This is a genomic window from Paenibacillus sp. J5C2022, assembly GCF_025567625.1.
GTDB lineage: Bacteria > Bacillota > Bacilli > Paenibacillales > Paenibacillaceae > Pristimantibacillus.
Genome location: NZ_JAOQJC010000024.1, coordinates 57,672 through 111,436, shown reverse-complemented (window position 1 = coordinate 111,436; position 53,765 = coordinate 57,672). Strand labels below are relative to the sequence as shown.

54 protein-coding genes and 1 pseudogene (1 of these 55 only partly in view) are annotated in these 53,765 nt (G+C 53.0%); 50 read left to right on the top strand and 5 right to left on the bottom strand.

All coding sequences use genetic code 11. The features are described from left to right. Positions 1-326: 326 nt before the first annotated feature. On the bottom strand, positions 327-857 hold the full coding sequence (locus tag M6D81_RS19355; RefSeq protein WP_262678609.1) for a transposase: 531 nt from the start codon (positions 855-857) through the stop codon (positions 327-329). A gap of 236 nt (positions 858-1,093) precedes the next feature. Here M6D81_RS19355 and M6D81_RS19350 point away from each other — a divergent pair, with 236 nt between their 5' ends. From M6D81_RS19350 to rsmI, 10 genes are all read left to right on the top strand, one after another. Next, positions 1,094-1,285, top strand: a complete 192-nt coding sequence (locus tag M6D81_RS19350) for a sigma factor G inhibitor Gin (protein ID WP_262678608.1) — start codon at positions 1,094-1,096, stop codon at positions 1,283-1,285. Between the two features lie 106 nt (positions 1,286-1,391). After that, positions 1,392-2,894: an aminotransferase class I/II-fold pyridoxal phosphate-dependent enzyme gene (locus M6D81_RS19345; RefSeq protein WP_262678607.1), complete on the top strand. Its 1,503-nt coding sequence runs from the start codon at positions 1,392-1,394 to the stop codon at positions 2,892-2,894. 95 nt (positions 2,895-2,989) lie between these two features. Continuing rightward, complete coding sequence (tmk, locus tag M6D81_RS19340; RefSeq protein WP_262678606.1) at positions 2,990-3,643, top strand: dTMP kinase; 654 nt, start codon at positions 2,990-2,992, stop codon at positions 3,641-3,643. Between the two features lie 38 nt (positions 3,644-3,681). Beyond that, entirely contained in the window at positions 3,682-4,011 is a 330-nt protein-coding gene (locus tag M6D81_RS19335) for a cyclic-di-AMP receptor (RefSeq protein ID WP_262678605.1), read from the top strand. A gap of 15 nt (positions 4,012-4,026) precedes the next feature. Continuing rightward, entirely contained in the window at positions 4,027-4,470 is a 444-nt protein-coding gene (locus M6D81_RS19330) for a YaaR family protein (protein ID WP_262678604.1), read from the top strand. A gap of 32 nt (positions 4,471-4,502) precedes the next feature. Further along, positions 4,503-5,492, top strand: coding sequence for a DNA polymerase III subunit delta' (gene holB / locus M6D81_RS19325; RefSeq protein ID WP_262678619.1), 990 nt, complete (start codon positions 4,503-4,505; stop codon positions 5,490-5,492). A gap of 3 nt (positions 5,493-5,495) precedes the next feature. Beyond that, a complete protein-coding gene (locus M6D81_RS19320) occupies positions 5,496-6,299 on the top strand; it encodes a PSP1 domain-containing protein (RefSeq protein WP_262678603.1) in 804 nt (267 codons plus the stop codon). A gap of 55 nt (positions 6,300-6,354) precedes the next feature. Next, entirely contained in the window at positions 6,355-6,747 is a 393-nt protein-coding gene (locus tag M6D81_RS19315) for an initiation-control protein YabA (protein ID WP_262678602.1), read from the top strand. A gap of 72 nt (positions 6,748-6,819) precedes the next feature. Next, positions 6,820-7,545 carry a tRNA1(Val) (adenine(37)-N6)-methyltransferase gene (locus M6D81_RS19310; RefSeq protein WP_262678601.1) on the top strand — a complete coding sequence of 242 codons (726 nt, stop codon included), beginning with the start codon at positions 6,820-6,822 and terminating at the stop codon, positions 7,543-7,545. Then, complete coding sequence (gene rsmI / locus M6D81_RS19305; RefSeq protein ID WP_262678600.1) at positions 7,542-8,417, top strand: 16S rRNA (cytidine(1402)-2'-O)-methyltransferase; 876 nt, start codon at positions 7,542-7,544, stop codon at positions 8,415-8,417. Before M6D81_RS19310 ends, rsmI begins: the two co-directional genes overlap by 4 nt. 117 nt (positions 8,418-8,534) lie before the next feature. Here rsmI and M6D81_RS19300 read toward each other — a convergent pair whose 3' ends face one another. Continuing rightward, positions 8,535-8,789 (bottom strand): AbrB/MazE/SpoVT family DNA-binding domain-containing protein, encoded by a 255-nt coding sequence (locus M6D81_RS19300; RefSeq protein WP_028609554.1) that lies wholly within the window; start codon positions 8,787-8,789, stop codon positions 8,535-8,537. A 273-nt stretch (positions 8,790-9,062) separates the two neighbouring features. Here M6D81_RS19300 and M6D81_RS19295 point away from each other — a divergent pair, with 273 nt between their 5' ends. The 19 genes from M6D81_RS19295 to hmpA all read left to right on the top strand — a co-directional run bounded on the left by M6D81_RS19295 (position 9,063) and on the right by hmpA (position 28,878). Continuing rightward, positions 9,063-10,361 carry an HD domain-containing protein gene (locus M6D81_RS19295; RefSeq protein WP_262678599.1) on the top strand — a complete coding sequence of 433 codons (1,299 nt, stop codon included), beginning with the start codon at positions 9,063-9,065 and terminating at the stop codon, positions 10,359-10,361. Between the two features lie 32 nt (positions 10,362-10,393). Then, positions 10,394-11,167 (top strand): TatD family hydrolase, encoded by a 774-nt coding sequence (locus tag M6D81_RS19290; protein WP_262678598.1) that lies wholly within the window; start codon positions 10,394-10,396, stop codon positions 11,165-11,167. Positions 11,168-11,617: 450 nt separating this feature from the next. Further along, on the top strand, positions 11,618-12,766 hold the full coding sequence (locus tag M6D81_RS19285) for a resuscitation-promoting factor (protein WP_262678596.1): 1,149 nt from the start codon (positions 11,618-11,620) through the stop codon (positions 12,764-12,766). 146 nt (positions 12,767-12,912) lie between these two features. Further along, a complete protein-coding gene (rnmV, locus tag M6D81_RS19280; protein WP_262678595.1) occupies positions 12,913-13,455 on the top strand; it encodes a ribonuclease M5 in 543 nt (180 codons plus the stop codon). A 9-nt stretch (positions 13,456-13,464) separates the two neighbouring features. Further along, entirely contained in the window at positions 13,465-14,355 is an 891-nt protein-coding gene (gene rsmA, locus M6D81_RS19275; RefSeq protein ID WP_262678594.1) for a 16S rRNA (adenine(1518)-N(6)/adenine(1519)-N(6))-dimethyltransferase RsmA, read from the top strand. 57 nt (positions 14,356-14,412) lie between these two features. Beyond that, complete coding sequence (gene yabG, locus M6D81_RS19270) at positions 14,413-15,276, top strand: sporulation peptidase YabG (RefSeq protein WP_262678592.1); 864 nt, start codon at positions 14,413-14,415, stop codon at positions 15,274-15,276. Positions 15,277-15,412: 136 nt separating this feature from the next. Continuing rightward, positions 15,413-15,685: a biofilm formation stimulator Veg gene (gene veg / locus M6D81_RS19265; protein ID WP_116050072.1), complete on the top strand. Its 273-nt coding sequence runs from the start codon at positions 15,413-15,415 to the stop codon at positions 15,683-15,685. A gap of 237 nt (positions 15,686-15,922) precedes the next feature. After that, positions 15,923-16,108, top strand: coding sequence for a small, acid-soluble spore protein, alpha/beta type (locus tag M6D81_RS19260; protein WP_262678591.1), 186 nt, complete (start codon positions 15,923-15,925; stop codon positions 16,106-16,108). A gap of 133 nt (positions 16,109-16,241) precedes the next feature. Beyond that, complete coding sequence (gene ispE / locus M6D81_RS19255) at positions 16,242-17,096, top strand: 4-(cytidine 5'-diphospho)-2-C-methyl-D-erythritol kinase (protein ID WP_262678590.1); 855 nt, start codon at positions 16,242-16,244, stop codon at positions 17,094-17,096. Between the two features lie 73 nt (positions 17,097-17,169). After that, positions 17,170-17,997, top strand: coding sequence for a pur operon repressor (purR, locus tag M6D81_RS19250; RefSeq protein ID WP_262678589.1), 828 nt, complete (start codon positions 17,170-17,172; stop codon positions 17,995-17,997). Between the two features lie 22 nt (positions 17,998-18,019). Further along, positions 18,020-18,418 (top strand): RidA family protein, encoded by a 399-nt coding sequence (locus M6D81_RS19245; protein ID WP_262678588.1) that lies wholly within the window; start codon positions 18,020-18,022, stop codon positions 18,416-18,418. 129 nt (positions 18,419-18,547) lie between these two features. Then, positions 18,548-18,829, top strand: coding sequence for a septation regulator SpoVG (spoVG, locus tag M6D81_RS19240; protein WP_262678586.1), 282 nt, complete (start codon positions 18,548-18,550; stop codon positions 18,827-18,829). A 123-nt stretch (positions 18,830-18,952) separates the two neighbouring features. Further along, positions 18,953-20,347 (top strand): bifunctional UDP-N-acetylglucosamine diphosphorylase/glucosamine-1-phosphate N-acetyltransferase GlmU, encoded by a 1,395-nt coding sequence (glmU, locus tag M6D81_RS19235; protein ID WP_317259148.1) that lies wholly within the window; start codon positions 18,953-18,955, stop codon positions 20,345-20,347. An 84-nt stretch (positions 20,348-20,431) separates the two neighbouring features. After that, positions 20,432-21,085 (top strand): 50S ribosomal protein L25, encoded by a 654-nt coding sequence (locus M6D81_RS19230; protein ID WP_262678584.1) that lies wholly within the window; start codon positions 20,432-20,434, stop codon positions 21,083-21,085. Between the two features lie 99 nt (positions 21,086-21,184). After that, on the top strand, positions 21,185-21,745 hold the full coding sequence (gene pth / locus M6D81_RS19225) for an aminoacyl-tRNA hydrolase (protein ID WP_262678617.1): 561 nt from the start codon (positions 21,185-21,187) through the stop codon (positions 21,743-21,745). 63 nt (positions 21,746-21,808) lie between these two features. Then, positions 21,809-22,039: an anti-sigma-F factor Fin gene (gene fin / locus M6D81_RS19220; RefSeq protein ID WP_262678583.1), complete on the top strand. Its 231-nt coding sequence runs from the start codon at positions 21,809-21,811 to the stop codon at positions 22,037-22,039. A gap of 156 nt (positions 22,040-22,195) precedes the next feature. After that, on the top strand, positions 22,196-25,732 hold the full coding sequence (gene mfd, locus M6D81_RS19215; protein WP_262678582.1) for a transcription-repair coupling factor: 3,537 nt from the start codon (positions 22,196-22,198) through the stop codon (positions 25,730-25,732). 70 nt (positions 25,733-25,802) lie between these two features. Then, positions 25,803-26,942, top strand: coding sequence for a peptidylprolyl isomerase (locus M6D81_RS19210; protein ID WP_262678580.1), 1,140 nt, complete (start codon positions 25,803-25,805; stop codon positions 26,940-26,942). Positions 26,943-27,618: 676 nt separating this feature from the next. Further along, positions 27,619-28,878, top strand: a complete 1,260-nt coding sequence (hmpA, locus tag M6D81_RS19205) for an NO-inducible flavohemoprotein (protein WP_262678578.1) — start codon at positions 27,619-27,621, stop codon at positions 28,876-28,878. On the opposite strand, the gene M6D81_RS19200 is transcribed toward hmpA, so the two are convergent. Next, complete coding sequence (locus M6D81_RS19200; protein ID WP_262678576.1) at positions 28,875-29,432, bottom strand: Crp/Fnr family transcriptional regulator; 558 nt, start codon at positions 29,430-29,432, stop codon at positions 28,875-28,877. The two genes, hmpA and M6D81_RS19200, sit on opposite strands and share 4 nt — an antisense overlap. A gap of 123 nt (positions 29,433-29,555) precedes the next feature. Between M6D81_RS19200 and M6D81_RS19195 the strand changes: the two genes are divergently transcribed. The 7 genes from M6D81_RS19195 (at position 29,556) to M6D81_RS19165 (ending at position 36,815) form a co-directional block, all read left to right on the top strand. Continuing rightward, complete coding sequence (locus M6D81_RS19195; RefSeq protein ID WP_262678574.1) at positions 29,556-30,437, top strand: SPFH domain-containing protein; 882 nt, start codon at positions 29,556-29,558, stop codon at positions 30,435-30,437. Between the two features lie 15 nt (positions 30,438-30,452). Next, a complete protein-coding gene (locus M6D81_RS19190) occupies positions 30,453-30,632 on the top strand; it encodes a type II toxin-antitoxin system antitoxin (protein WP_262678572.1) in 180 nt (59 codons plus the stop codon). A gap of 260 nt (positions 30,633-30,892) precedes the next feature. Then, positions 30,893-31,435 (top strand): stage V sporulation protein T, encoded by a 543-nt coding sequence (gene spoVT, locus M6D81_RS19185; protein ID WP_262678570.1) that lies wholly within the window; start codon positions 30,893-30,895, stop codon positions 31,433-31,435. A gap of 184 nt (positions 31,436-31,619) precedes the next feature. Continuing rightward, entirely contained in the window at positions 31,620-33,293 is a 1,674-nt protein-coding gene (locus M6D81_RS19180; protein ID WP_317259147.1) for a polysaccharide biosynthesis protein, read from the top strand. A gap of 1,199 nt (positions 33,294-34,492) precedes the next feature. After that, positions 34,493-36,100, top strand: a complete 1,608-nt coding sequence (gene yabN, locus M6D81_RS19175; RefSeq protein ID WP_262678568.1) for a bifunctional methyltransferase/pyrophosphohydrolase YabN — start codon at positions 34,493-34,495, stop codon at positions 36,098-36,100. Positions 36,101-36,254: 154 nt separating this feature from the next. After that, positions 36,255-36,527 (top strand): HU family DNA-binding protein, encoded by a 273-nt coding sequence (locus M6D81_RS19170; protein WP_262678566.1) that lies wholly within the window; start codon positions 36,255-36,257, stop codon positions 36,525-36,527. 3 nt (positions 36,528-36,530) lie between these two features. After that, positions 36,531-36,815 (top strand): RNA-binding S4 domain-containing protein, encoded by a 285-nt coding sequence (locus tag M6D81_RS19165; protein WP_262678564.1) that lies wholly within the window; start codon positions 36,531-36,533, stop codon positions 36,813-36,815. A 265-nt stretch (positions 36,816-37,080) separates the two neighbouring features. Here M6D81_RS19165 and M6D81_RS19160 read toward each other — a convergent pair whose 3' ends face one another. Next, positions 37,081-37,911 carry a phytanoyl-CoA dioxygenase family protein gene (locus M6D81_RS19160; protein ID WP_262678562.1) on the bottom strand — a complete coding sequence of 277 codons (831 nt, stop codon included), beginning with the start codon at positions 37,909-37,911 and terminating at the stop codon, positions 37,081-37,083. Positions 37,912-38,037: 126 nt separating this feature from the next. Here M6D81_RS19160 and M6D81_RS19155 point away from each other — a divergent pair, with 126 nt between their 5' ends. The 12 genes and pseudogenes from M6D81_RS19155 to M6D81_RS19105 all read left to right on the top strand — a co-directional run bounded on the left by M6D81_RS19155 (position 38,038) and on the right by M6D81_RS19105 (position 50,465). Then, on the top strand, positions 38,038-38,838 hold the full coding sequence (locus tag M6D81_RS19155; protein ID WP_262678560.1) for an AraC family transcriptional regulator: 801 nt from the start codon (positions 38,038-38,040) through the stop codon (positions 38,836-38,838). A 105-nt stretch (positions 38,839-38,943) separates the two neighbouring features. Continuing rightward, entirely contained in the window at positions 38,944-39,228 is a 285-nt protein-coding gene (yabP, locus tag M6D81_RS19150) for a sporulation protein YabP (RefSeq protein ID WP_262678615.1), read from the top strand. Beyond that, positions 39,225-39,836 (top strand): spore cortex biosynthesis protein YabQ, encoded by a 612-nt coding sequence (gene yabQ / locus M6D81_RS19145; protein WP_262678558.1) that lies wholly within the window; start codon positions 39,225-39,227, stop codon positions 39,834-39,836. Before yabP ends, yabQ begins: the two co-directional genes overlap by 4 nt. Before the next feature lie 5 nt (positions 39,837-39,841). Then, positions 39,842-40,147 (top strand): FtsB family cell division protein, encoded by a 306-nt coding sequence (locus tag M6D81_RS19140; protein WP_262678556.1) that lies wholly within the window; start codon positions 39,842-39,844, stop codon positions 40,145-40,147. A 133-nt stretch (positions 40,148-40,280) separates the two neighbouring features. Continuing rightward, the gene (locus M6D81_RS19135; protein WP_262678614.1) at positions 40,281-40,766 is read left to right on the top strand and encodes a S1 domain-containing RNA-binding protein; all 486 of its coding nucleotides are present in this window, start codon (positions 40,281-40,283) and stop codon (positions 40,764-40,766) included. Positions 40,767-40,831: 65 nt separating this feature from the next. Further along, positions 40,832-41,056: pseudogene (locus M6D81_RS31990) on the top strand (hypothetical protein); the annotation flags it as partial. Between the two features lie 342 nt (positions 41,057-41,398). Continuing rightward, complete coding sequence (locus M6D81_RS19130) at positions 41,399-42,244, top strand: phytanoyl-CoA dioxygenase family protein (RefSeq protein ID WP_262678554.1); 846 nt, start codon at positions 41,399-41,401, stop codon at positions 42,242-42,244. Between the two features lie 28 nt (positions 42,245-42,272). After that, positions 42,273-43,625 carry an ABC transporter substrate-binding protein gene (locus M6D81_RS19125; RefSeq protein WP_262678552.1) on the top strand — a complete coding sequence of 451 codons (1,353 nt, stop codon included), beginning with the start codon at positions 42,273-42,275 and terminating at the stop codon, positions 43,623-43,625. 67 nt (positions 43,626-43,692) lie between these two features. Further along, positions 43,693-44,571 (top strand): carbohydrate ABC transporter permease, encoded by an 879-nt coding sequence (locus M6D81_RS19120; RefSeq protein WP_262678550.1) that lies wholly within the window; start codon positions 43,693-43,695, stop codon positions 44,569-44,571. Then, complete coding sequence (locus tag M6D81_RS19115; RefSeq protein ID WP_262678548.1) at positions 44,564-45,394, top strand: carbohydrate ABC transporter permease; 831 nt, start codon at positions 44,564-44,566, stop codon at positions 45,392-45,394. Before M6D81_RS19120 ends, M6D81_RS19115 begins: the two co-directional genes overlap by 8 nt. A 36-nt stretch (positions 45,395-45,430) precedes the next feature. After that, positions 45,431-49,435, top strand: a complete 4,005-nt coding sequence (locus tag M6D81_RS19110) for a COG1470 family protein (protein ID WP_262678547.1) — start codon at positions 45,431-45,433, stop codon at positions 49,433-49,435. A 124-nt stretch (positions 49,436-49,559) separates the two neighbouring features. Further along, a complete protein-coding gene (locus M6D81_RS19105) occupies positions 49,560-50,465 on the top strand; it encodes a GNAT family N-acetyltransferase (RefSeq protein ID WP_262678546.1) in 906 nt (301 codons plus the stop codon). On the opposite strand, the gene M6D81_RS19100 is transcribed toward M6D81_RS19105, so the two are convergent. Next, positions 50,462-51,355, bottom strand: a complete 894-nt coding sequence (locus M6D81_RS19100; RefSeq protein ID WP_262678545.1) for an AraC family transcriptional regulator — start codon at positions 51,353-51,355, stop codon at positions 50,462-50,464. The two genes, M6D81_RS19105 and M6D81_RS19100, sit on opposite strands and share 4 nt — an antisense overlap. 90 nt (positions 51,356-51,445) lie before the next feature. On the opposite strand from M6D81_RS19100, the gene M6D81_RS19095 reads away from it, so the two are divergent. Both M6D81_RS19095 and M6D81_RS19090 read left to right on the top strand, forming a co-directional pair. Beyond that, positions 51,446-52,930 (top strand): hypothetical protein, encoded by a 1,485-nt coding sequence (locus tag M6D81_RS19095; RefSeq protein WP_262678544.1) that lies wholly within the window; start codon positions 51,446-51,448, stop codon positions 52,928-52,930. Positions 52,931-53,041: 111 nt separating this feature from the next. Further along, a protein-coding gene (locus M6D81_RS19090; protein WP_262678543.1) for a beta-galactosidase trimerization domain-containing protein crosses the window boundary here: on the top strand, positions 53,042-53,765 show its beginning. The gene runs 1,367 nt beyond the window's last position; only the first 724 of its 2,091 coding nucleotides appear in the window; the start codon lies at positions 53,042-53,044; its stop codon lies off the right edge, out of view.

Sequence of the window (53,765 nt, the reverse complement as noted above, 5' to 3'; positions counted from 1 at the left end):
AAGTGGAGGGTTGAGCGTGTGTGGGAGGTAGTTTGTGTGAAAAATCGTACAAAAGTGGTGGGTTGAGTGTGTATGGCGAGTGATTTGTGTGAAAAAGCGTACAAAGTAGCAGATTTGAGGAGTACATTAGCTGCTTTTGAAAGAAATTTCGTACAAAGGTGGTTGATTCGCGCTATGGTTACTGAGTTTGTACGAAATTTCATTTAAAGTTGGGATGAACATGTGAAAATGATCTCCATACTTGTTAAATAGACAGCTTCTCATCATGAATAAGCAGTGACCTTGGAGAGGAGAGAGAGCAGCATCAGCATCTTTACAGGTATCTATTAACGGTGATAGTAGGATGCTTCCTTCGTCTGCAGGCGCAGGACCCCGTCTTTACGCTGCTTGCGAAAAGAGAACGATAACAATAGTCTTGGGGTTAGCAGCCAAATATGCCAGCTTACAAGGCTTATCATGAGCGATGGTTTGGTCCAGGGATATAACAGGGCAATAAAGCATAATCCGATCCAAAACAGGTGGCGGTGCACTCTGCGGAAGATGAGAAGACTAATATCATTAGCTGGCTTGAACCCGATCCAGGGAGGGGTAATTCGCCAAATCCATTGGCGATCCGCTGCTTCATCGACTCGTATGAACGTCAGAAGCAGAACAAGCAGGTGCAGCGCTTGTATGAGTGCGAAGCCGAACAACCATGAAAATAACCCCTCCATTCGATAAATCAGAATCTGGCAGCCTGCGAAAATAAATGCCATTAGAAGATGGCTGTAAATGAGCTCTTTAACAATCACTTTTCGTTTAATGAGCTTATATTGATAGATCGTTGCGTTCTCTTGCTCTGACAGTTTCCTCTTCATATTCGCGCATCCTTCCATAGTGCCATGCACAACTGAGCTAATACTCAATAATTATATCGGTAATCGAATCCGTTTTGTCCATAGTTCAATCCCACATAAGTTATCACCATCCGCCCATTAACTGCATACGATATAGTAATATTTGAAAACAGCATATGAAACAAGTATGAAATCATAGATTTCGTGTCATAATAGATGTAGAGGCATCATGTATACGGGAAAGGCAGGGATGAGGAATGAGTGAATTATCCGGTTATCAATGCGCAATATGCGGGAACAGAAAAACGGAAGGCGAAGGTATTCGAGTCATATACGGCTTTATATGTGAGGATTGTGAAACAGAAATGGTTCATACCGATGTGAAAGATGCGAAGTATCCCTTCTTTATCCATCAAATGAAGCAAATATTTATCGAAAAGAACGCTTGAGCGGCTGCCAAATCGGAAGTTGCTCTTTTTTTTGTCCTATGACGCCTCAATTGCAGTACAATGAAGGGGAATGACAAACGCAGTTGAAAGGAATGCGCACCGAAACATGAACGAAATACAAGCACCTATCTATGAAGCGTTGATGAAGCATCAATCAGGAGATCCTGTCAGCTTCCATGTGCCGGGACATCGTTACGGCGACGCGATCAGACAATGGATAGCATCAAAGCAGCCCGGTCAATCAGGCTACTACCCGCTCAGCTCCGTTATGGAGATCGATGTAACGGAGCTGTCTTCAACAGACGACTTGCATCATCCGGAAGCGTGCATTGCCGAGGCTGAGCGGCTGGCAGCTCATTGCTTCGGGGCCGATCATACCTATTTGCTAGTGGGGGGAAGCACGTCGGGCAATGTAGCCATGATGCTTACCTTATGCCAGCCAGGCGATCTGATTATCGTGCAGCGCAATGTCCATAAGTCCATTATCAATGGGTTGAAGCTGGCAGGCGCATCGGCCGTATTTCTAGCCCCGCAGTACGACGCACACTCTGGGCTCGCTACTGTTCCTTCGCTTCAGCAATTGGAGCAAGCGCTGCAGCGTTATCCGAAGGCGAAAGGAGTTATGTTCTCCACTCCGAACTATTACGGGATGAATACACCGCTGCAGCCCTATGTAGAATTGACGCATCACTACGATAAGCCCTTCATTGTCGATGAAGCCCATGGCGCGCATTACAGCATGCATCCGGCACTTCCGACATCAGCGATATATGCTGGTGCGGATGCTGTCGTGCAATCCACGCACAAAACATTGCTAGCCATGACAATGGGGGCAATGCTTCATGTTCAGGGAAGCAGAATCGATCTCGCCGATGTACGCGAGCAGCTGTCTATGGTACAGAGCTCCAGTCCCTCATTTCCGATTATGGCATCGCTGGATATTTCCCGAGCAATAATAGATCGGGAGAAGGAGCGGCTGTTCCATAAGGCGCTTCTATTGGCGGAGCAATTTCGCAGCTGGCTGGAAGAGCGGCAACTTATTATACAGGATATTAACGGGAGAACGCTGCTGCGAAATAATGAATTGCAATATGATCCGTTAAGAATGGTTCTATTCGACATCAGCGGGCAATTGTCCGGTGTGCACCTCCATAAAGAGCTGGAACGGGATGGATGCTGGCCGGAGATGTCCGATGTTAGATATGTAGTCCTTGTTGTTAACGTATCGGTTACAGAAGAAGATATGAAGCGACTGAAGCAATCGCTGCTACGCATCCATCAGACCGTTGCGGCATCGTACGAATCGAAGCCGAGCGTAGTCATTCCAGCTCTGGAGCCGTCTCAAGGCGATGGAATAGGAGCGCCTGTAGCTTTCCACAGAGGGGCATACGAGCAGGCTAAGACCATTCAGGTGCCGCTGAGAGAGGCGGCTGGCCGACTGTCAGCCGAGAATGTCATTCCTTACCCGCCAGGCATTCCTCTACTTTATCGAGGCGAGCCGATTACGGAAGAAGCCATTCAGCAAATTAGCAGGCTAGCAAGCGTGGGAGCGAAGTTTCAAGGAGCAAGCGATGCCAAGATGCAATCGATAGCGGTTATTCACGAATAAAGCTTGGGCGAGCAGGCGATGCAAACAGAAATGTTCATTGTAGAGAGATAAGCCCTTTGTTAAAATGAAGGAAACAAAAAGAATGGGGCAGCAGCTTGAAAAAGGGAATGTTCATTACAATAGAAGGCGGAGAAGGCGCAGGCAAATCGACACTTATTGAGCGGTTGGCTCATACGCTGCAAAGTAAGGGGCATCGGGTAGTGACGACCCGGGAGCCTGGAGGCATTCCGATCGCCGAGAAAATACGAGCCGTTATCCTGGACCCCGGGCACACGGAGATGGATGCGCGGACGGAAGCTTTGCTATATGCAGCAGCCCGCAGACAGCATCTGGCGGAGAAGGTTATCCCGGCATTGTGCGATGGGAATGTGGTCATCTGCGACCGGTTCGTGGACAGCAGTCTCGCTTATCAGGGGCATGCGCGCGGGCTTGGCATGAAGGAGATATGGGCCATTAACGCATTTGCCATCGGCGAGATGATGCCGGAGCTTACAATCTACATGGACGTATCGCCGGAAGTGGGATTGGCACGTATTGCAAGAGCCTCGGAACGGGAAGTGAACCGGCTTGACTTGGAACGTCAAAGCTTTCATGAGCTTGTGCGGGAAGGATACTTGCAACTGGCCGCGGAATATCCGGATCGCATTCATCAGGTCAATGCGGAACAGGAGCCGGAAGACGTGTTTCAGCAAGTTTTGACGATTGTCAATCGCTGTCTGGAAGGAATACAGGGTGAGCGTGTCCAATAAATATAGGATACTCATATTTCTGGCTAGGGGGAATGAGCATGAAGTTGGTTATTGCGGTCATACAAGATAAGGATAGCAATAGATTGTCGAATGCGCTTGTAAGAGAAGGATTCCGGGCGACGAAGCTGGCGAGTACAGGGGGCTTCTTGCGTGCGGGCAATACGACGTTCATGATCGGTGTTGAGGATGAGCGTGTGCATGAGGTATTCAACGTAATCAGCTCCAATTGTAAAGTGCGCGACCAGCTTGTCACGCCTGTGTCGCCGATGGGCGGCTCGACGGACTCCTACATTCCATTCCCGGTTGAAGTTCAGATCGGCGGCGCGACCGTATTCGTAGTTCCGGTAGAGCGCTTCGAACACTTCTGAGGACGTGACTAGCTTATGAGAGTAGATCAAGGGTTCCGTCCGCTGGGGCAGAACAGGACGAATAACGATGCAGCGATGAAGCCTGCTTCACCGATGGGCTTCGCGGAAGTGATGATGCAGAAGGATACGGAGCGGACGCAAGAAGAGCTGCAGCAGAAGTTCCATAATATTCAGCGGCAGGGCGAGCGTCTGGCCAAACATATGACTGTACGGGAACTGAAGCTGTATCGCGAGATGGTGAAGAGATTTCTGGAGGATACGTTGAGACGAGGCGTAGGACTGAAGGAAGTGCGCGGCTTCGACCGGCGCGGACGCGTGAAGCGATATAAGTTGCTGGATGAAATCGACGCTGTTCTCATCTCAATGGCGGAGGACATGCTGCACACGGAAGAAGGAAGAATCGACCTCTTGAATAAAATGGGGGAGATACGAGGTATTCTTATTAATTATCTGTTCTAAAGGAAGGTTGTTACAAAGTGGATCATCAAACCATGATAGGAGGCGAAGCGGCGGCTGCCTCGACCGGGCAATGGAAAGCACAGCGCATATTGGGCCATGCATTGCAGAGCGGGAAAATATCGCATGCTTATCTCTTTCATGGCCCTTCCGGAACCGGCAAGATGGCGATGGCTCTCGCATTCGCCAAAGCGCTGTTCTGTACGGCCGGAGGAGGGCAAGCGTGCGGGGAATGTATCGAGTGCCGCAAGCTGGAGCATGGCAACCAGCAGGAGCTGAAGCAGATTGCTCCTGACGGTGCAAGCATCAAGATCGAACAAATCCGGGAGCTGCAAAGGAGCTTCGCGTACCGCAACTCCGGTGCGAAACGAATGGTTTACATTATGGAGCGGGCAGAGACGATGACGCTGGCCGCTGCCAACAGCCTGCTTAAGTTTTTGGAGGAGCCGCAATCCCCTGTAGTGGCCATTCTTATTACCGACAACGGACAAGCCATTCTGCCGACGATACGCTCACGCACCCAGTGGGTTCCCTTCCTCCCTTTATCACCGGAGCATATGCTTAAGAAGCTGGTAGATGAAGGGGCTCCCCCTACACTAGCTCGAGCCGCAGTTCACTTATCCTCCGGATTGGAAGGGGTTAGGAAATTAATCCAGCAGAATGAGTTTGCAGAAATCAGAAACCTAGTGATACAATTAGGCAAGGAGTGTTCTACCCGATTCACCGCGGCGATGCTCACTGCCCAGAAAGCGTTGTTCAAGACAGAATTGGCAGCACATATGCCAACGGTGCTGTCTATGTTTATGCTTTGGTTTAAAGACTTTACACAGTTCCAGGCCGGAAGGCAGGACAAGATGGTTTTCATAGATCAACTGGATTGGATCAGTAATCACGCGTATAACCGCTCATTTGCTGGCTGGGTGTCGTGCATGGAGCATACGCTTGAAGCGGGAAAGCGCATTAGAGCCAATGTGCCGCCGCAGCTTGCATTCGAGCAACTATTGGTAAAACTACAGGAGGGCTAATCCTTGTATAATGTCATCGGTGTCCGCTTCAAGAAGGCGGGCAAGATCTATTACTTCGACCCGGTCGATCAGCCAGTGGATCGAGATCAACATGTCATTGTTGAGACCGCTCGCGGTATCGAATACGGCAAGGTGGTAGTGGGACAGAAGCAAGTCGGTGAATCGGACGTCGTCCTCCCTCTCAAGAAGGTAATACGGATTGCCAACGATGCCGATGCCGAAGTCGTGAACGAGAATCGAACGGCAGCCAGATCCGCCTTCACGACCTGTCTTGAGAAGATTAAAAACCATGGGCTTCGCATGAAGCTTGTGGATGTCGAATTTACATTCGACCGTAATAAAATTATTTTTTACTTTACAGCTGAGGGTCGTGTAGACTTCCGCGAGCTGGTAAAGGACTTGGCCAGCGTATTCCGGACCCGTATTGAGTTGAGACAGATCGGGGTACGGGACGAGGCGAAGATGCTTGGAGGAATCGGACCTTGCGGACGAGTGCTGTGCTGTTCTTCGTGGCTGGGCGATTTCGAGCCTGTGTCCATCAAGATGGCCAAGGATCAGAACTTGTCGCTGAATCCAACCAAGATATCAGGATTGTGCGGCAGGCTGATGTGCTGCTTGAAGTACGAGCATGACAACTATGAGAGCGTGCGCGAAGAACTGCCGGCTGTAGGCAAGATTGTTATCACATCCTATGGGGAAGGCAAAGTAACAGGCATTAATGCTTCTTCCAAGAGCGTCTATGTACAGCTGTTTGAAGTGTCCGGTAAGCCGAAGGAATTGCCGCTGGATGATGTAATCGTGAAATAAGCACGGATATATGACGAGTGGGCGATAGCCTACGCATAAGCTCTGGGGTGGGAACTTGGAGAAGAAGGATATTTTTGCTCAGATGAACGAGTTGGATAGTCGGGTCGGGTTGTTCCATACGGAATTCAGTGCGCTCAAGGACATGGTGAAGGAGCTTCTTGAAGAGAATAAGCGCTTGCATATGGAGAATCAACAGCTGCGACAAGTATTGAAGCGTGAGAACCCACCGGAACAAGCTTCTTCATCGCTTGCAACGAGCGAGCATGCAGAGTACGAGGATGACACAACATTACCACATAGTGACCATGATATGTCATCTGCTGTGGGAGAAGGTCACGACAACCTGACACGCTTGTATCATGAAGGATTTCATATTTGCAATGTGTACTACGGGCATCTCCGTACAGAAGGAGATTGTTTATTCTGTCTGTCTTTTCTAAATAAATAAGGAAATTCAATTGACAGGCCGTCCTTTGTAGAGAGGACGGTTTTTTTTGAAAAAAATAAAGGAGAGAATAGTGTGTCTGAAGGGAAGGAGCTGCAGTTGGCAGCAGATGAAAGAATCGATGATTTATTAACGAATTCCGGGCTGCGGATTATTCAGAGCAGAGAAGTATTCAGCTTCTCGCTCGACGCCGTATTGCTGTCCCGATTCGCCACAATTCCCAAGAAGGGAAGAATTGCGGACTTGTGCACCGGCAACGGTGTCATACCGCTGCTGTTGTCGGAGAGAACAGACGCACATATCGATGCGATCGAGATTCAGCCCCGATTGGCGGATATGGCCAGGCGCAGTGTGGCGATGAATGGACGTGAGCACCGAATAGCTGTCATCGAAGCGGATTTGAGACAGTATTACAAGGAAGCGGGCAACGGCCTATATGATGCGATAACAGTGAATCCCCCATATATGCCGGTTACCGCAGGGGACAAAAATGAAAACGAGCATTACGCGATAGCGCGTCATGAAATTCATTGCACGATTGAAGATATCGCCAGGGCATGCTGCCGGATACTTCGGACGGGGGGCAAGCTATCGCTGGTCCATCGTCCATCGCGGCTGCTGGATATACTGGAATCGTTAAGAAGATGGCGGCTGGAGCCGAAGCGGATTCAGTTCATTCATCCGCATGCAGGCGCGGAAGCGAATATGGTATTAATAGAAGCTTCAAGAGATGGGAAGCCTGATATTAAGCTGTTGCCTCCAATAATGGTATATGATGACGAAGGAGTGCAGATCGTATGAACATTCAGAAGAGCTTCTCCGGAGATTCGTCGATGGGAAAGTTGTATTTGGTAGGTACTCCGATAGGCAATCTGGAGGATATGACGATGCGAGCGATCCGCACATTGAAGGAAGCGGATCTGATCGCCGCGGAAGATACGAGACAGACGAGAAAGTTGCTGACGCACTTCGAGATTTCAACGCGGCTGGTCAGCTATCATGAACATAATCGGAATGCGAGCGGTCCCGAGCTTATTCGGCTCATGCAGGATGGCAAGTCCATAGCGCTGGTCAGCGATGCCGGCCTGCCGGCCATCTCCGATCCCGGAGCAGAGCTTGTGAGTGAGGCTGTTGCGGCGGATATATCCGTCATTCCGATTCCTGGAGCGAACGCAGCGCTTTCTGCCTTAATCATGTCCGGCTTGCCGACGGAACGGTTCCTGTTCACAGGCTTTCCTCCCAGAGAGAAGAAGCAGTTGGGCAAATGGCTGCAAGGGCTGACCGCTCATGAGGCCACCTTAATTCTGTATGAATCGCCGCATCGGCTGCAGCGAACGCTGGAAGCGATGCGCGAGCATATGGGCAATCGCTCGGTTGCATTGGTCCGGGAATTGACCAAGCGACACGAAGAAGCGCTGCGGGGCAATCTGGACGAATGCATCGCTTGGCTCTCCGAGCATTCTCCTCTGGGTGAATACTGCATCATAGTGGAAGGACTCAGCAAGGAGGAGGCGGCAAGCCAGGCCAATGAACAGCTATGGTGGTCCGAACTTACCATTCAGGAGCACGTCGCCCATTATGAAGCTGCATATAATAGAAAAGAAGCGATTAAGAAGGCGGCAGTCGATCGGGGAATACCGAAGAGGGAAGTCTATAATGAAGTGAATACGTAGATAGAATCGGGAGAGAAAAAAAGGACCTTCCTGGCCGGGTTCTAGCACAGGAAGGCGTCAAGGAGTATAAAAAGGTTAGAATTAACAAGTGGATAACTTAATTATAACTGATTTTTATTATTTTGTCACAGGTGTAGGCATTTCTGATAAACAAATATGGCAAACAATTTTGCCTTTGAAGTAAGATACGTTCTCAGCATTGCCGCAGAAGATACATGCCGGCTCATATTTCTTCAGCATGATGCGTTCTCCGTCCACGTAAATTTCCAGCGCATCCTTCTCGCCAATGCCAAGCGTGCGCCGCAATTCGATAGGAATAACAACGCGGCCCAGTTCGTCAACCTTACGTACAATACCTGTTGATTTCATCATAATCTATCCGCCCTCTCGATAAAAGTTAATTCGTCATCTTTCGACAAACTTTGTGGGTTCTATAGTTACTATAATACCAACTCTTCCCAAAACAGTCAACCTCCAAAGAAGTACGATATTCCCTTATATATAGGAGGTTTTGGGGGTTCGATAGAATAATAGCTCTGTAATAGAATACAACAGCTTCGACAATTTGGAAACAATAATACGACACTTTTCGACATATGAAAGATCGCTTTGTGTCGAATATATGAACATGAAGGAGATGAGAATATGAGTGGACCTTTAACGGAAGAGAAGGTGTTCAAAGATCCCGTACATAAGTATATTTATGTGCAAGACCGAACGATATGGGATCTGATTAATACGAAAGAATTTCAGAGGCTGCGCAGAATTAGACAGCTCGGAACAACGTATCTGACATTTCATGGCGCCGAGCACAGCCGCTTCTCTCACTCGCTTGGCGTATACGAAATTACTCGCAAAATCATTTCCCAGTTCGAGCGCAACGGTTATCCGGACTGGCCGCAGGAGGAACGGCTGCTGTCGCTGTGCGCTGCGCTTCTGCACGATGTGGGGCACGGCCCGTTCTCACACTCCATGGAAGAAGTATTCCATACTCACCATGAGCAATGGACATGCCGCATCCTGCAGGGAGATACCGAGATTAATGACGTATTGCGCCAAGTATCGCCAGACTTTCCTGACAAGGTAGCTGCGGTCATTGAGAAGAAGTACCCGAAGCCGATCGTAGTCAGTTTGATCTCCAGTCAGATGGATGCCGATCGGATGGATTACTTGCTTCGCGATGCGTATTTCACCGGTGTGAATTACGGCACGTTCGATCTGGAACGTATTCTTCGCGTATTGCGTCCCTTCAAGGGACAAATTGTCGTGAAGGAGAGCGGAATGCATGCCGTGGAGCATTATTTGATGTCGCGTTATCAGATGTATTGGCAGATTTACTTTCATCCGGTGACAAGAAGCTCGGAAATTATATTGCGTCAAATATTCCGCAGGGCGAAGGAGTTGTATGAAGGAGGCTATTCCTTCTATTATATGCCTGTCCCGATCAAGAGCTTGTTGGAACAAAAAATGACATTGCAGCATTACCTGAAGCTGGACGAGTCGTTATTGCAGACGGCATTCCTGGAATGGTCTGATGAAGGAGATGCATTGCTGGGAGATCTGTGCAGAAGGTTTCTTCATCGGAAGCTGTACAAGTATATGACGATGGACAATCCTGACGAGGTACTGCTTGGCGAAGTGGCGGAGGCTTTTCAATCGATTGGTTTGCAGCCGGACTATCATATGGAGATTGATTATCCGTTCGACCTGCCTTATGATGTTTATCGACCGGACTTGAAGATTGGCGAAAAGAGAGAAAAAGCTCCTATTTTGTTGCTGGATCACAATGAAAGCATCAGTGAGATTTCCTTGAAATCCGACATCGTTCGTTCCATTACCGGGCTGCACCAAGGACAGTATCATATGTACTATCCCGAAGAGCCTTTGAAGGACAATAAAAATATTTTATCGGATAAAATGAAAGATATATTTAATTTGAATTAAGTTGAGCAACGAAAAAAAGGAGTGTTGACAGCATGAGTGTATTGTTCGATACCCATACCCATCTGGATTCAAAAAAATTCGACGGAGACCGTGACAAAGTCATACAGCGGGCACAGGAAGCAGGAGTTGGATTGTGTGTCAATATCGGATTCGACCGCGAAACGATTCCAACGACGATTGCGCTTGCGGAAGCTTATGATTTTATATATGCGGCTGTAGGCTGGCATCCGGTAGACAGCATCCATATGAGGCCTGAAGATTTGGAGTGGATTGAAAAGCTGAGCAGTCATGAGAAAGTAGTGGCAATCGGCGAGATTGGTCTTGATTATCATTGGGATACGTCGCCGAAGGAAGTACAGCACCGTGTATTCCGGGAACAAATTGCGCTCGCCCGCAAGGTGGATAAGCCCATCGTCATTCATAACCGCGACGCTCATGAGGATGTCGTGAGAATACTCCGGGAAGAGCATGCAGCCGAAGTAGGCGGAGTCATGCATTGCTTCTCCGGAAGCTGGGAAACCGCCAAAAAATGTCTGGATATGGGGTTCTATATTTCGTTCGGCGGACCGGTTACGTTCAAAAATGCAAGGGTCCCAAAAGAGGTGTTGGATAAGGTTCCGATGGACCGTTTGCTCATCGAAACGGATTGCCCTTATTTGTCACCTCATCCATTTAGAGGGAAGAGAAATGAAACGTCGTATGTCTCCTATGTCGCCCAATCTGCAGCAGAAATTAAGGGCATTTCTGTGGAGGAATTGGCCGCGATTACGATGGAAAATGGTAAGAAATGTTTCCGAATGGAGTGAAAACCGTTAAAAAGAAGAGGAAAAAAGACATTTCGCACAAAAAAACTGATTTTTATAGGTGAAATCAATTCTTTTTTCTTCTTTTACCCCAATTTTTCATGAAAATCGAATTTTTTAGCTTCTTTACAACTCGGCTCTGATGAATGTATGATTCAAATCAGAGCTTTTCATTTTGTATTGGATTTCCAGTGTCGAGCAACTCACATCCCTCTCCATTTTCCTCTCGCACATCCCAAGCTGTAAGCTTCAGGCGCCTACCAACATTTTGCTTCAGTCGACGACTTCTTCAGCATATTGAATAAACTGTAAATTGTCGTCATAGGGATAATGAGGGAGGTGGGAGGACAATTCTTGCACTGGCAAGCGTGCTTGCACGCGAATATGATATAGTCGCGTCAGTTGTAACATGCGTAACACTTGGCGGCGGGGCTATGAAGGAGGACCGATGAAGTGGGCGCTATCCAATTAGAGGACACCCATGGGAAACGATCATCCAGCATGACTTTCGCAATGCGATGGAAGCATGGAAACCTGCGTTTGATTATTTTGAGTGCCGCAATTTCAATCGCTATGACTTTCATGTTTATGGTGTTGTTGTACGGAACGGCTGTTAAGAGCGTATCCGTTGTAGTGAATGGACAAGAAACCGTTGTGGATACGAAGCAATGGGTTCTGCAACGCCTACTGGATGAACAAGCTATAACAATTGGACCTCACGACGAGGTGTCAGTCCCACTTGATTCGCCGATTAAGGACGGCGATCGTATCGAGGTAACTCATGCGATACCTGTTATTGTTAAAGCAGACGGCAAGGCAACGACCGTATATACGACAGGCAAGACGGTACAGGCAGCGATTCAAAAAACAGATATATCCGTAAGGGAACAGGATAAAATATACCCATCGCCGGATCAGCCGGTTACTGCGGATGAGACGGTCACCATTGTACGCGTCGACATGAAGATGACGGAGCAGGAGAAGACCGTTCCGTTCACCGTTGTCACGAAGGAGGATGCTACGCTGGAGAAGGGCAAGGAGAAGGTTGTTCAGACCGGCCAGGAAGGCGTAGTGATCGAGCAGTACGAAGAGAAATATGAAGACGGCGTACTCGTCGCAAGCAACATGATCAGTGAAATTATGCAGACCGAGGCGGTTGATCAAGTGGTTGCGATTGGTACGAAGAAGCCGGAACCGAAGGTGACGGTCCTGAGCAACAACAGTCCGGCTATCGCAACGGTAACGAAGGACAGCATTACGTTCAATGCGAAGAAGGTCCTGAAGAATGTGACGCTTACAGCTTATTCGGCTGGCGTTCAGTCTACCGGGAAGGATGAGGATCATCCGGAGTACGGCATTACTGCGTCCGGCACGCGTGTGAAGGAAGGCAGAACGATTGCGGTCGATACCAATGTCATTCCGATGGGATGGTGGGTGTATATCGAGGGCATCGGCTTCCGTCGCGCCGAAGACAAGGGAAGCGCGATTAAGGGCAATAAAATCGATGTATACTTCGACAGCCAAAGCTATGCGATGAAGTTCGGCCGCAAGAAAGGCTATACCGTATATGTCATCGGACCGAAGAAGCCGGCGGCAAGCTAGTATGCAGCCATCATGATTTAATTTATAAGCAAGCAGTTGAATGAATGATGCCATAATAAGAAGAGGCCGCGCCTCTTCTTTTTGCATGTTCTGTCCGCATTGGAGATAATGGATATGGCTCTGACGCAGTAAGGAGGGGATCGAGCATGATTAAAGAAGTGATTGTCGTGGAGGGGAAGGACGATACGGCTGCAATCAAGCGGGCGGTCGAAGCCGACACGATTGAAACGAACGGTTCTGCGATCGGAGAGGCTGTACTGCGAAGAATCGAGCTGGCGAATAAGCGCAGGGGCATTATTATATTCACCGATCCCGATCATGCGGGGGAACGAATAAGGAAAATTGTCGCTCGCCACGCTCCCGGCTGCAAGCATGCTTTCTTGCCGCAGGAGCAAGCTTATTATAAGGGCGATATCGGGATAGAGAACGCCAGCCCTGAAGCGATCAGGAAGGCGCTGGCGGAGCTGCGGACGGAAACTGACGATATTGCCGGAGAGGTGACGTGGGACGACTTGATGCAGGCAGGGCTTATCGTGCATCCCGACGCTGCGAGAAGGCGCCTGGAGGCCGGCAAGCGGCTCGGCATCGGTTATGCCAACGGCAAGCAGTTCTATAAGCGATGTACAAGCTTCCGCATTACGAAGCAAGAATTTCTGGATGCACTAAAGGGATTGGATGAAGGGGGTTAAAGCGAAAGCATGCATGACATAGTGGCAACGCCTAAACGTACGAAGGAAATTATCGCAAGGCACGGCTTCTCCTTCAAGAAAAGTCTGGGCCAGAACTTCCTGATAGACGGAAACGTCTTATCCGCCATCGTGGCAGCAGCGGAACTGGACAAGACGAAGGGGGCGCTCGAGATCGGTCCCGGCATCGGAGCGTTGACGCAGCGTCTGGCGGCTGAAGCGGGCAAGGTGACGGCTGTGGAGCTGGATCAGCGGCTTATTCCCATTCTGCAAGAGGTGCTGGAAGGGGAAGAGCATGTTCGGGTAGTGCACGGGGATGTGCTGAAGCTGGATTTGAAGGAGCTGTTCGAGCAGCAGTTTTCCGATGTGTCGGGAGTCAGTGTCGTAGCGAATCTGCCTTATTATGTGACGACGCCGATTCTGATGAAGCTGCTCGAGGAACGTCTTCCTCTGGAGCATATCGTGGTCATGATTCAGAAGGAGGTTGCTCAGCGGATGGCCGCCAAGCCGGGCGGGAAGGAGTACGGCAGCTTGAGCGTGGCGGTACAATACTACTGCGAGACGAGCATCGTATGCCATGTGCCGCATACTGTCTTCATCCCGCAGCCCAATGTGGATTCCGCGGTAATCAAGCTAAGCCTGCGCAGCAAGCCGGCGGTAGAAGTATCTGATGAACGTCTGTTCTTCCGGATTGTACAGGCCTCGTTCGCGCAGAGAAGGAAGACGCTGGCCAATAACTTGACCGTAGTTGTGGGAAAGGAACGCAGAGAAGCGCTTAACGAATTGCTGCATAGTCTGGGCATCGAGCCTTCCAGACGCGGTGAAACGCTGTCCCTGGAGGAATTCGGCCGTCTAAGCGAAGGGTTGCGTAACACGGGCTGGCTCGCTTCGCCCCAATCGTAGAAATCCATCACCATTCCATCCGCCCGCCCATAGGATAGACGGAGAGGTGATTAACCTATGAGGCAAGGGGACTTGGTCGTCCGCAATTCTTATGGTGGCGATGTGCTGTTCCGTGTAGAGGCGTTACGTTCAGAGTATGCAATATTGAAGGGGACCGATTATCGGCTGCTGGCGGATTCGCCTCTTGATGATCTGTCCATCGTCGATGATCCCGAATCGACACCAGTTGTGCAGAAGGTGCGCATCAAGGTCAATGAATCGTGGCAGAGGATGCAACGGGACAGACAGAAGCAGGTATCCAATTCCGAACAACCGGGTGCCAGACCGTCCGCTCATCAAGCACCTTACTTCGAGGTGCCGGGCAAAGTGCTTCATCTTGACGGAGACGGTAACTATTTGAAGAAGAGCATGCAGCTGTACAACACCATGAGTGTTCCGGCATACGGCTTGCATCTCCATGAGTCTCAAATGGCCAATATGCTGTTCCGGCTGCTGCCGCAGGTCAGACCGGATATTGTCGTCATCACCGGCCATGATGGCGTTCTGAAGCTGCGTTCGCCCAATACGATGTTCAGCCTGGGCAGCTACAAGAACTCTCAGAACTTCGTTAATGCGGTCCGGGTAGCAAGAGAGTATGAAAAGAGCCGCGACGGCCTTATCGTGGTTGCCGGCGCCTGCCAGTCGCACTTCGAAGCGCTGATGGATGCCGGTTCCAACTTTGCAAGCTCGCCCGGTCGCATCTTGATTCATGCGCTGGACCCGGTCTATGTCGCCATTAAAGCCAGCTATACGCCGATTCGCGATACCATTAATTTGCCGGAGGTCATCCATGGAACGATCAGCGGCATCGATGGCGTTGGCGGCATTGAGACGTTAGGTCGTTTTCGGGTAGGCCTCCCGAAATCGAAAGCAACATCATAAATTTTTTTGATAATTTCATGAAATGGTCGAAATGACCGTTGACAAGTTAAATGATAGACTGATATAATATTTTGGTTTGTTTGACACCACCCCTTTTTTTGGTTATAATGGACAAGGAAAGAGGTGGTAGTGGACAATGGCTAAAAATGCGCTATTGGATATAAAACGCAGCTTAGAAGCTCATGTTGGTTCCAAAATCCGTCTTCGGGCAAACGGTGGTCGCCGAAAGACCATCGAACGCACCGGCACGTTGGAAGAAATCTACCCTTCTGTCTTCATTGTGAAGTTAGATGAAGAGCAGCATGCGTTCAAGCGTGTATCCTACAGCTATGCGGATATTTTGACGGAGTCAGTGGAAGTGACCGTTTGTAATGACGAGGGTCAAGTCCGAATCGCTTTTCAGCAATAGATGTTACAAGCAGTACAATGCGCCGAGAAGGGGCGCTTGCGCGGATCTCATACGGGATCTGCGTTTTTTTTGTCATCTTCGAAGCAGAGCCCCACTTTGTGGGGTTATTTTATGGCTGCATCTCCGGGCTTATGCATGATTAGTCTTGTCACAATGCATACTACTATGGAGCGACGGTCGCATTGCGGCGTGCAGCCGCATGAGCAAGAGCGTGAAAAACGGAATGGAGGTGTGCGTATGGGCCGCAGAAGGCGCGGAGTGATGTCGGAAGGGCTGAAGTATGAGCTTGCGAAGGATTTGGGATTTTATGATACGATCCAGCAGGAAGGCTGGGGAGGCATTAAAGCGAAGGACGCAGGCAACATGGTGAAGCGTGCGATTCAGCTTGCGGAGCAAGCTGCAGCGAAAGCACAGCGTCCATAATTGATGACTTATAAGGTCCTAACAAGAAGCTAAATGATGGGCGTCCGCCAAGCGATGCCATTGTTTAGCTTTTATTGTGTTCGTTTGATATAATGGGGCTTAAGCTTAAGAACGAACGGGTGAATAGAGAGAAATGAAAATTTATGAGAAAGCTCCTGCAAAAATTAATCTGCTGCTGGATGTGCTTCGCAAAAGGGAAGACGGCTATCATGAGGTAGAGATGATCATGACGATGGTGGACTTGGCGGACCGACTGGAAATGTCGGAGCTGCCGCGCGATACGATCATTATATCGAGCCAGGTAGGCTATATTCCACTTGATGAGAAGAACTTGGCCTTCCAGGCGGCCAGACTTATTAAAGAGCGATATGAGGTGAAGCAGGGGGTCTATATCCATCTGGACAAGAAAATACCGGTGGCCGCCGGTCTTGCAGGGGGAAGCAGCGATGCCGCAGCTACGCTGCGCGGGTTGAATCGGCTGTGGAGGCTGAACATCCCGGAGGACGAGCTGTGCGAGCTGGGTGCGGAGCTGGGCTCCGATGTGCCGTTCTGCGTAACGGGCGGGACAGCATTGGCAAGCGGCCGCGGTGAGAAGCTGGAACCGGTTGACTCCCCGCCGCAATGCTGGGTCGTGCTGGCCAAGCCGCCGATCAACGTATCGACAGCCGATGTATACGGACGGCTGAGAGCGAATGAACTGAAGAGTCATCCTTCGATCGCAGGCATGAGGAATGCTCTTGCAGGAGGGTCATTCCACGAGATGTGCGGCAATCTGGGCAATGTGCTGGAGACGGTCACTCTGGAGCTGTATCCGGAAGTGCGTCAGCTGAAGGAGAGTATGATCCGTCTTGGCGCCGATGGCGTGCTGATGTCAGGCAGCGGACCTACCGTATTCGGGCTTGTATCCAAGGAAGCGAAGCTGCCACGCATCTATAACGGACTGAGAGGCTTCTGCAAAGAAGTATATGTGGTAAGAATGCTTACATAGGTTTCTTGCTTAAATCCGTATAAAGGTGGTATATTGACTTTATAATATTCGGATTTTATTGGGGGAGATCGATGTGAAGAAGTTGAAGCGAAGCGCTAGGCTTGTGGAAATGACACAATATCTGTTGACTCGTCCCCATACGTTAATTTCGCTTACAGCATTTGCGGACCGCTATGGGTCCGCCAAGTCTTCCATCAGCGAGGATCTGGCCATCATTAAAGAAGTGTTCGAAGAGGAAGGCATTGGCGAATTGCATACGCTTGCCGGAGCAGCCGGCGGAGTGAAGTTCAAGCCGATTATGCCGAAGCATACGGCGCTTGCGATCATGCACGATATATGCGCCAAGCTTGAGCATCCCGACCGCGTCCTGCCGGGCGGCTATCTGTACATGACGGACGTGCTTGGCCAGCCCGATCTGCTGGCAGATGTGGGCAAGCTGTTCGCCACGGCGTTCCGCGACCGGCAGATCGATGTCATTATGACGGTGGAGACGAAGGGGATTCCGCTCGCTTATGCGACAGCAGCCTGTCTGAATATTCCCGTAGTCATCGTGCGCCGCGACAATAAGGTGACGGAAGGCTCCGCGGTAAGCATCAATTACGTATCGGGGTCCACGAAGCGGATTCAGACGATGTCGCTTGCAAGGCGTGCGCTCAAGGAAAGATCGAACGTGCTGATTATCGATGATTTCATGAAAGCCGGCGGAACGATTCAAGGAATGATTGACTTGCTATACGAGTTCAATGCAACAGTTGCAGGGGTAGGCGTATTTGTCGAGTCCGGAGACATCGAGCGGGAAGAGCGCCTGCTGGAGGATTATATATCGTTGGCCAAGCTTACGGCGGTCGATATGAAGACGAAGCAGATGAATATCGTGCCGGGCAACTATTTCAATTCATAATCCACGAAGGGAAGCGATTGTAATGACGAACAAGCAGCAACTGACCGTAATCTCTACCGATAAAGCGCCTGGCGCGATCGGACCTTATTCTCAAGCGCTGAGATTGGGGAGCCTGGTGTTTACTTCCGGTCAAATACCGCTGAATGCTGCAGGACAGCTGGTCGAAGGTGGAATAGAGGAGCAGACGCATCAGGTGTTCCGCAACCTGGAAGCCGTGCTTGCCGAAGCGGGGGCTTCCCTGCGCCAAGTCGTCAAGGCAACCGTTTTCTTGAAAGATATGAATCAATTTTCCAGTATGAACGAGATTTACGCCTCCTATTTCGGCGACCATAAGCCGGCTCGTTCCGCCGTTGAAGTGGCGCGGCTGCCGAAAGACGTGCTTGTCGAAATCGAGGTCATTGCATCGACTGATGTCGAATGACACCGAAAAAAATTCAATCTTAAAAAAAAATTTAAATATAGCATCAAATTACCAAAATTTTAGCAGGATTTTGAATTAAAACGTGGAAGTATACACCAAGTCTCTGATAGGCAAAGGTGGTGAACACAAGTGCAAATTACTGATGTCAGACTCCGCCGTGTTAATTCGGAGGGACGTATGAAGGCGATTGCTTCCATTACCATTGACAACGAATTCGTCGTTCACGACATTCGCGTCATCGACGGCAACAATGGTATGTTCGTAGCGATGCCGAGCAAGCGTACCCCGGATGGTGAATTCCGCGATATCGCTCATCCGATCTCTTCCGCTACCCGGGAGAAGATTCAATCCGCAGTGCTTGCGGAATATGAGCGGGCAGCCGATGAGGTTGCCATTGAAGAAGGCGCTTAATTAAGTTTGGACTAAGTACGATTGATTGTGTTCCGTGGAGAAGAGAGCTGAGCGCTCTCTTTTCTTTTTTTGCGATATAAGCTATAGTCATTGGTGAGTTTGGTTGGAAGAGGAGGCTGTATGATGAAGCGAATGGCAATTATACTGGCAGCTGGCAAAGGCAAACGAATGAAATCCAAATTATATAAAGTATTGCACCCCGTATGCGGCAAGCCGATGGTGGGTCATGTGATGGATACGATACGCGCGGTAGCGTGCGACCGATCGGTCGTCGTCGTCGGGCACGGAGCGGAGAAGGTCCAGGCTTATCTTGGAGACGAAGTGCTCTACGCGCTGCAAGCCGAGCAACTGGGCACCGGACATGCCGCGCGCCAAGCGGAAGCCGCTCTGGAAGGGGAAGAGGGAACAACGATCGTCATATGCGGCGATACGCCGCTTGTGAAGGCGTCCACCATCGAGGGGATGCTGAAGCTGCATGAATCCAGCGGTGCGGCTGCGACGGTCTTGACGGCGCACTTCGATGATCCGGCCGGCTACGGGCGTGTCATCCGTGGTGAGGACGGGATCGTCAAGCGCATTGTGGAACAGAAGGACTGCAGCGCAGAAGAGACGAAGGTGCAGGAGATCAATACCGGCACGTATTGCTTCGATAACCGGAAGCTGTTCGCTGCGCTCGGCAAAGTGACGAATCATAACGCGCAAGGCGAATATTACCTGACCGACGTGATCGGCTTGCTGCAGGAAGCGGGAGACGCCGTTCAAGCATACTGTACGGACGATTGCGCCGAAGCGATAGGCGTCAACGACCGGGTAGCGCTGGCGGAAGCGGAGCGGCTCATGAAGGAGCGCATTAACCGCGTCCATCTGCTTGGCGGCGTGACGCTGATCGATCCTGCGTCCACTTATATCGAGGCGGACGTGCAGATTGGGGCCGATACGGTGCTATATCCCGGAACGGTACTGCGAGGCTCTACCGTGATCGGAGAAGATTGCGTGATCGGTCCCGGTGCGGATATACAGGACTCCAAGCTGGGCGACGGCGTGGCAGTGAAGCACTCTGTATTGGACGGTGCGGAAGTCGGCACAGACAGCGCTATCGGCCCCTACGCTTACTTGCGTCCCGGCGCTGTCATTGGCCGCGGTTGCAAAATCGGCGACTTCGTAGAAGTGAAGAATGCCACGCTTGGCGACGGCTCCAAGGTATCCCATCTCAGCTACATCGGCGACGCCAAGATCGGCAAGGACGTGAATGTGGGCTGCGGCGCGATAACGGTTAATTACGATGGCTTCAACAAAGCGGTCACAGAGGTGGGAGACGGCGCATTCATCGGCAGCAACGTCAATCTGATCGCTCCTGTCACGATTGGCGAGGGCGCTTATGTCGTAGCGGGCTCCACGGTGACGCACGATGTGCCGTCCGGCGATCTGGCGATTGCGAGAGAACGTCAGGTCAATAAGCAGGGGTATGCGGATAAGATCAGGGCACGGGCCAAGGCGAAGAAGGAACGTTCCAATTGATTGCTGCAAGCATAACGCCGATTAAAGATAGCGCTTAATGGGTAAAGTGATATGGAAGGCTAATCTTAAGGAGGATGCTTCCATATGACGATTGTCATGAAAGCTGAAGGCCGAATCGGCAAGAAGAAGAGTGAATTGCGTCTGATGAGGCAAGAGGGCAAAATACCGGGTGTTGTATATGGAAAAGGATTGGACGGTGCGGTCAACATAAGCGTGGACGAGAAGGAGCTGAACGCGCTGATGCGTTCCAATCCCAATGCAGTAATCCAACTCGACGTTCCCGAATCAGGCAAGCATGCGGTTATGGTTGCCGAATTGCAGCGGCATACGCTTAGCGGAATGCCGCTTAACGTTGACTTCCATCGCATTAATATGAACGAGGAAGTGCGGGCGAATGTGCCGATTCATGCGGAAGGCCAATCCAATGGGCTTAGAGAAGGCGGTATATTGCAGATTATTCTGCATGAGCTGGAGGTGCAATGTTTGCCGGGGGCGATTCCGGAAAGCATCCATGCCGATATGTCACAGCTAGAGCTGGGTGATAGTTTGCTAGTGAAGGATTTGCAGCTTCCCGCAGGCGTAGAGGCCAAGTCTGAGCCTGAAAGTGTCGTCTTGACCATACTGGCTCCTCAGAAGGAATTGAGCGAAGAGGAGAAGGACGCTCAGGATGTAGAGCTGGCAGAAGCAAAGGAGAGATCCACCGAAGCGAACCATGAGGAGATCGCCACCAGCAAATAAAAGCAGACCAGGAGCTGTCCTTCGGGACGGCTCTTTTTGTGCACTTCGCTTTTGCCGCAGATTATGCTACATTTGTTCGTAAAGGAGTGGAGTGGTATGATGAAGTGGATCGTCGGGCTTGGCAATCCGGGCCCTGCGTACGAGCAGACCAGGCATAATGTAGGCTTCATGGTCATAGACGAGTTGGCGAAGCGCTGGGATATTAAGCTGACGCAGAGCAAGTGCAAGGCGCTGATCGGCGAAGGACGCATGCAAGGGCAGAAGGTGGCGCTTATTAAGCCTATGACGTATATGAACCTGTCCGGCGAGTCGGTTCGCGCATTCATGGATTACTATAAGACGGAATTAAAGGATGGCCTGGTCGTATACGACGATCTGGATACGGAGATTGGCAAGCTGAGGCTCCGCTATCAAGGAAGCGCTGGAGGGCATAACGGCATAAAGTCGCTTATTCAGCATCTGGGCACGCAATCCTTCCATCGGATTCGTATGGGCATATCCCGTCCGGAGCCGGGAATGGATATCTCCGATTACGTGCTGTCGAAGTTCGCCAAGGCGGAGCGTGACAAGTTGGAGACGATGATCGGAGCGGCATGCGATGCGGCTGAATACAGCCTTCAAGCGCCGTTCGAGGAGACGATGGCCAGGTTCAACGGATAATTCGTTAAATTCGGCATAATATGGGCATACTGAAGGGTATAACTATTCTTCAGGAGGCATACTATGGCTGTAAACTATATTTGCAAGCATTGCCGGTCGTCCATCGGTCGCATCGAAGGGGCGAACGTGACGGAGCAGCAGTTGGGCTTCCAATTCTTGACCCCCGAAGAGCGGGGCGATATAATAGCGTATGACTCAAGCGGAGACGTAACGGTTAAAATCGTATGCGATTATTGCAATGAGGCGATTAACAGCAATCCGGACTTGATGTTGGTGGACAGTCCGCTGCAATAACCGGCACACATATACAGCAAGCAGACAGAACCGCATTGTCCTCGGGCGAATGCTGTCTGCAAGAGCCTCGGTACGATGCGCCGAGGCTCCTTTTCGACATTGCAAAAGACAGAGGGGCAGTATTGTTTTTGACATAGAAAAGAGGTGCTTCTAACATTGAAAGCGCTAATTGAAGCTTTCGCAGCGGATTCGGATGTCCAATCGGTCATATCCGGCATTCGCAAAGGTATGCGTGAGCAGATGGTATCCGGCCTGGCCGGCTCCTCCCGCCAAGTGTTCATCGCGGCGTTGAAGGAAGCGGTAGACCAACAGCCGGTGCTTGTCGTAACGCATAATATGTTCTCCGCGCAGAAGATTGCGGAGGATTTGCAAGATTGTCTATCACCCGATGAGGTGCTGCTCTATCCTGCGAACGAGCTGATGGCTGCAGAAGCCGCGATCTCAAGTCCCGAGACGCTGGCGCAGCGGATGGATGTGCTGATCAAGCTGTCCAAAGGCTATCGCGGGATTGTTGTCGTGCCGTTCTCCGGCATTCGCCGTTATCTGCCGATTGATAGCGTTATGTCGGAAGCGCAGCTGGCGATACGGACGGGAGACGAACTGCCGCTGGAGAACTTTCTGCATGCGATGAATGAGCTTGGCTACGCCAGAACGGATCGCGTGGAAGGCAAAGGCGAGATGAGCGTACGGGGCGGCATCGTCGATTTCTACCCGCTAACGTCCCCTCATGCTTACCGGGTAGAATGGTTCGGCGACGAGATTGATTCCATCCGTACATTCGATCCCGGCGACCAGCGCTCTGCCGAGCGCATGGAGTCCTATGTCATTCCGCCATGTCAGGAAATATTGGCGGATGCCGCCCGAATGTCGTCCGCTGCCGATCAGGCGGGTCATCTGCTGGAAGCGCAGCTGGAGAAGATGAGCGACCGTACGGCGAAGGAACGGCTGCGCAGCGAGATCGGCGGCGAGCTGGAGAAGCTGAGAGAGCATATGTACTTCCCGGAAATCTATAAATATATATCGCTGCTCTATCCGGAACGGCAGACGATAATGGATTACATGGCGAAGGATACGCTGCTTATATTGGATGAGCCTACCCGTCTGATAGAGACGGCCAAGCAACTGGAACGGGATGAAGCAGAATGGTCCATCCATCTGCTGCAGAACGGCAAGTCGCTGCCCGGCTTGCAATTGGCGAGAGAGTCGGAGGATATTCTCTACCGCCGTCCTTATCCGACGTTGTTCTTATCTCTGTTCCTTCGCCAGATCCCGCATACGCAGCCGCAAAATATTATCAATATGACGGCGCGTACGATGCAGAACTTCCACGGTCAGATGAATGTGCTGAAGTCGGAGATGGAGAGATGGCACAAGATCGGTTCCAAGGTCATGATGCTGGCGGGCAACAAGGAGCGGATGGATCGGATCAGACGTGTGCTGGACGATTATCAGATCGAAGTGCCGATGCTGCTGGAAGGCAATCTGCAGCAAGGGTTCGAGCTGCCGTCATCCCATCTTGTCGTCATAACGGAAGGCGAGATGTTCACGCAGAAGCAGCGCAAGGCGCGGCGCGTGGACAAGAAGATGGAGAACGCGGAGCGGATCAAGAGCTACACGGAGCTGAAGGTCGGCGATTATGTCGTGCATCAGAATCACGGCATCGGTAAATATATCGGCATTGGCACATTGGAGATCGGCGGGATTCATCGCGATTACTTGCACATTATTTATTCCGGCGGCGACAAGCTGTCGGTCCCGATCGACCAAGTGGATATGATTCAGAAGTATGTCGGCTCCGAGGACAAGGAGCCGAAGATCAACAAGCTGGGCGGCACGGAGTGGACGAAGGCGAAGAGCAAGGCGAGGGCGTCCGTTCAGGATATCGCGGACGATCTGATCAAGCTGTACGCTCAGCGCCAATCTACGCCGGGTTATGCATTCAGCAAGGATACAACATATCAGCAGGAATTCGAGGCGATGTTCCCGTATGACGAGACGCCGGACCAGCTTCGCGCCATCGGGGAGATTAAGGTGGATATGGAGAAGGATCAGCCCATGGACCGCCTGCTCTGCGGCGACGTAGGCTACGGCAAGACGGAGGTGGCGGTCAGGGCGGCCTTCAAGGCAGCAATGGACGGCAAGCAAGTAGCGGTATTGGTGCCGACCACCATTCTGGCCCAGCAGCATTACGAGACGTTCCGGGAGCGATTCTCCGGCTATCCAATCAATGTGCAGGTGCTGAGCCGCTTCCGCTCGCGCAAGGAGCAGAATGAGACGATCAAGGGGTTGAAGAACGGCACGGTCGATGTCGTCATCGGCACGCACAGGCTGTTGTCCCAGGATATTATCTTCCAGTCGCTAGGGTTATTGATCGTGGATGAGGAGCAGCGCTTCGGTGTGTCGCACAAGGAGAAGCTGAAGAAGCTGAAGACCAGTGTAGATGTGCTGACGCTGACGGCGACGCCGATCCCCCGTACGCTGCATATGTCGATGCTGGGCGTACGCGACTTGTCCGTTATCGAGACGCCGCCGGAGAACCGGTTCCCGGTGCAGACTTATGTGGTGGAATACAGCCCTGCGCTTGTGCGAGAGTCCATTGAGCGGGAGCTGGCGCGCGGCGGCCAAGTATACTATCTCTATAACCGCGTACAAGGAATCTATCAGGTGGCGGAAGAGATTAGCGCCCTGGTGCCGGATGCGAAGGTGACGGTAGGCCATGGCCGGATGTCGGAGCAGGAGCTGGAGAAGACGATACTGGACTTCCTCGATGGGGAATCCGATGTGCTGGTCAGCACGAGCATCATTGAGACGGGCGTCGATATTCCCAATGTCAATACGCTTATCGTGCACGATGCGGACAAGATGGGGCTCTCCCAGCTGTACCAGCTGCGTGGGCGTGTCGGACGCTCCAACCGGATTGCATATGCGTACTTCACCTATCAGCGCGACAAGGTGCTGACGGAGGTGGCGGAGAAGCGGATGCAATCGATCAAGGAGTTCACCGAGCTGGGCTCGGGCTTCAAGATTGCGATGCGGGATCTGTCCATCCGGGGTGCGGGCAATCTGCTGGGAGCCGAGCAGCATGGCTTCATCGCGTCGGTCGGCTTCGACATGTACTCGCAGATGCTGGCGGAGGAGATTGCGAAGCGGAAGGCGGAGATGAGCGGCGCCGAGCCTGAGGAAGTGAAGCAGGTGACGACCTCCATCGATATTAGCGTAGACGCCTATCTGCCGTCGGATTATATCTATGACAGCATTCAGAAGATTGAAATCTACAAGAAAGCGGCTTCCGTGCAGTCATTCGAGGAGTCCGACGAACTGATCGACGAGCTCATCGACCGGTTCGGCGACTTGCCGCAGCCGGTCAGCAATCTGATGGCCGTGGCCAGACTGCGGGTGTATGGCTCGCTGCTTGGCATTGAGGTCGTTCAGCAGCAAGGCGACGATCTGCTGTTCAAATTCCTCGCGGGAGCGGGACCCAGGAATAAAACGGAACGCAAGAAGGTGGATCAGCTCTGTCTGAAGCTGGAGAACCGATTCAAGCAAAGCCCGGATCAGGACAAGACCTATTCCTTGCTGCTCAGGGGCAAGGGGCTGAACATGGAGCAGAAGCTGCATCTATCGGAACGGTTCCTGGAAGGGTACAAGGAGGCGTTCGTGATCCAGAAGGAGCTGCAGAACGCCACCTCCTAGCGGAGATTCGCAATCGGTATCCCATATCTGCTACAATACAGGTAAGTTTCAATTTCGAAAGGGGATCAACATGTTGCAAAGGACGAAGAGATCGGCATGGCGCAGAAGCGCGCTGCTGCTCGTTGCAGCGGTGCTAGCTATGACGGTAATGGCGGGATGCGGCGGCGGCAAGAGCAAGAAAGAGGAGCCTTCCCTGACATTCAGCGGCGTAAGCGAAGGAGAAGTTGTAGCGACATATAAGGACGGGAAAGTAACGAAGCCTGAATTCGACAAGTATATGGCCATTTTCGGGATGTCGCAGCCGGGGTATGAGCAGATTCTGACTCTGCCTCAGTTCCAGGAGATGATTCTGGAGCAGTACGTCTCTTACAAGGTGCTGGCAAGCAAGGCGTCTGAAGACTCGCTGAAGGAAGCGCGCGAAGAAGCGGACAAGCAGTTGGAGCAGTACAAGGAATATAAAAAGTCGGACGAGACGCTCGCAGCGAAGGCGAAGGAAAAAGACATCTCGGACAACGATATGGCGACATTCCTGATGATTACGTCTGCGGCTATCGTTCATATCAATTCCCAGGTAACGGAAGAGGACGAGAAGGCGAGCTTCGAGGAGATGAAAGCCGACTTCGCGGTATCCACTGTCCGCCATATTCTGATACAGACGATGGAGCAGGACCCTCAGACAGGGGAAGCGAAGGAAGTCCGCACTTCCGAGGAAGCGCTGGCGCGGGCGAATGAAGTGAAAGCGAAGCTGGATGCGGGCGGAGACTGGGACGCTCTGGCGAAGGAATATTCCGACGATCCGGGCTCCAAGGACAAAGGCGGACTGTATGAGAAGAAGGCGGGGGGCGACTGGGTCGAGGCATTCAAGCTGGCTGCCTACGAGCAGGAGATCGGAGTTATTGGCGAGCCTGTGGAGACGGAATACGGCTATCACGTCATGAAGGTGGAAGAGCGCGAAGTGAAGGCGTTCGACCAACTGACGGATACCGACAAGGAGCAAGTGAAAGCCGCTGCGGCATACAAGTACATGGAGATGTTCATGAACGAGGAGATGCCGAAGCAGGAGCTGAATATGACGCTTCCTGAGCCGGAGCAAACTGATGGCGAAGGCGCCGGTAATGGAGCTGGCGCGGAAGATGAGAAGAAGGATGACGCTGCCGATTCCGGCGCCGGCAACACAGAAGCGGGAACGGAAGAGAAAGCGGCTGAATAAGATGAAGAAGAGGCTGCCTGGGCATTTTGCTCGGGCGGTCTTTTTTTAGATATATAGAAATTATAAGTTCCGGGGGTCCCCTGCAAAGTAACTCAGTAAGCTTCGAATCGGAGCCCCACTTTGTGGGGGTTATGCCGATAAGGAGCGTACGGGCCATATGAGTGTATGAATCCTACACTGGAGCGCCGAAAAGGGTCGTTCGAGCCGAAATAGTGTATGAATCCTACACTAGAGCGCCGAAAAGGGGCGTTCGAGCCGAGATAGTGTATGAATCCTACACTAGAGTGCTGAAAAGGGTCGTTCGAGCCGAAATAGTGTATGAATCCTACACTGGAGCGCCGAAAAGGGGGCATGCGTAGCAAGAGGGGAGGACGCCGCTAGGCGTTTTTCTTATGATATAACGTTATCAAATGCGAGTTGAATACCCGAAGCTGGCGGGATAGATTCGTGCGAGCGCGCCCCCAGGCGGGAAGTAGGAAAGTAGGCGAATGGAGAGCTGTAAGCGATGTGACCTTACAATTTGGGAATGAGTATGAAGGATGCCCTTAGGCGCTTTTCTTATCGAATTGTCACATAACCGTTCCGATTGCTGTGACTGGAATCACAAGGCATGCTCCACGCTGATGTCTATACTGGAAACAAGTAAAATAAACAAAGCGTAAAGGAGCTTGATGTTATGTCACTCAGTCCGCAAACAATCGCTATTATCAAATCGACGGTACCTGTTCTGAAGGTGCGGGGAACGGAAATAACGAAATGCTTCTACAGTCGAATGTTCGCCAGACATCCCGAACTGCTGAATATATTCAATCATGCTCACCAGAAGCAGGGAAGGCAGCAAGGAGCGCTCGCGAATGCCGTATATGCCGCTGCGGCGCATATCGACAACCTGGAAGCCATTCTCCCCGCTGTCATGCAGATTGCCCATAAGCATAGAAGTCTCGGTGTTAAGCCGGAGCATTATCCCATTGTCGGCCGCCATCTGCTGGAGGCAATCAAGGAAGTGCTGGGAGACGCGGCTACGGATGAAGTGCTTCAGGCGTGGGGAGAAGCTTATGGAATAATTGCGGATGCTTTCATCGGTGTGGAGAACGCGTTATACGAAGAGGCTGAAGCGGGGCAAGGCGGCTGGGAAGGGTTCCGTCCGTTCATCGTGGAGCGAAAGGTCGTGGAAAGCGATGTGATCGCCTCCTTCTATCTGGTGCCGCAAGATGGAGGAGCGCTTGCCGCATTCCGGCCGGGTCAGTACATCAGCGTGAAGATGGACATTCCCGGCCTGGAGCATACACATATCCGCCAATACAGTCTGTCGGCGGCGCCAGGCATGCCTTATTATCGCATTTCCGTGAAGCGGGAAGAGGAGAACCGCGGCAGACCTGCCGGCATTGTGTCGAGTTACCTGCATGAGATGGTTAGGGAAGGCGATATCGTTCATCTATCGGCTCCTGCCGGTGAATTCGTGCTGGAGCAGCCTGCTGCCGCCAAGAGCAAGCAGCCCATTGTACTTATCAGCGGCGGCGTGGGCCAGACACCGCTGCTAAGCATGCTGCATGCACTCATGGCAGAGCAGCCGCAGCGTCCCGTTGTCTATATTCACGCCGCACAGAATGGGGATGTCCACGCCTTGCGCGATGAGGTGCTTGAGCTGGCTCGCCGGCACGAGCAGCTATCCTGTTACTTCTGTTACGAGCGTCCGACGGATCGGGATAGATCGGCCGGCTCGTATCATAAAGAAGGTTATATGGAGCTGACATGGCTGAAGAGCATTCTGCCTGCCTCTGCCGCTTCAAGCTATTATTTCTGCGGTCCTGTTCCATTCATGGAAGCTGTGCATGATCATCTGAAGGAGCTAGGAGTAGAGGACGCCGCCATTCATTACGAATTTTTCGGTCCGTCAGCAACGTTGAACCGTCCGTCAGCCGCTAGTCTGGGTTAGTGTTCGTCAGATCTCTCCGGCGCCTGTTCATGGGGAGGCTGGACAGCGGATTTGGACTTGGCTCGAAGCAGACGATTGACCGTCTCCCGCCGCAGTCCGATGAATTGGGCAATTTCATCTTGCGTAAGGATCTCTGTAATAGGTCCGGCTCCGGCCCCGGCGATATCATTCAACCAGGCTCGAAGCTTATCCAGCTTGTCGGCGGGGGCAACCTGCGTCAGTTGGTCAATTCGCTGCTGCATGGTGCGAAGCCTGCTCTGCAATAGCTCAGCCACTTCCAAGCATTTATTATTGTCACGGGAGAGCTCGGCGTACCATTCCTCCGAAGGGATGACGTCGAGCTCTGTTGTCGTTAGAGCGATGGCGGTTCCGTGGTAAGGCTGCTGTGTTACAAGCGAATGATGAGGAATAATCTCTCCGGGCGCAATGAGATTGACAAGGAACGGCGTTCCGTCCTCGTGAATGCGCATGATTTTCAACATGCCGCTCTTTACCCGGTATAACGGTCCCGTCTCGCCTTGACGGAACAGGATCTCTTTCGGATGCAGTCGCAATGGCCTCTCTCCTTCCTCTGCTTCTGATTATAGTGAAAGCAATCTCCTTAGTCGAATCGATTGACTGATATTGTAAAAAGTGATATCATAATAATATCTTAAAGATATTGGAGCGATGAGACGATGAAGGAGAAAAAGGCGTTATGCGTAAGTGGTTATCTGGCGTTGCTTGTCGCAGTTGTTGCTGCAATCGGTGGTGTATACCTGCTTGCCAAGGAACTGACGTCCAATACGCCGCATGCTCCGAGCGGAGGGATCATTGCAGCTGGCTTCTTGCTTGTGCTGTTCGCAGGACTATGCCTTTCTTCACTGGTCATTGTTCAGCCGAATGAAGCGAAGGTGATCACCTTCTTCGGCACATATATCGGTTCGGTGATTGAGAGCGGCTTATGGATGGTCGTGCCGCTTACTACGAAGATGACGGTGTCCCTGAAGGTGCGTAACTTCAATAGCCAGAAGCTGAAGGTGAACGATGCGGAGGGCAATCCGGTCGAGATCGGGGCCGTCATTGTATTCAAGGTGACGGATACGGCCAAGGCTACCTTCGATGTGGACAAATATGAGCGATTCGTGGAAATTCAAAGCGAGACGGCGATCAGGCATATTGCAGCCAAATATCCGTATGATACGTTCGAAGATGAAAGTGTGCTGTCTCTTCGCGGCAATGCGGATGAGGTGGCGGCGGAATTGCTTGAAGAGCTGCAGGAGCGGTTGCACGTAGCCGGCGTCCAATTGACGGATACGCGCATTACCCACCTGGCCTACGCGCCGGAGATTGCCAGCGCGATGCTGCAGCGGCAGCAAGCGATCGCAATTGTGGCAGCCCGCCAGAAGATCGTAGAAGGGGCTGTCGGTATGGTGGATGCTGCGCTGAAGAGGCTGGACGAGAAAGGGATCGAACTGGATGCGGAGCGCAAGGCGGCGATGATCAACAATTTGATGGTGTCGATTGTATCGGACCGGGCAGCACAGCCTGTTCTGAATACAGGGTCGCTATACAATTAAGGAAGAATCGTTATTATGGCAAAAGAAAGGAAGTCCTTTCCGCTTCGCCTCGATCCCAATATTCATCGCGCGTTGGAGCAGTGGGCGAATGATGAGTTCCGCAGCGTCAACAGCCATATCGAATATTTATTGCGGGAAGCGCTGAGCAAGGCCGGCCGTCTGAAGCCTCCGCGCAAAGACGATGATGGAACGTGAAGATGAAAGCAGAGTGTGCCGACCGGCAGGTTGGCGGCTCTGCTTTTATTGCTTTGGGCGATGCCGGCTCTTGGCGAGGGAGGAAATGGGGCCGCTGGAGGCATGCATAAGATTATGGGAGTGGATGAATACTATGGTCAGATTCAAAACCTTATCAACCCACCGATAAGCTTGCGTATGCTGGATGAATCCATCGTGATGTTGAGTCAATAGATATCCAGTCGATTCCAAATCCTCTAGTGAAAGCGGGGCAACATGAAATGAAAGCAACTGGAATTGTACGTCGTATCGATGATCTGGGGCGTGTAGTTATACCCAAGGAAATTCGCCGTACATTGCGTATCCGCGAAGGCGACCCTCTGGAAATATTCGTGGATCGTGATGGCGAGGTGATTCTGAAGAAATATTCGCCGATCGGCGAGCTTGGCGATTTCGCGAAGGAGTATGCAGAGTCCCTGTTCGAAAGCACAGGACATATTACGCTTATATCTGACCGGGATACAATTATTACCGTATCGGGTGCTTCCAAGAAGGAACTGCTGGAGAAGCAGATCGGTTCTACGCTCGAGACTTGCATGGATAACCGCAAGACGATGCTGGAGACGAATGCCGGCTCTTATGAAATCGTAAAGGATATGCAGGAGCAGATCAGCTCGTTCGTCGCAGCGCCCATTATAGCCAGCGGCGATCCCATCGGAACTGTCGTGCTGCTGAGCAAGGATGAGTCAGTGAAGATGGCCCAGATGGAGTCCAAAATGGTGGAGACGGCCGCAGGCTTCTTGGCCAAGCAGATGGAGCAGTAGTGAAGAGCTTGACGGCAACCGGATCGTAGAAAGCCATGCAACAAAGGCAAGCTTCCCCTTCAGACAAGCTCTGGCAAGGGAAGCTTTTTTGTTTGTCCCAATTGCTCACGGGTAAGGTATAATGGGAGAATATGACGGCCTCGATTGAGGCTTTCTCATTGGCTGGGAGTAGGAGAGTGGAGGAATGGGCCGCAAGCGCAAGCGCACGGAGCGGCACTGGTGGAGAAACGGTGTTGTGCTGATGGCGGGAGCCGCGCTGGTATCCAAGCTGATCGGCGTGCTGCAGAAAATTCCGCTGCAAAATATGGCTGGCGACAGGGTATTCGGAATCTATAATGCGGTGTATCCGTTCTATCAGTTAATGGCGGTGTTGGCGACGGCGGGAGTGCCTACTGCCGTATCCATCATGATTGCGCAGCGTCTGCGAATGGGAGATACGCAGGAAGAGGTGAATACAACGCTTTGGGCCGCCCTGTGGATGCTGGGCATAACAGGTCTGATGGCGTTCGTCTTCATGTGGTTAAGCGCAGGCAATACTGCGGTCTGGATCGGGGACAAGGCGGTGGAGACGTCTCTCCGCACGCTATCGGTGGCGCTGCTGTTCATGCCGGTTGTGGCCGCTCTGCGGGGGTATTGGCAGGGGCGTGGCCTTATGGGCTTATCGGCGGGCTCGCAGCTGATGGAGCAGCTTGTGCGCGTCTGCGTGATGCTGCTTGTCCTGACCCTCGGACTTAGCGCAAGCTGGAACGATGCCGCCCTGGCAGGAGGGGTTATGCTGGGATCGGCTGCGGGAGCCGCATTCGTGCTGATTGTATATAGCTTGATAAGACGAAGGAGGAGCGGCAGAGAACGGCTGCCAGGCAAGACTGGACTAAGGCGGGAGCAGCCTCTATTGCGGGTGCTGCTGCGGGAGATGAGAGAGCTTGCCGTGCTGGCGCTGCCCGCTGCACTGGCTGCCATTGTCGTGCCCGTGGCGGGAGTGGTGGATGCGTTCACGGTGCCGTCCATGCTGCAGGAGGCAGGAATGGGCGAGGCGTCGGCGATGCACCAATTCGGCGTGTACAGCCGAGCTCAGCCGCTGCTGCAACTGGTGGTCATGGTGGCTGGCGCGATAGGAGCGGCGCTGGCGCCGGGACTGGTCGCCTCGCGCGCATGCGGGGAGCACGGCGTGCTGCATGAGCGGCTGTCTCTGCTCATTCGCCTGGCGTGGGCTTGCGGCGCTGCCGCGGCGCTAGGGCTCGTTCTGCTGGCGGAGCCGCTGAACGTGATGTTCTATAAGGATGCCCAGGGGACGCGGGCTTTCGCGATCGTGGGGTTCACCGCGCTGGCGGGCTGCGTCAGCGCGATCATCGCGCCCGCGCTGCAGTCGCTTGGCGCGGTGCGGGTCCCTGCGGCGCTGCTGCTGCTGGCAGCGCTGCTCAAGGGCGCGCTCAACGCCGTGCTCGTGCCCTCCCTCGGAATCGAGGGAGCGGCCTTCTCCGGCGTTGTCGCGCTCAGCGTCGCCGCCTTGCTGGGCGCGGCGGCGCTGGGCCGTGCGGCGGCTGCGTACGCGCCGCCCGGCGATGGTGCACGGCGCGCTGGGCGAGGCCGCGCCGCTGTGTTGGCGCTTGCGGTGATGGCCGCAAGCGTAACGTTGACCGAGCGCGCGCTGGGCGCCGCGCTCGGGGAAGCGCTGCCGCCGCGGGCGGCAGCGGCTGCGCTGGCGCTGACGGGCGTCGCCGTCGGCGCTTGCGTGTTCGCCGCAGTGGGGCTGCGCTGCGGCATGGTCAGCGCGCAGGAGCTGCGCGCGCTGACGGGCGGCGATGTGTGGGCCGCCCGGCTCCGGCGCTGGCGGCTTCTGCCGCGGGCAGAGCGCTAGCGCGAAGCTGGCCCCCGCGCCAGTGTTGGGCTGACCCCAACTGCAGCGCGAGTCTGGTCCCCGCGCCAACGTGAGGCTGACCCCTACGCCAACGCTGCTTAAGCGATAACGCTAGCGCAAGGCTAACTTAAGCGACATTGTTCGGGTGAGCCGGACTGTGGGCTGCGAGCTGATGATTATATCCGTCGGCTCGCAGCCTTTTCTTTGTGAGACAGGATATGGACAGGCGGGAGTAGGCAAGCTGGAGTAATAGGTGAATAGCAGTGGAACAGCAGTGGAGTAGCCTTGCATTTTATACGAAATTTCACACAAAGTATGCTTCCTAAGAGTGTATATCCAGTTTTTGTGTGAAATTTCACACAAAAACTGCATTCTAAGGTGTGAAATTGCATTATTTGTATGAAATTTCACACAAAACCTCTTGAAAACAGGGTTTCCTTTTTGTGTTTGTATGATTTTTCACACAAAGTAACAGATTGACACGTTTGTCCAGGCCTCTATATACGATTTTTCGCATACGAGCTGGATATGGTCGTAGGCTGGAAGTTTGGAGAAGGAAGGGAAGTAATGGAAGTAGCAAGAGCAGTTTGGAGAAGGAAGGGAAGTAATGGAAGTAGCAAGAGTAGTTTGGAGAAGGAAGGGAAGTAATGGAAGTAGCAAGAGCAGTTTGGAGAAGGAAGGGAAGTAATGGAAGTAGCAAGAGTAGTTTGGAGAAGGAAGGGAAGTAATGGAAGTAGCAAGAGCAGTTTGGAGAAGGAAGGGAAGTAATGGAAGTAGCAAGAGCAGTTTGGAGAAGGAAGGGAAGTAATGGAAGTAGCAAGAGTAGTTTGGAGAGGGGAGTGGAAGGCAACTGGATAGGAACTGATAGTGACGCCTCATGGAGCGGGCTAATAAGCTGTGATGGCGCATGCGGGCGGAAGTGAAAGGAGCAAGTGGAGCGGATTATTGCGGCCTGAAGCTTACGCACAATCCACGATCTGCCGGGCAGCTTGCAATTGCAGGCAGGAATAGCATGCCGGAGAACGGAAGAGCAGTAGAAGAGGGGTAATGAACACTGAAGCGTTCCCGGAAGCTTTTTTGGCTTGAGCGCCGATTGTGCTATACTAGGTGCAATATGAGCTGTAGAAGCTGTGCTCCATATACATAACGAGAGCGGATAAGCGCAATGCTATGTAGAAAAATAAGGAAGGTGACATCGCGTGGCAACATCACCTATTATAATAGTCGGCCTCGGTTCGGGAGATCCCGATCAACTGTCGCTTGGCATATGGCGCAGGCTGCAGGGGGCGAAGCGCCTCTATCTGCGGACGGAGAAGCATCCTGTCGTATCGCTGCTTAAGGAGAGCGGCATTGCATATGAGACTTTCGATCATATGTACGAGCAGCACGATTCGTTCCCTGACGTATACGAAGCGATTGCGAATGCGCTGATTCAGGAAGCTGTGACTGGCGCCAGAAGCGGAACGGCTCAAGCCGCTTCCAGCTCCGATCGAGCCGGCGCCGTTCCAATCGGCCCCGACCGCTCCGGAGCCGGCTCGGCGGGCGAAGAGGCAGCAATCGTCTATGCGGTGCCCGGCCATCCCATGGTGGCGGAACGCACGGTAGCGCTGCTTCGCGAGCGGGCGGAGACGGAGCCCATCTCCATACAGGTGCTGGGAGGCGAGAGCTTCCTGGATCAAGCGTTCGTCAGCCTTGGCTTCGATCCGATCGAAGGCTTCGCGCTGTTGGATGCGGCCGAGCTGCAGCCGGGCCATATTCGACCGGAGTTGCATACCGTGATCGGACAAGTGTATGATGCCTATACGGCTTCCGATGTGAAGCTGGCCTTGATGGAGCGCTATCCTGACGATTACGAGGTTGTGATCGGCCATGCGCTGGGCGTCGGCGGCGAGGAGCGCATTCTGCGCGTGCCGCTGTATGAGCTGGACCGCCAGTCCGGCTACGGCAATCTGTCCCTGATCTATGTGCCCCGTTCCGATGATCCAATGCTGCGGAACCGAACCTTCGAGCGCCTGCATGAGATCGTATCGATTCTGAGAAGCCCGGAAGGCTGTCCGTGGGACAGGGAGCAGACCCATGTCTCTATCCGCAAAAACTTCATCGAAGAGCTGTACGAAGCGCTGGAGGCGATCGACAACGACGATCCCGACGGCATGCAGGAAGAATTCGGCGATGTCATCCTGCAAGTAATGCTGCATAGCCAGATGGAAGAAGAGCTTGGGAGCTTCTCCGTGTACGATGTCATTCAATCGCTGAACGAGAAGCTGATCTTCCGTCATCCGCACGTATTCGGCGACAATAGTGCGCAGGATGCGCAGGAGGCTCTCAGCAATTGGGAGCAGATGAAGGCGGAGGAGAAGCGGAAGAAAGGGATAGACGCAGAGAGAAGCTCCAAGCTGGACGGCATTCCGCCCGATCTGCCGGCGCTGATGAAGGCGTACAAGCTGCAGAAGAAGGCGGCCAAGGTGGGATTCGATTGGGACGATATCAAGCCCGTATTGTCCAAGGTGGAGGAAGAGCTGCAAGAGCTGAGGGAAGCCATTGCATCAGGCGATCAGGAAGCGCAGTGCAATGAGCTTGGCGATCTGCTGTTCGCGGTTGTGAATGCATCGAGATTCATCGAAGCAGATCCCGAAGAGGCGCTTTCTCGCACGAATCGAAAGTTTAAGAGACGATTTCAATATATTGAAGGGCAGCTTCGTATAAATGGCAAATCTTTTGACCAAACTGATTTACTAGAGATGGATCGTTGGTGGGAAGAAGCGAAGAAGCATGCATCGTCGGACTTTCGCCACAATTCGCCTTGATTCCGCACTATTCCCAAAAAAAATTGAATCTCGCGGCAGGAATTTCTGTTCTTAGGAAGAATTAATATTCTTCGTGAGAGCAGATTTTGCCAAAGGGCCTGATTTCATCGAGAAGGCCTCAAATATTCGTAAATTACTAGGAGGAATAATGATTATGAACAAAACGGACCTGATTAACAACATCGCTGAGAAGAGCGGCATGACAAAGCGTGACGTAGAATCTGTACTTAACGGCTTCCTGGGTGAAGTAACTGATGCGCTGGCAAGCGGAGACAAAGTTCAACTGATCGGCTTCGGTACTTTCGAAACTCGCAAGCGTGCTGGACGTGTAGGCCGCAACCCGCAAACGGGCAAAGAAATCAGCATTCCAGAATCCAAAGTTCCTGCGTTCAAAGCGGGCAACAAGCTGAAAGAAGCGATCAAGTAATTCATGAGGCTGGATAAGTTCCTCAAAGTGTCCAGACTGATCAAGCGCCGCACTGTCGCCAAGGATGTATCGGAGCAGGGACGCGTATGGATCAATGGCCGCGAGGCGAAAGCCAGCAGCAAGGTCAAAGTCGGCGATGAGCTTCAAATCCAGTACGGAGTGAAGATCGTCACGGTTAAGGTTGAGCGGCTGGCAGACACGACGCGGAAGGATGAAGCCGGAGAGCTGTACACTTTGGTGAAAGAAGAACAGCGCCCACGAGACAACGTTCTTGATTGGGAGAAATGAAAAAAGGCTGCAGCGAGCATAGCGCTCTCTGCAGTCTTTTTTTATCACAATAGCGTATAACTCCGGCTTAACGGAAATTTAATTTTTTTATTTGGCGATCAAACATACCTTATCCTTCCGAAGCCAGTTTGCTTTGCAAACTTTAGGTCGATCATCGGAACGTGAGGAGCTCCTTACGCTTCGTTGCTTCATGTGCTCTAAAGTAGAATTGCATGTAGAGGACTCCGTCAGGTTATTATTGCGTATCCCGCTGTGATCCGCTTCTCTAGCATTCCGCATCCGTCATCGCATTCGTGAATATCAGCTTATACTCCTGCGGACGCAGCTTCAGGGCCGACTCTGCGGCATAATGCAGCTGCAGCGCCCGTCTACGCTTCGCTGACAGGTTGAAGGGCGTACCGTGCTTGAGCAAGCCGTGGAACAAGAGCGCGCCGCCAGGGGCAAGCGGCACCGCCACATCGCGCTCTACAGGAATATGGGCATCGCATATTTGCCAGTCCCTCATCGCGTAATGGGGAACTGCTCCTTCGGCATGAGAGCCGGGAATGACATGCATGCAGCCGTTATCGAGGCAAGCTTCGTCCAGCGCGATCCACACTCCAATGACCGCCCGATTGTAAGCGAGCGTGCCGTACGCCATATCCTGATGCCAAGGCTTTTCCCCGCCGGCCTGCGGCGGCTTCAGCAGCGCCATGTCCTGAACGAGCACTGGCTTGTCGCCAAGCAGCCGCTCCAGCACCTCCATCAGCGCGGGATGACGGCTAATGGCGCCCAGCCGCTCATCTGCATCGACGTAGCGGCTAATTTTGCGGATCGCCTGCTCTCGCTCCTCCAGCGTGTTCAACTCTCCTTGGGGTTTGGTGAATTGGATATGCGCCCCCTTCGCATCTACGAACATCAGATCGTTCAGAGCAGCGATTGCAGCCTCAATCTGCCTCTCGTCCAGCACATTCTCTACCGCCAGAAAGCCTTGCTTGCTGTAGTCGGCTGCTGCCGCTTCGCCAATCTCCTGCAAGCTTCCCAGCTTGCCGGCTATTTTATCGTAGCGGTACAGCTTGGCGGAAATATCCTCTGCGCTTCCATTGTGAATAGTCATCGAATAGACGCCTCCTTGGTTATATCAATTGACTTGCTATAATATAAAGATATGCCAAGATAGGGGCGTTTTACATGTACCATTTGCAATAATGATTTATACAATTCTACATATGGTGGTGGTGCAATGGTTATAGCGCCGGAACATATACATACATCGGCCTACTTCAACAAGGTGCTCTGCGAGCCGGGCTGGAAGTGGGATATCCGCTCCCGTCCCATGAGCGACTACGACCTGTGGTATGTGTGGGATGGAACAGGCGATCTGGAGCTGAACGGCTCGGCGTATAAGGTACAGCGAGGCTCATGCTTTCTCTTCCGACCCGGCGACCGGATATTCGCTTGTCATGATCCAGATCGTCCGCTTACGGTGTCCTATATTCATTTTCACTGCAAGGTGCCGCAACTCGAGAAGACCCCATCGTATCTGCTGCTGTATGAGGACGTATGGTTCGAAGGGCTGCTGGAGAGGTACATGTCCCAAATGCTGGCTCAGGAGGAGGGGTTCCGGCATGAGGCGAGCCTGTTGATTGTCATGCTGCTGTTCCAATACAGCCGCCATGCAGCTTCTGCCTCGAACCGCCATATGCAGGAGCCGGCGCAACGCACTACAGTGACGGATGCGATATGGAAGATTGCCTCCGGTATCCGGCAGCATCCCGCGATGCATCGCCGTATTCGCGACTTGGCCAGAGAGGCGCATCTGTCGCCGCGTTACTTCTCCTTGAAGTTCAAGGAAGTGGTCGGCCTCTCCTGCGAGCAGTATATGGTAGAGTGCCGCATCCAGCGGGCGGAGTATCTGCTTCGGTACAGCGGCATGTCCGTCAGTGAAGTGGCGGATGCATTGGGGTATCAGAACATTTATTACTTCAGCCGGCAATTCAAGAAGTATAGAGGGATAGCGCCGTCACGGCTGTTGAAGTCGTAACAGTGGGCATCATCAGCTGCAGCTCGCAATGAGGTGGTCAGGTTCTAAACCTTGTCCGTTCCCCATAAAGTAGAAGTAAGAATCATTGAAGCGGGGGACGAGGCTATGGTGGAACACGGCAAAGGACAGAAAGGACAAGAAGTCAAGCTGATCAACCGTAAGCTGCTGGAGCTGACGGGCGTAGTTAATGTGGAAAGCTTCGACAGCGAGGAATTTCTGCTGGAGACGGAGCTGGGATTTCTTACGGTTACGGGACAGAATCTGCACATTAAGCACCTTAGCCTGGAGCAGGGATTGGTTGCGATTGAAGGCACGGTTCATTCTCTCGCCTATCTTGACGGTACAGCCACTGCCAAGAGCAAAGGGCTGTTCGGGAAGCTGTTCAAGTGACGTTAACCGCACAATGGCTGACAGTGCTCATGATGCTTCTATCCGGCCTGGGCATGGGAGCGGTATTCGACGGCTACCGGGTCGTCTCCAACGAGCTGCGCTTTCCGCGATGGTGGCTCCCTGTGCTGGATATTATCTATTGGATGGCAGCCGCGGTCGTTGTATTCCGGGTACTGTATGCCAGCAACAACGGCGAGGTGCGCGCATATGTATTTCTGGGACTGGCTATCGGCGTCATTCTGTACTACTGGCTGCTTAGCCGTACGGTGATCTTATTGTCGAAGTGGCTCATCGGAGCCGTCCGTTCTCTTATCGCATTTTTGATCAAACTGGTCGATTTTTTGTTGATTAAGCCGATTTTGGCGTTATATCGTCTAGTTATTGTCATATTGGGATTTGGGTCTGCACTCACTATTTTCCTCCTGAAAATTGTGATACAATTGGTTCGTCCATTGGGTCTCTTATTGCGCTGGATGCTGGGGCCGATCATACGGCCGCTGGGCCGATGGCTGGCGCCATACTGGCATTCGATGCGAATAACGGAGCGTATGGGCAAGCTCGTATCCGCATTCGTGCAACGATGGAAATCATGGTTAAGGAGGAAGTAGCGATAATGGCAGCAGCGACAGCGAATCAATCGACATTGCCGGCCGCGAAGCGCCGGATCAAAATCTGGCTTCTCTTTGTCATCTTGTTTTTGGGCTGGGCCGGTTATACGCTGTTCGGTCAAATGCAGCAGAGCCACGTTACCCAATCCAAATTAGCCACGACGATGAAAGAATTGGAAGCCGCCAAAGTGCAGAGCGAGGCTCTGAAAATACAAATCGAAAAATTGAACGATCCCGAGTATATAGCACAATTAGCGACGAAAGAGCAAGGAATGGTCAAGCAGGGTGAACAGCAGATCTTTAGCGACTAAATCGGGCGCTATAGCGGGATGAACGTCTGTTGACCTTCCTTCCGCGATTCGGTTATAATCACGTTAGAAGCAGGCTGCTACAGTGATGGGAGCGCTGCTCACTAAAACTTTTCAGAGAGGAACATTTTATTTTATGGCAATTGAAGTGGGCGCCAAATTAGAGGGGAAAGTTACCGGCATTACACATTTCGGAGCATTTGTTGACTTGTCGGGAGGTGTCACGGGTCTTGTACACATTTCTGAGATCGCGGACAACTATGTCAAAGATGTGAAGGATCATCTGAAACTCGACGACGTAGTTAAGGTCAAAGTTATTAATGTGGACAAAGACGGAAAGATCGGCCTTTCAATTAAACAAGCCGTTGATCGTCCTGAAGGCGCGCAGCCGTCACCGCAGCGTGAGCGCACCGGTGGTGGAGGCGGAGAGAGATTCAACCGAGGAGGCTTCGGCGGAGGCGGACGTCCCTTCAATAAGCAATCGTCTGGCAGGCCGTCATTCGGCAAACCGTCATTCGAGGATAAAATGTCCCGTTTCTTGAAAGATAGCGAAGAACGAATTTCATCCCTTAAAAAGAACACGGAAGGCAAACGCGGCGGACGCGGCGCCAAACGTATATAACTCATAATAAGCAGAACCCTCAGGGGTTCTGTTTTTTTTTTTGTAATAATAGCGTATAAAATTTCAAAGCGTTTATGGATGAAGCGGTTCGTGTAGTCAAAACGTATTTCGAAGAGAAGCATAAAGTAACGCCGGGAGTAATAGCAGGTGTGCATACATTTGGAAGGCTTCTATGTGTATGCCCCCAAACAGAAAGGGAATGTAAAGCAACAGCTAGGTTATATTGGACGATCCGAAGACCAGCGATTGCGGTAAGCCGAATTGAAGCGTATGACGGTCAGATTGTTTCTCCTCTTCTATTATTCCAGCTTAGCATGATTTTTGCGATATTCACGAGATGATTTCGTTACTCGTTTAGAACGGATACGCTGACGGAGTGTGTCGTCCACCAAAATGATCATTTCACCATTACGTACAATGTTGCTGTTCCAGTTACGGAGTTCCGTTTGGCTGACCCCAAAATTTAAGAGGGTTCTCCCGAATATTAAGCATCCTTCGTGCCGAAACAGTTGTATGATCAAGACATGAACGACTGAAAGCGCTTTAGTGCCGGCCAAGGGGCTTATCGTCATTCACATGAACAAACGGACGTCGCGTATTGACGGGAACCTACAACGAAAGGGTGTTTACAAGTGAGTGTTGCATCTTATCCGCATGTGTTTGACAAGACCGATCTGGAAGGCATTCGCGCGTGCAACGAGCAGCACGGGTTTGCCATCGTGAAGGGGATGCTGCCGCAGGAGATCGTCGATCGGCTAAAGGCTGAGGTGGAGCAAGTGCTGGCGCCAACCTTTACCGCCGGCTCCAAGCTGACGATGAGTTCGGGCAATTTTGTGGAAAGCTCCCCGACATTGGTCAACCTGATGACGTATGAGCCGTTTATGGCGATCGTTCGGCATTTGCACGACAACGAATCGATGACGTTGAACCGCAGCGCCGCCATTTACAAAAAAGCCGGGGCGAGCGGGATGTTTTGGCATACCGACTGGGAGCCGAAGGTACACCCGTATCGGGCGAATGCGGTACTGAATACGACGGGCGCGTTTTCATGCTGGTTTTATCTTACGGGCAGCCATCCAACCAATGCGGGGCTTGCGATCATTCCCGATTCTCACACCGAGGATTGGCCGGGTCCGGAAGGCTTCGCGTTCACCCGAAACCGCACCTCATTTCATCGCGTAGGGACTGAGCCTGTCGCCTATGCCGGAATGGATGTGCCGGGGATGATGCCGATCGTTTCCGAGCCGGGCGATCTGGTCATTTTCGCGGAAAGAACGTATCATGGCGTCAACGATCATCACGGCACCGAATCGCGCCTGAGCTGCGGCTTGAGCTTCCGCAAGAGAAGCCATGCCGTCGGCGAGCATTGGCCGCTACCGGAGTCGGCCAAGCGGTTTATCGCCAGCGTGCCGGCGGAAGTACGCCATCTCGCCGAGGACTACATCGGCATAGACAGCTCGTGGGTATCCGGTTCGTAGTATGAATTTTAGGAAAAGGGGTGTTTGTATGAAAAAGATAACATTTAAGCATGCAGTAAAGGTCACGATCGTGTCGCTCGGCACGCTTGTCCTGGCGGCTTGCGGCAGCGGGTCGGCGGAAAATCCGTCGACCTCTCCGAATGCTTCCGCCGGAGGAGCGTCCGGCGGGTATGAAACCGCGACTCCGCCGAAAGAAGTGAAGCTGAAGATCGGGCTTCCGGGCGGCTACGATGTGACGAATAAAGCGATTGTTGACGGATTTATCGCGAAATTCCCGCACATCAAGACGGAAATTCAGGAAGCGCCGTGGGGCGACTTCACCACGAAAATTACGACCGAAATTGCCGGCGGCACGGCGCCCGATATTTGGTTTCAGGAAAACGCTGTTATTTTGGGATACGGCAAACGCGGCGTTGCTGAGGATTTGTCCGCTTATATCGATCGCGATTTGAATGAATCCGAATATATCGACGGGCTGTTCACGGCGAAAACGCCGGAAGGCCAAGTGTACGGCATCCCGCACGGAATCAATCCGGTGGCGCTCGCCTACAACAAAAAAATATTTACCGACGCCAACGTTCCGTTTCCGACCGACGACTGGACATATACCGACTTGATCGAAACCGCCCGAAAGCTGACGAAGGACACGAACGGCGATGGCCAAACGGATCAATACGGCTTCTCCGCTTCGCAGGGCATTACGCAGGGCTGGTATCCGTGGGTGCGTTCCCATGGAGGACATGCGCTCGATGATACGCTGAAGAAAGCGATGTTTGCCGAGCCGAAGTCGGTGGAAGGCATTACGGCCTGGGCCAATCTCGTCAAGGAGGGCGTCAGCCCGACCGACGATTATTTGAAGGTAGCCGGCGGCGACTGGAAAGTATTCGGCAACGGAGAAGCGGCGATGTTCTTCATGCAATACAGCCTGCAGGTGTTGCTCAAAAACAACTTTGAAGCGCTGGATTACGATACGGTCATGATGCCGAAAGGGACGGACGGCAACCGGATCGTGCCGATGGTGACGAACAGTTGGCTGATCTTCTCCAAGGCAAAGCAGGAGTCCAAGGAGGCGGCTTGGGAGTTTCTGAAGTACTACTTGAGCGAGGAAGCGCAAAACATACTCTCGGCAAGCGGCGCCTCGATTCCGGTGCATAAAAATGCGATGACGAAGCTGGACGAGACGGCTAACCCGAAAAACAAAAAAGCGTTCAGCGATGGCATTGCCCAATCGGGCGTTACGACGGACGAAAGTGCTTCCTGGCAAGAATGGCGGACGGCCGCCCAGCCGGTATTCGCGGAAATTTATACGCAAAAGGTGTCACTGGAGGAAGGCATGAAGCAAATTCAGCAAAAAGTGCAGGACGTGCTGGATCAGAATTGATAATACGACTTAAACGGCATGATAGAGACGGGGAGCCGACAGGCTCTCCGCCAATGGGGGAATGAAGTTGCGCAAAGAAGCAAGATGGGGCTATATTCTTACATTACCGTTTAGTATCCAACTGCTCGTCTTTTTCGCCTTTCCGTTTTTCTTTTCCTTGTACTTGACGTTTACGCAGTGGGATATGTTCAATGCGCCGGTGTGGACCGGGCTGAGCAACTGGAACCGGCTGCTGGAGGATAGGACGTTCTGGCATTCGATGAAAAATATATTGTTGTTCACCGTCGTGTTCGTTCCGCTGCAAACGATCCTTGCGCTCGTACTCGCATTTTTCCTCAATCAGGCGATCCGGGCGAAATCGCTGTATCGCATCGTGTTTTTTTTGCCTGTTGTCACCCCGTGGCTGGCCGGCGGCACAATGTGGGGCTGGCTGATGAACAAAACGTACGGGCTGGCCAATTATATAATGGAAGCGATGTCCTTTCCGGCGGTCAATTGGCTGGATAGCGGCAATTGGGTCGTGCCGATCACAAGCGTCGCGATGGTCAATGTGTGGAAGGGCGTTGGCACCTCGATGGTCATTTTGCTGGCTGCCATTCAGGGGGTGTCGAAGGATCTGTATGAAGCCTCCTCCCTGGAAGGAGCAGGACGCTGGGCCGTCTTCTGGCGTATCGTCTTCCCGATCGTGTCACCGATGGTCTTCCTCGTCCTCGTGCTGTCCACCATATCGGCTTTCCAGGCGTTTGACGTGTTTCTCGTCATGCTCGGAACTCCGGATTATGTCTCCGATGCCAAGGTCACACCGAATATATTGATTTACAAGCAGGCGTTTCTGTCCGTCAAGATGGGTTATGCCTCGACGATGGCGTGGGCGCTGCTCATTGTCATTCTGATCGTAACGCTGGCGCAGCGGCATTTGGAGAAAAGGTGGGTGCATTATGAGTAAAAAGCTTTCGTTCAAAAATACACTCATCCATCTGCTGCTTATTCTCGGCGGTGCGGTTACGATACTTCCGTTCTATTGGATGGTGTCGACGTCGCTTAAGTCGGGAGCGAATGTGGCGATATTGCCGCCTCAGTGGATTCCGGACCCGTTCGTATGGAGCAACTACTCGTACATCTGGCTCAAGGTCGATTTTGGCCGGTACACTCTGAACAGCTTCGTGATCATAGTCGCCGACGTGATCGGCATGCTGCTGTCGTGCTCGATGGTCGCCTTCGGCATGGCGGTGTTCGACTTCAAGCTGAAGCGATTGCTGTACTTTGGCATGCTGGCCACCTTGATGCTGCCGTTTCAGATTACGATGATTCCGAGCTATTTCATATGGAAAACATTCGGCGCGCTGAATACGTATTATCCGCTTATCGTTCCGAGCTTCTTGGGCGGGGCATTCGGTATCTTTTTGCTGCATCAATTTTATAAAAGCACGTCAAAGGAGTTTTACGAAGCGGCGATGATCGATGGCTGCGGACCGTGGACCGTTTTGTGGAAAATCTATTTTCCATTATCCCGGGCAGTGCTGTCTGCGCTTGCCGTCTTTACGTTTATGGGCGCCTGGAGCAATACGATCGGTCCGCTGCTGTACTTGACCGACAAAAAGCTGTTTACGTTGCCGCTCGGCTTGCTGTTTTTGAAAGGCGAGGTCGGATTGGAGCAGCAATATCTGATGGCGGGCGCCGTCATCGTGACGCTTCCGGCTGTTCTCGTGTTTCTGGTCGCGCAGAAGCAGTTCGTGGAAGGGATTGCGTCGACCGGACTAAAGGGGTAATCCAGTCGGGGTACAAAAGAGAGAGGGGAAGATCGAATGAAATCGTCTCTGAAACCGCTTTTTTTCATATTTCTTATATGCAGTCTGCTGGTGAGTGCCACCTGGGGAGCGATCCCCCGGACGGCCTCGGCCAATCCGGTGCCGTTAAATCTGCTGGCCAATCCGGGCTTCGAGCTGACGGTCGGCGGTGTTCCCGAAGACTGGAACGTGATAGGCAACGTTTGGGGCAGCGGCATTCAGGCCGCAAGCGACTCGGCGTATACGGGAGACTACGGGCTGTCGATTCAGACGAGCAGCTCGAATATGCCATGGGTATCGCAGATGGTTCCAATCGACGAGGAGGCGACTTATGCGTTCCACTCGTGGTTCAAGGCGGTCGGGGTCAATGGCAATGTCGGCTACAAAATCGAATATTATAGCGGACCTGAAGGTACGCCGGCCAACTATGTGGACCAGTTCACGTTTTATGCGAATCCGGCCGATCTGGACGGTTTATGGCATGAGCTATTGTTCGAGCAAACCGCCCCTGTTGGCGCAACGCATGTGTTGGTGTACTTGCGACTGTACGGTACCGGACAGGTACATTTTGACGATGCCACCGTCGCAAAGACGAAGGACAAGCAGCAGATGTTTGTCCATACCGATCATGTTTATTATTATCCGGATTTGACCAGCGGACAAATTAACATTTCGCTGGAGCCGCTGGACGGCATTTTTGTTGGGAAAACCGTGGATGTGAAAATAACGGACGCCGAGGAGGGAAACTTGCTCGAACAAATCGGCATCGCCGCCTCCGCCTCCTTGCAGCTGAATTTCGATCCTCGGGAGATGGAGCTGCTGCAGCCGTACCAGCTCCAGGTCGTATGGCGAGATGCGCTCGGCGAAGCGATTGAAACGGTCGAAAAGGCGCTTTACCGATGGGAGAGGCCGACGGCTCTGCCGCAAAACGGCCCGGTTCTTGTGGACAATGAGCCGTTCTTTCCGGTCATCGCCTACCATGCGGAAATTTCCGATTATCCGGATTTGGCGGCGATTGGCGTCAATACGGTGCAGGGCTACAATTCGACGAATCTGGAATCGATCCAGCACCGGCTCGATTCGGCGCATGCGCACGGCCTGAAGGTGCTAGTACCGCTGTACAACGGGATGAAGGTGAAAGAAAATTTCGAGCTGACCGCTAACATCGTAACGCGCTTCAAGGATCATCCGGCCGTGCTCGGCTACATGATTATGGATGAGCCGGCGTACAACGGCATTCCGCCGCAGGAGCTGCTCGACGCGTACAAGCTCGTTCGCTCGCTCGATCCAGATCACATCACATATATCGTGGAGGCGAATACGGAGGCGTATTTGGAAACGGGGCAGGCGACCGATGTTCTGGTTACGGATGTGTACCCGTTAACCCGAAATAACATGCTGCCGCTCTCAAGAGTGGGTGAAGGGGTGCGGGAGGCGATCGACGCCGTCAATGACGTGAAGCCGGTTTGGACGGTGCTGCAAACCGTTCGTCTACCGTTTGACGAGTCTGGTTACACCCCCTCGATGACGGAAATTCGCAATATGGCGTATCAGGCGTTTTTGTCCGGAAGCAAAGGATTGGGATATTACGCGCTGAACGATCCTGGATGGAGGCTTAAGGATACCGAGCTGTGGCCGGGCTTCGTGGCATTTAAGGAAGAGCTGGAGCTGATGGGTGAACTGGTGAAGGACGGAACAAGGATATCCCAGCATTACGGCGACCCGATCCAGAGCGGGGTTTGGCAGCTCGGATCGGAGCAGGTGATCGTCGTGCTTAATACATCGAAGGACGAGGAGACGGCGACCGTATCTCTGGAACAGATCGGCAACCAGATTGAGCTGCTGCACGGGGCGATTCCTGCACAGTTGGACAACTGGGAGTCGACGCTTGAGGTGGAGCTTGGTCCTGAGCAAGCGCTTGTCTACCGGGTGCGACCGTTTGCGGCATCGGTGGATGCGGCAATCGGGTTGTGGCTGTCGGCGCCAGAGTTGATCGAGAACCAATATTGGCAGGCGCGCGCCGCTCAACTACTCGGCAGAATGGAGCAACTTGGACAGGAGCTGGAGTTGTCGGCGCCAAGCAAGCAGCAAGTGCTCGATCAGGCGCTGGATCTCATCTGCAGGCTGGAGCAGATGGAGCTCTGGGTGCAAGGCCGGAGCGACATCGAGCTGGAAGGCAAGCAAGCGCTGCTGCTCGCTGTCATCGAGGACGTTCGGCAGCTCGTTCTGCCGATCATGCAGTCGGCCGTCCGGCTAGACCTAGCCGTTAGCACACAGCATGCGGCACCCGGCGACACTTGGGAGATTGCCGTCAAGGCGAGCAACAACAGCACGCGAAAGCTTCAGGACGTCAAGCTGACTGTCAGCTTGCCCGACGAATGGGAGCTGCCGACGGCCGTTCAGCCGATCGGCAAGTTGAACACTGTCGGTAGTGCCACGTACACCGCAAGCTTTAAGGTGCCGGATGAACTGCCGGGAGGAGTGTATCCGGTAACGGTGCTGGCGGAATACAAATACAAGAACATGCTCGTCATTACCGAGCAGCAGCGCTTCATCCGCACGTCTTCGCTGTTCGAAGTATCGCATGTCGAATCGCGCTTGGAGCTGTTCGAGAGCGGGCCCCACCCTTTCGAGGCGACGCTGACGAACAATGTGAACCGTACGATAACAGTCGAGCTGTCTACGCTGTCGCCAGGTGAAAGTGAAATCGGATACAAGATCGACTCACCGGTTGTGCTCGCTCCGTATGAGACGAAGAGTGTCCAAGGGGAAGTGATGATTCCAGAAGAACCAATGCGAGGCATCTTTACAGCATCGATCGAAGCCAAGGCAGGCGGGACGGTCGTTGCTTCGCTGCCGCTAACGCTTGATGTTGATACGTACTTGGTCTACAACGGTGGGTTCGAGAAGCAGGCGGCCGGGACGAACCGCCCGGACGGCTGGTATATGCGCGCTGCGGTGTGGGATAAGGAAACGGTCCATAGCGGTCAAGCATCCGTCCGGCTTAATCCCGATGCCAACAATTCGTTTAATGTGTTCGAGTCGAACTACAGTCGGGCTGACGGCTCGCTGATGATTCCGGTCACGCCGGGTCGCGCGTATATCCTGACAGGCTGGATCAAAAACAGCGCCGCGATCGGTTCCGCCGCTCTCGGCGTCCGACAGGTCGACGCGAACCAGATCAGCGTCGTGTACAACTGGTTCGAAGTGGGGCCGGATAGCGACTGGACGAAGGTGACTGGCAGCTTTGTCCCGCTTTCGCAAACGACGGCGGTTCAGGTATACTTCAAGCTCGATCAGCTGGCGGACGGCGCCGCTTGGCTGGACGATGTGGAACTGGTCGAAGCTCCGCTGCTGACGGAGGTGACGGCGGGGCCGCTGGCCGCCGGGCAGCCGGTAACGGCAAAAAGCACGAGCAGCGGTTCCATCTATTTGGTTCCATCGGTAACGGAGGCCACGTATGCGGCCGTTGAGGCGGCGGGCATGTCCGCTTCCGGACGAATCGTCGCCGCTGTGCGGAATACGACGGCGCATCTGGATACGACCGGGCTGCCAACGGGTCTGTACACGGTCTATGTCGTCGATGCTCAAGGCCATATATCGGCCGGATCCGCTCGGATCGCCATTGTTGATCCGCTGACACAACCGGCGAAAATCGACAACGAGGACGCGATCGTGTCTTATTCCGGCAATTGGCTTCGTGATATGAATGCTCTAAGCTTCGGCGCCTCCAATGAACGAACGGGCCAGCAGGGCGCCTATGTGGACATTCCGTTTTACGGCAGCGGAGCGACCGTTGTCACGAATATCAATTCCGTTTACGGGAAAGCGAACATTTATGTGGACAGCGTCTACGAGACAACGGTCGATTATTACTACTCGATGTTGCAATACCAGCAGCCCGTGTTCCAGACGGGAACGTTGACCGAAGGGATGCACTGGATTCGGATCGAAGCGACCGGGGAGAGCAATCCGGCGACGCACGGCACCTGGATTACGTTTGATGCGCTGGAGGTTTGGTAAGCCGCTGCGGCTGGGGTGCAAATTGGTAGCCGAAGGGCGGGGCGTCGGTGGCGTTCGCCCGCCCGGCTCGCCTGCGCGCGAAGCTTGACGGCCGCAGCAAGGAACATACAAAGGAGGGATGGCCGTGTTTGCGGATAAAACACCTATTGAAATCCGTTCGATCGACGAATGCACGATCCGGGAATTGACCACGATCTGGAATGCGGCCTTTCATCAAGATGCACAGATGGCGAGAACGTCGATGCAGACTGTACAATATTTGGGTGATCGAAACATTCGAACCGATGTGTCTGTTGTGGCCTTTCAGAACAACAAAGCGATCGGCTTCGTTTATGTCGGCTGGAAGGACGTGCTGGGCCGGAAGCTGGCCTGGAACGGCGGAACCGGCGTTCATCCGGATTTTCGCGGGCGGGATCTGGGCCGTATGATGCTGCAGGAAGCGATAAGCCGTATGCAGCAGGAGGGGGTAGAGCACTTTTCCCTGGAAACGCGGACGGACAATGTTCCGGCGATCCGCTCATACGAGAAATGCGGAATGGCGATCATCGACACCGTATCATTTATGCGGCGTGAAGGCGCTTTTGAACGTATTCCGTTTATGACGCGCCGCGGGGCCGCCGATTACTTCTGCCTCGTCGAATCGCCGGAAATTGTAAGCCGACTGCCGTTTTACCGGTCGAAGTCGTCGTGGACGACCCACTGGTTCAATGCGGGAGGAGGCGAAGCTTTGCTCGCCCTCGACGAGAAGGGGACCGCTTGCGGCTATGCGATTTATCGAAAATATCGGGATGAGGTGGGGCGCGTCGCCCATGTTCAGCTTACTCATTGCGAGGCGAATACGGGGCGGGACGATGCGCCCGATATCGTGCGATATATGCTCGGCGCCGTGTTCGGCCCGGCGGATCGGAGCATGATGCGGACTGCGAAATACTTGTCATCCGCCGATTCGGCTGCCTTGGAGGTCTTGCGGGAAGAAGGGTTTAAAACGGTAATTCAAGAATATTTGATGGAGCTGAGCTTGCCGAATTAATCGCTCGCATACTGGTTGCGATAATCACTCGGCGTCATCCCAATGACCTGCGTAAAGATGCGGGAGTAGGAGCTGATCGAGCCGAAGCCGGCTTCCATTGCGATTTCGATGCCGCTCATGTTGGTGGAGACGAGTAGGCTGCCCGCATGGCGTACGCGAACCTCTTGAAGAAAATGGGTGAAGTTCATTCCCATATGCTTCTTGAATTCCTTGCTCAGATGGGAAATATCGATGTTGAACTGCTTGGACAGACGGGATAGCGAGATCGGCTCGCTGAAGTTCGTATGGATGTAGTGGACGATCGGCCACAGCGATTTCCGGCCGTCCGTCTGTTCCCAGGTCTGCGAGTCGTTCCCGTCTCGCCGCAGGCGATCGAACGTGATGAGCAGCTCCGTCAGCTTGCACTGAATCATATCGTTTCGCCATTCATGGTCGTTTTGCAATTCCGCATACAAGCTTTCCATAATGGCGTGAAAAAACAGAAATTGCTTGTCGTCCAATTGGATGAACGGAGACAGATTGTCTGACGCATACATCAGATTTTTCAGCCCTTTTGTAAAAATCGAAGGCTGCAGCAGAAAACCGAGGTCGAACATGAGGTTGAACAGCTTCAAAGGACGCCGCGACGTCGTATGAATTTCGTGAAAGTGATAAGGGAGAAACAAAGCGCACGTTCCGGCTTTCATCGGGTGCTCCTTGCCGTTGATGATTTCGTAGCCTTCCCCGTCCAGGACGAGCGAAAGCTCCAGAAAGTCGTGACGATGCTTAGGGTACGAGCCGTGGATCGAAATGGGGAAGATGTGAAACGGAAATTGTTTGGACACTTTAACGGGAAGCGTTGCCCACTGTCTCGTTTCCGGAAATGTCAAGGTTATCAGCTCCCAAGTCAAGAATATATCTCCTGGAAGGAAAAATCATTTTTACTATAACACAGCTCACCGTTAATCGTCGATTGGACTTTGAGCGAAGGAGGATCGGTTATGGGAAAAACAGAGAAGCAAGGCAGCCGGATGCGGTTGCTTACCGGGTGGGCGGAAGTGGATTTGACGCCGGCGCAGCCGGTCATTTTATCCGGACAGTTCCATGCCCGTTTGTCGGAAGGGGTGGCCGATCCGATTCAGGCGACGGTATGGGCTTTGGAATCGGGCAGGGAACAGGCGGTATTCGTCGGCTGCGATTTGTTTTGCATATCCGACGAGCTGAGCGAGGCGGTCGTCGCTCGTCTGGACGTCCGCTATGCGGAAACCGGACTTGACCCGCGAAATGTCATGCTTCATGCGACGCATACCCATACGGCTCCCGAGATCCAGCCACATTCCGGCAATTCTGCCCACGCTCCTGGAGGGGACAGCGAGCTGAAGCTGGATGCGCTGGCAGTGGAAGCGTACGTGTCATGGACGGCTGAACGTCTTGCGCAAGCGATTGTTTCGGCGTGGTTATCCCGGGCGCCCGGAGGGATCGCCTACGGAATCGGTCATGCGGTCGTGGGCCACAACCGGCGCTGGGTGAACGATGCCGGCAGGGCCGCGATGTACGCTCTGCTGCCGGAGGTGAACGATACGTTTCGGCATATCGAAGGCTTCGAGGAGCATAGCGTCCATGTGGCCTCCGTGTACGATTCGGCGGGAACGCTGACCGGCGTCGTCGTGAATGTGCCCTGCCCTTCGCAGGCGAGTGAGGCGGACTTCGTCATCAGTGCCGACTATTGGCATGAAGCTCGTCAGGAGCTGCGTCGGCGGCTCGGCGAACATTTGTTCATCCTCCCACAATGCAGCGCCGCCGGCGAACAGACGCCGACGCTTCTGTTCGGGAAGCAGCCGTACGAGCGCATGCTGCGGCTGAAGGGCCGCACGGCACGGGACGAAATCGCCCACCGGCTGGCGAGTGCCGTGGAGGAGGTCGTGGCGGTGATCGGCGGGACGATCGATTATGCGCCTTGCCTTCGTCATAGCGTCGAGACGGTGGAGCTGCCACTAAACGAACTGGACGAAGCCGACGCCAGTGAAGCCGCCCGCGAAGCCGAGCTGTGGCGCGCCATCTATGAGCAGGAGCGGAGCAAGCTGGAGCGAAGCCCGGAGCTGTGCGAATCGCCGCGCTGGTATGTCGACGCGACGCATGCCTATTTCCGCAACAGATGGAACGGCGCGGTCGTCCGACGCCACGAACGGCAGCGAGCCGGATTGGCCGAAACGATTACTGTACATGTCGTCCGGCTCGGGGACGTCGTATTTTCAACCAACCCGTACGAGCTTTATGTCGATTACGGCATTCAGCTTCAGGTGCGATCGCCTGCCCTGCAAACATTTATTGTGCAGTTGGCAGGTCCCGGCACGTATGTGCCCAGCCCGCGCTCGACGGCGGGCGGAGGCTACGGCTCGGTGCCGGCCAGCAATCCGGTTGGTCCCGAGGGAGGGCAGCAACTCGTCGATACGACTGTTCGGCTTATTCGTGCGTTGTGGGTCTGACGCCGGGAGTCATCAAGGACAACGCGTATTCAGCGCGCAAATAGTGCGAAAACAGTGTAGGAATAACGCCATGTCAGGCAAGCTAGAATTCAGGACTGGAGAGATTAAAAGATGCAAAACAAGTTGTACAGGCAAACGTATCGACGCGGATTGTTTGATTTTCATGCCGGCGAGTCGGTGCCGGAGGTCGAACTGAACGTACAGGACTATTTCGCCGCGGCGGCAAAATCGGGCATGCAGACGATCACGTTTATGACGAAGGATGCGTTTGGCACCAGCTATTACGATACAAAAATCGGCTTCAAAAATGCCAAGCTGAAGGGCGATCTGCTCGCCGAGGCGGCAGAGGAAGCCCGGAAGCATGGAATCGCGATCATCGCCTATTACAATGTCGCCTTGAACGGCCATGTGGCGGCCGCCAATCCGGATTATCGGCAACGGAAGGCGGATGGACAGATGATTACGGAAGCCTTCGGCTATTATGATCCGCTGTGCATGAACTCCCCTTACCGCGACTTCGTGATGGGGCAGCTCGAGGAAATTGCCACGAATTATAACGTAGCCGGCTTTTTCTTCGATATTACGTACGTTTGGAAAGATTGCTGCTACTGCGAATATTGCCAGAACGGATATCGGCAGCAGTTCGGCAGTCCGATGCCGGCCAATCCCGAGCCGGGCACTGAGGGGTACCGCCAGTGGCATACGTTCCGCCGAGACGTGCGCCATCGTTTTCTGCGAGATGCCGCCAGCCGCCTCAAATCGCTTAATTCGCAGTTGCTGATTGGCTGGAATCATGCGGGAGACCTACAATTCGGGCAAGTGGAGGCGGATCAGT

Coding starts and splice junctions, on each gene's coding strand:
- ispE (WP_262678590.1), top strand. CDS start 16,242: ATGAAAATTTATGAGAAAGCTCCTGCAAAAATTAATCTGCTGCTGGAT.
- M6D81_RS19330 (WP_262678604.1), top strand. CDS start 4,027: ATGAGAGTAGATCAAGGGTTCCGTCCGCTGGGGCAGAACAGGACGAAT.
- M6D81_RS19355 (WP_262678609.1), bottom strand. CDS start 857: ATGAAGAGGAAACTGTCAGAGCAAGAGAACGCAACGATCTATCAATAT.
- holB (WP_262678619.1), top strand. CDS start 4,503: ATGATAGGAGGCGAAGCGGCGGCTGCCTCGACCGGGCAATGGAAAGCA.
- hmpA (WP_262678578.1), top strand. CDS start 27,619: ATGTCACTCAGTCCGCAAACAATCGCTATTATCAAATCGACGGTACCT.
- M6D81_RS19290 (WP_262678598.1), top strand. CDS start 10,394: ATGAGTGTATTGTTCGATACCCATACCCATCTGGATTCAAAAAAATTC.
- yabG (WP_262678592.1), top strand. CDS start 14,413: ATGAGGCAAGGGGACTTGGTCGTCCGCAATTCTTATGGTGGCGATGTG.
- spoVT (WP_262678570.1), top strand. CDS start 30,893: ATGAAAGCAACTGGAATTGTACGTCGTATCGATGATCTGGGGCGTGTA.
- M6D81_RS19260 (WP_262678591.1), top strand. CDS start 15,923: ATGGGCCGCAGAAGGCGCGGAGTGATGTCGGAAGGGCTGAAGTATGAG.
- M6D81_RS19170 (WP_262678566.1), top strand. CDS start 36,255: ATGAACAAAACGGACCTGATTAACAACATCGCTGAGAAGAGCGGCATG.
- M6D81_RS19295 (WP_262678599.1), top strand. CDS start 9,063: ATGAGTGGACCTTTAACGGAAGAGAAGGTGTTCAAAGATCCCGTACAT.
- M6D81_RS19125 (WP_262678552.1), top strand. CDS start 42,273: ATGAAAAAGATAACATTTAAGCATGCAGTAAAGGTCACGATCGTGTCG.
- M6D81_RS19345 (WP_262678607.1), top strand. CDS start 1,392: ATGAACGAAATACAAGCACCTATCTATGAAGCGTTGATGAAGCATCAA.
- veg (WP_116050072.1), top strand. CDS start 15,413: ATGGCTAAAAATGCGCTATTGGATATAAAACGCAGCTTAGAAGCTCAT.
- M6D81_RS19230 (WP_262678584.1), top strand. CDS start 20,432: ATGACGATTGTCATGAAAGCTGAAGGCCGAATCGGCAAGAAGAAGAGT.
- M6D81_RS19245 (WP_262678588.1), top strand. CDS start 18,020: ATGACGAACAAGCAGCAACTGACCGTAATCTCTACCGATAAAGCGCCT.
- glmU (WP_317259148.1), top strand. CDS start 18,953: ATGAAGCGAATGGCAATTATACTGGCAGCTGGCAAAGGCAAACGAATG.
- fin (WP_262678583.1), top strand. CDS start 21,809: ATGGCTGTAAACTATATTTGCAAGCATTGCCGGTCGTCCATCGGTCGC.
- M6D81_RS19155 (WP_262678560.1), top strand. CDS start 38,038: ATGGTTATAGCGCCGGAACATATACATACATCGGCCTACTTCAACAAG.
- M6D81_RS19210 (WP_262678580.1), top strand. CDS start 25,803: ATGTTGCAAAGGACGAAGAGATCGGCATGGCGCAGAAGCGCGCTGCTG.
- pth (WP_262678617.1), top strand. CDS start 21,185: ATGAAGTGGATCGTCGGGCTTGGCAATCCGGGCCCTGCGTACGAGCAG.
- M6D81_RS19165 (WP_262678564.1), top strand. CDS start 36,531: ATGAGGCTGGATAAGTTCCTCAAAGTGTCCAGACTGATCAAGCGCCGC.
- M6D81_RS19160 (WP_262678562.1), bottom strand. CDS start 37,911: ATGACTATTCACAATGGAAGCGCAGAGGATATTTCCGCCAAGCTGTAC.
- M6D81_RS19300 (WP_028609554.1), bottom strand. CDS start 8,789: ATGATGAAATCAACAGGTATTGTACGTAAGGTTGACGAACTGGGCCGC.
- M6D81_RS19190 (WP_262678572.1), top strand. CDS start 30,453: ATGGCAAAAGAAAGGAAGTCCTTTCCGCTTCGCCTCGATCCCAATATT.
- rsmI (WP_262678600.1), top strand. CDS start 7,542: ATGAACATTCAGAAGAGCTTCTCCGGAGATTCGTCGATGGGAAAGTTG.
- rsmA (WP_262678594.1), top strand. CDS start 13,465: ATGCATGACATAGTGGCAACGCCTAAACGTACGAAGGAAATTATCGCA.
- M6D81_RS19335 (WP_262678605.1), top strand. CDS start 3,682: ATGAAGTTGGTTATTGCGGTCATACAAGATAAGGATAGCAATAGATTG.
- M6D81_RS19095 (WP_262678544.1), top strand. CDS start 51,446: ATGGGAAAAACAGAGAAGCAAGGCAGCCGGATGCGGTTGCTTACCGGG.
- M6D81_RS19140 (WP_262678556.1), top strand. CDS start 39,842: ATGGCAGCAGCGACAGCGAATCAATCGACATTGCCGGCCGCGAAGCGC.
- M6D81_RS19180 (WP_317259147.1), top strand. CDS start 31,620: ATGGGCCGCAAGCGCAAGCGCACGGAGCGGCACTGGTGGAGAAACGGT.
- M6D81_RS19350 (WP_262678608.1), top strand. CDS start 1,094: ATGAGTGAATTATCCGGTTATCAATGCGCAATATGCGGGAACAGAAAA.
- yabP (WP_262678615.1), top strand. CDS start 38,944: ATGGTGGAACACGGCAAAGGACAGAAAGGACAAGAAGTCAAGCTGATC.
- M6D81_RS19110 (WP_262678547.1), top strand. CDS start 45,431: ATGAAATCGTCTCTGAAACCGCTTTTTTTCATATTTCTTATATGCAGT.
- M6D81_RS19195 (WP_262678574.1), top strand. CDS start 29,556: ATGAAGGAGAAAAAGGCGTTATGCGTAAGTGGTTATCTGGCGTTGCTT.
- rnmV (WP_262678595.1), top strand. CDS start 12,913: ATGATTAAAGAAGTGATTGTCGTGGAGGGGAAGGACGATACGGCTGCA.
- M6D81_RS19115 (WP_262678548.1), top strand. CDS start 44,564: ATGAGTAAAAAGCTTTCGTTCAAAAATACACTCATCCATCTGCTGCTT.
- M6D81_RS19135 (WP_262678614.1), top strand. CDS start 40,281: ATGGCAATTGAAGTGGGCGCCAAATTAGAGGGGAAAGTTACCGGCATT.